Here is a 40,780-nt window from a genome sequence, read left to right on the forward strand (position 1 = left end):
TTGGAGGTACTCAGGCGGCCTGATTATCAAATCACGGAGAAAGAATTGCTGGCGGCCTGGGTATTATTCGCCAATCAGTTGCTCAAATATGGCTATGCTATGGCTGATTTATGAGGGGATCCTTCAGCGTTCAGCATGACACCACGGAACAGGATTTCCTCATTCAGCGGGGCAAGGATAAAGACGGCCAGCAACGTCAGGATCACATCGGGTATGGACTTATCGGCAAAAAGTTTCGTCATAAATGGCTCAGCGGGCAGGTCCAGCACTTTACCCAGCAGAAATTCACCGACATACACCACGGCCATCGCGCCAACCAGCCACAGTGCGCCAACGTTGCTCAGCTGGCCAACGACCGGTAGCGGAGCAACCCAGCGGCGGTATACCAGGAAAACACACAGGAGGTACACCAGTACAGCACCATGACTGAAGAACAGCGTATTTTTCCCCAGCCCATAGAGCAGAACAGCCTGCCCCATGACAAACATGGCCCCCCAGGCTATGGCCCAGGCTGCCAGCAGAACCAGCATAAACTGCAGATATTTATTACGTGACTGAATCATTTTATCCCCTGTTAATTTTTAAACAGAATCGGCTTGACACTCAGGCCGGTTTTCAGACCTAATTTAAATGATACAGAAAATGATTGCCGATTTTTTTAATGGAGAAAGTGAAATGAAATTCAACACGAAGATTGCTCTTATTCTGGCTGCATCCGTAATCAGTTGCAGTGCCTTTGCTCAGAGCGTATCCGCGCCGAAAACCGATTCTTTACTGAGCAGCATTCTGGGTGAGCAGGTACAGACAAACCAACATCTTGTACAACTGCTGGCAAAGGATCAGGATGCCGGTATTACACTGACCCCGGAACAAAAGAAAACCTCTTGCCTGTATGAAAGTCATTACTACAGCAGTGGCGCACCACTTACCGTCGGAAAAGAAACACTCCGCTGCACGCTGAGTGGCGAAATCCCGACATGGGAAAATGTGAACGAGGGCAATATTGTCTCTGTCGAAGGCAAATAAAATCCCTTTGACAGCCTCTCAATTATCCGCACCAAAATGATTTAAAAAAATCTCCTTTTGATGGTATATTTTTTACTCGAAATAGAAATCATTAGGAGATTGTTATGGTTGATGCCCCGCCCTCAATCCCGCTGCCAACTTGCATGGTTGAAGCAGCACAGATTTATCACATTCCTCTCCGTGGATTCCTCGCCTTGTGGCTGACTGAAGGCGGAAAACCGGGAATGAAAAATAAAAACAAAAACGGCACTTACGATTACGGCGCATTCCAGATAAACACCATCTGGGCGAATAAGCTGGCGTCCGATTTTGGCGTGAAAGCGGAGCAGCTGCAGCATGACTTCTGCGCCTCTGCAATGGCCAGTGCCTACATCCTCAAATACAACATCATTCTCGAAGGGGGGGATTTCTGGCAGGGTGTCGGCCGCTATCACTCCAACACGCCGGCGCGTAAGGCCTGGTATATCGGGAAGGTTTACCAAAATTCTCTGAGGTTCTGATGCAAAACCAGCCACAACGGAAAGGGGGAGGGGATGATGGCCTGATGATTATCGGGGCCCTTCTCATCATGATCACAGTGATGTGGTTTGGCTTTCGTGATTATGTGATTTACGGAGTCTGTCGCCTGCTTTACTGGATCTACGGTGTACTGCCGGACGCCATTACGCCGGGTAATGCGGCCGAGCGCCGGGACATGCTGCTGTCGGCGGCGCGGTATAACCACCAGGTTTCGCTGTGGGACTTTATCAGCGTGATGAACGACACGGCCAGCGTGCTCTTTCCCCTGTTCATTTTAATCATCGGGTTGTTCGTCTGGGTTATCTCGCGCAATCCTTACTACCGTCTGACCCGTAAACTGACCATCCGGAACCTTCCCTGGGTGATGGTAAAAAACTATCCGGGGATAGCTCATATCCTCGCCCGGTTTGGCCACCTCGATCAGCTGCTGCTGAATGAAGATCCGGAAGAAGCACGCAGCGCGCAGTCACCCGTTGAGTTTGCCCAGGAACATAACCTGATTGATACCGCTAAGCGCCGCCTCCGTAAAAAAGCCGCACATAAAGTCTTCCTGTCACAGGTAAACCTGGCCCCCGAAGGGGCGGCCCTTTCCCTGGCGCCCTGGGAAAAAGCGCTCGCAGCCTCGTTTGTACATCTGCGGTTTATGGGCGACCGGCCAACGGCTAAATCCATTCTCGACGATCTCAACCGTTCCTGCCTGCGGACTAAAGACGGTTTCCCTGATTATTCGCTGGCCGCCGGGTTCTGGACCGTCGCCAGCCAGTGTGAAGCGTTCCGAGAATTTGCAAAGGGGCGCCGCAGCTCCCGTTCGCTACTCTACGCGCTGTTCGATGATGACCTGCAGCTGCCATCCGCTAATTTCCGGTGGCTTAAAGGTGTGGACCGCACGTTATGGTATGCACTTTCAAGCGCCGGCCGCGGGAAGTTCTTCATTGAGGGAGGTGGTGTTATTGCCTGGAGTCAGTGCGAAAGTTACCGGCTGACGCTCGATGAAGAAAAGGCGGCGAAATTCCCGCCGACCGTGCGGGCGGCCGTGCTGGGCCTTGAGCTGGATCTGCTCCATTACCGCCATATTGACCGCCGCGATCCCGCCATTCCGGTCGCTCACTGGCAGGAAGACGTTATACCGCCATTTGCATTTGAATCTGACGCTGAAGCGGAAGACGAGCCGGCTACGCCGCCTGCAGCTCCGCACGACACCCCGAACAACAGTCTGCGACTGACAGACGATGAACCGACGCCGGCTAAACCTCAGCCGGCAACCCGACCCGATCACCTGGAACTCTAAGCGAGGAAGTATGAAACTCACCGTAAAAACCGATCGCAACACACTTTATCTTTCCGCTGACGGAAACTACCAGGAACAAGCCCTGCACTCCTTCCCCCTGTCAGCCTGTCATTTTGGACTTGGCCATGATGCCGGCAGCGGCCACATCCTGACGCACAATACGTTTTCTGGTGAAGCGGTGCAGCTGTTCCGCTTTGAAAACGAATATCAGGCCATCGAGGCGCTGAACAATATCCGTAAAAAGCTGAAACAGCAGCGCGGACTCAATGCCGTGCGCCGGCTGTCTAACTTTATCTTCTGGCCAGTCGCCGCGCTGGGCTTTATCGTCTCCATCAACGGCGCGTTGATGAATATGCATCAGCCGGCACAGCCACTGCAGGCAAACTCGTATGCTCCCGCGCCGGGTCTGCAGCAGCCTGCCACTGCGCCGGAGCAGCTGCAGGTTCAGGCAGCACCTGAAGCCCCTAAAAAACTGGCTGATAACGACTTGCTGTCACTGAAAGATGCCGTCACCAGCGGACGCTTTACAATCTCGCTTTCAACCGGGCATAAACACACCCTGTATGTGTTTTCCGATCCGATGTGCCCGCACTGCCGCGCGCTGGAACCCCGACTGCAGGAACTGAGCAAACGCTATAACGTCGAGATTTTCCCCGTGTCCGTTTATGGCGACCTGCGCTCGATGGTCCGCGCCGCTCCTGTACTCGATACCGGGAAAGATACCCGACTGAAAAGCTGGGAAGACACGATTAACATGGGATACACCACCATGAACCCGAAAATTGACGATCCGAAAACAGCCCCGGATACCACCGGCGCCCGCCTGGTTGACGCGAACAATATGGCATTTGCGAAATTCGGGTTTATCGGTACCCCGTCCATCGTTGCCGATTCGGGTGATGTGATCCCGGTTTCCGTCGTCAAAGACGATGCCCGCCTGCAGCAGGCAATAGGAGAATAACCCGGAGCCGCTATGCAACAGGAATCTGTAGACAGTAAAAAAGTCCTCCGCCCGGATGGTTCGTTCATGGAGTGGTTCCTCACTCCGAACGTACAGTTTGGCCTGCTGGCCATACTGACCGTGCTGGGTCTGTTTCTCCCCTTTACCATGCTGCTGAGCATCCTCATCCTTCCGCCGCTGATGGTGGCATTCACGGATCGTAAATTCCGGCCACCGCTGCGAATGCCGAAAGACTGCGAAATGTTCGACGACACCCTGACCACGGAAACCCAGGCGGAATACCGTCTGGGGCCCATTCGCATCCCGCATAAGGTCCGGGAGCGAAAGAAAGCGAAGGGAATTTTATATGTCGGGTATGAGCGGGGACGCCTGTTCGGCCGCGAGCTGTGGCTGAACATGACGGACCTGCTGCGCCACATGGTATTTTTTGGTACCACCGGGTCGGGTAAAACCGAAACCTTCTATGGGTTTATCGTTAACTTCCTGCTGTGGTGCCGTGGCTACTGCCTCTCAGACGGTAAAGCAGATAACAAGCTGGCCTTCGCCACCTGGTCGCTGGCGCGCCGTTTCGGCCGTGAGGATGATTATTACGTTCTCAACCTGCTGACCGGCAGTATTGACAGGTTCGTGAACCTGGTGAAGCAGGAAAGCATCCCCGCGCAATCCAACTCAGTCAACCTCTTCAGCGTTGCCCCGCCGACCTTCATCATCCAGTTGATGGAATCCATGCTCCCCCAGGTGGGCGGGGATTCGGCACAGTGGCAGGATACGGCAAAAGCCATGATGTCGGCGCTGATCAATGCCCTGTGTTATAAGCGCGCCCGCGGCGAACTGCTTTTGTCACAGCGCACTATTCAGAAAAACATGTCGCTGCCGGCAATGGCCGCGCTGTACGTGGAGGCAAAGAAAAACGGCTGGCACAGCGAGGGTTACGCCGCGCTGGAAAGTTATCTGGAAAATACACCAGGCTTCCTGCTGGCCAACGCGGAATACCCGGAAACGTGGGAAGCCCGCGCCTTCGAACAGCATAACTACATGAGCCGTCAGTTCCTGAAGACGCTCTCCCTGTTCAATGAAACTTATGGCCATGTTTTTCCGGAAGACAGCGGCGATATCCGGATGGACGATATTTTCCACAATGACCGCATTCTCATCGTCATGATCCCGTCGCTGGAGCTGTCACGCGGTGAAGCGGCCACGCTTGGCCGTTTATATGTGACGCTGCAGCGAATGACCATCAGTAAGGACCTGGGCTACCAGCTGGAAGGGAAAAAAGAGGAAGTCCTGCTCACTCACGCGCTGAATAATCAGGCGCCATACGGGCTGATTTATGACGAGCTGGGCCAGTATTTCACCAGCGGTATGGATACGCTGAGTGCGCAGATGCGTTCACTGGAAAAAATGGGCGTATTTTCCTCCCAGGATCACCCGTCGCTCGCCCGCGGCGCGAACGGCGAGGTGGATTCGCTGATCGCCAACACCCGCGTGAAATATTTTGAGTCGATTGAAGACCGGAAAACCTTTGAAATACTGCGCGAAACCGTCGGCCAGGATTATTATTCTGAGCTCTCCGGGCAGGAAGCCGAACACGGCACGTTTTCCAAAACGGTCCGGGAAGGGGATCTGTACCAAATCCGTGAAAAGGACCGCGTGAACATTCGTGAGCTACGTAAGCAGACCGAAGGTCAGGGGGTAATTTCTTTCCAGGATGCCCTGGTACGCAGCGCCGCGTTTTACATTCCGGACAATGAGAAGTTTTCCAGCGAACTGCCGATGCGGATAAACCGCTTTATCGAGGTATTGCCGCCATCGCCGGCAACGCTGTACAGCATTTATCCGGAACGCAAGGATGATGAACTGGCGGAAACCAACCCGGATGCAATGCGATTCCCGCCGATCAAGCTGTTCGGCTACGACAAAGCGGCCAACAGCCTGCTGGAAAAAATTGAGGTCTTCTACGAGCTGCAGTGTGGCGCAATTTCACCGGAGGAAATGTCGGTGTGCCTGTTTGAACTGTTCGCTGAATGGCTTGATGGAACGGAAACGGACGACGTGCTTTACCACCAGGAAGACGATCTGTTCCCGATGATCGAGATGTAACCCTGTTAAAAGGCGGGGAGTGGTCCCCCCGCCTTTAGTTACGTTTCCGGTCAGTCAAAATACTGCCGGATCAGCTCCAGGACCGCTATCACAGCGTTAGACACTGCAACAACTGCCCGCAGAACGACGATTAACAAGTTAATCATCCGTTTGCTCCATACAGAGCAGGAACACCGCTGATCGCCCTTACATTGCCTGTCACAGCGGCTACCTCACGTCAATTGTTTAGATGTTCCCACTCCAGCCAGGGCATTGAAACAGCACCACCTGTTTTTCAACCAGGGCTTTAAACCGTTCACGCCGCGTAAGCGGGGGCTGGAGAAGAACGTCAACAGATTGACCCGCGCAGTATACCCTATTCCCGGTGGTTTGCATTTACTGCACTCATGGCGTAATATTTAACCGTCAATTGTTTAGGTGTTCCCGCCTCCATCCGGGGCAAAACATGAAAACCCGATCTCACCAGTCGGGTTTTTTTGTGCCTCCACCCTGGCAGAAATCGCATTTCCTCAAATAAGCGCCTGAAACGCTCTCTGTGGCCTTCACTGCAAAAAGAGCAACATTCCCCTGCCTTCACCCTTTTTAACGCGCCTGCGAGCGGCTGACGTGGATAACCGCGGCTAAATCGATCCTCTTTTCCCTGTTAATTTTAAAACTGACAGCAGACACTGGCGTTGATTGCCTGAAAGGCATTGCACGCCATAGCAGATGATTTTCCTGCCTGACTGCCCTGCAGGTGACGCTGTGGCCACATTACCCCCTGGCTACTGCGAGCGGGCGGTGTGACGTTAGCGGCGCACCGGGCGCGTGGGTAGTAGCGTTGACGTCAGGGGTGCGGGTCGCAGCCCTTCCGTCTTACGGGGGTGTTCTTAGTTACATCATCCATCATGCTTTTTTCTGCCGAGCCGTTGGCTCGGCGGGGAAAAGCACGGTGGGGCAAAGAAAAATCTACAGTGGTGGTTTCTGCTGGCCACCCTGCCCGGCATTTGCCGGGTGCTAACCTGGGAGCATAGCGACCATTCTGGCCGTCGTGCCGCGTAGCGGCGCTGAAAGGCCAGGCATATTCCCATAATCCACAGAAAATTGAGCCTGAATAACAGTGATCTCTTTATTGAATAAACATCTTTTTAAAGAAGTTAAGAGTGTATTGCAGCTTGCTTTGACCACGATTGCAGGTGACTTTATTTCCTCCTTTGCGGATAACTGTGGATAGTGGTGATCTCGCTGCCGGTTATCCACCGGCGGCGCCAGAACGTCAAAAAATCACGATGGCCACACGTTAAAACTGGAGGAAATTTGAGCAGGTCGCGCCGGCTGGCGAGCACGAAAACCGCCAGGCGGCGGTAAGAGAATTACAGGGGGAGAAAATCAGTGATAATCAGGGGGACCGGATTCCCTCTCCAGCCCCAGATCGAGCTGATACAGGTGGCTGCGTACTCGCTGGGTAAACTGCTCAGGCGACAGCGCGTGCAGTTCGTCTTTCGGCAGCGTCCGTATCAGATGAACGGACATGGCGTAAGCCCGGTCGTCATAGGGCTGTTCTGCCAGCGCTTTCAGCTTCTTCTCGCGCTTACCCTTCAGGGCGGCTTCACGCCGGCGAACCAGCGTGGCGTGCATCATTTTTTCATACCAGCGCCGGCGCGCGGCTTTAACAGAGATTTCTTCCGCCTGGCCATGTTCATCACGGGTTATCCAGCCTGCAGCTTCAGCGGCCACCTGTTCGGCCTGCTCCGCATACAGCTTATCGAGATCAACACCGATCATCTTCCAGAGGCGTTCCGTCAGCACGACATGCTTGGGGAACCACTTGCGGTTAAACGGGTCCCATGTGACGCCTTCAGGCAGCGCCAGTAACCCGAATTCCATCATGTGCTGCAGCAGCCGGCAAACCCGCGGTACCGTCACTTTCCGGATCACGTTCCCTTCGCTGTCCTTTTCGCTGAGCTGCCACGCCATTTTACTGAGGTTGATAGTGTCGATATGGGTAGCCCGGTCAACGGTGCTGACCAGGAGCGGCACAATCGCATCGAGTAATTTCTCCCGCTCCGGGCGGAAGTCGCGCTTCCGGCCAGCCTGCTCGCGCAGCTGCACGAAGTACGGGTGGCGGCTGATCCGCATACGCAGACTTAACGCGCCCGTTTTGCGATCGCGGCGAACAAGGCGGTTGTAGGCATGGCCAAGCTGGCCAGGGAGCTTTTTGAAATTGTCCGGTCGGTACCAGCTGGGCTCCGGGCAGAGACACGCCGTTGAGTGCGTACCGCGACGACGGCGGGTTTTGCGCACGGGCTTGGTGCCTTCATCGAGAAGCAGCTGCAGGGGCGATTCTTTAGGGGACTGGCTTTCAAGCCAGGAGATGAACTCCGGCGAAAGACCTTCTACTGACTCAATGTCAGAAAGCTGTAGGTATGGATTCTTTTGATTCACCAGCCCCTGCACATATTGGCCGGGCTGTATTGCAATAGGTTACGCATTTGCTATAATCCTTTCTGCCAGTGGGCAGTTTGCACCCCCTGATTCCTGAGAGACCGGCCAAAGTTTCCAACAGGGATCAGGGGGTTTTACTTTTTGTGGCTCCTGCCACTCCTAAGCGGTACATCTCCGGGCCGCTCTTCCCGTGCTAAATTCAGTAATAACCCCGTAAGGTTATGTAAACGCCGCTTAACATATCATGCGTTTCTAAGCGGGGCAATACCTGCGAACCCGCTTTTACATAGTAAGATCACTCTTCAGAATCGTCAAATTTCAATCCGTCGTAATAGCTTTTGACAAGAAATTCAATGACTTCAGCCTGAGTGAGTTTTTTAACTTTTGTGATCTCTATCAACATTCTTTTTGCATCTTTGGGGAGATAAAGGTTTAACTGGTCGTGTGTTTCCCGGATACGGTTCCGGTACTCTCTCTGGAACTCCGGGTTACTCTTCTGTTCCTGGCGCTCAGTAACTCTGTTCACTCTTCCTCCCACAGCATACGACTATAACCACCTGAGTATACATGAAAAAACCGCCTTTTCAGGCGGTTTGGAAGTAAACATCAATACGTTCGTGGTAGCATCCAACCTTCATCAAGCATAGTCTTTCGCCACTGGAGATATTTTTCACCCCTGTATTTTTTATGTTGCTCATGCATCCTGGTTAACATTTCCAGCTGGCGATATGCTAGGCCGGCATTGAGCAAGATTATTTCAACAGTAGGCACATGTCGGTTCCGAATATTTACGACAAGTTTACTATCAGTATACTCCCAAGACTCAATTGTCTCGGCCTCAAACAAAATTCTCTTTTGCTTAATAGAGGCCTGTACAGCATAAAGGGCAGCAATACCAACAACACCGGAGTCCATATCTATACCAAAATATGTTTTCTGAGCCGGCATGTATTGTTCCTCTTTAGCCGATGGATTAAAGCATCCATAAACTCTCATGCCTGCAACGACCTTTTTGACTCCCTTACTTTTTACCTGGCGTACAACATATGTGATCAGCATGGCATCGAAAACAAGTAGAGCAACAAACCACGCCAATGCCAGGCTTCCACCTAAAGTAAGAAAGCCAGAATATACAGTCAACGGAAGACTTATTGTTAAAATAACTATACTTATGGCTACAGACAGGCGTGACAGATAGTAGCCAACACCTTTTGATTTAGCCATGTTGTTATCGACAACAGTATACGAATATCCTTTCATATCACGCCCCCGCTATACCATCTTTGTCTTTATCAACCGTATTGGTTGGGTTGAAGTTCTTCGGCCCAGAAGGACGTCCACCTGTATTTTTAGCTCCACGACCAAATGCAGCAAACAGGTCGTGAACATGATTCTGCATATCACCAAGAATTGAATCGTTATGCTTGTTACCAATCCAGCTGATGACGTAGTTAGGCATCCTTGCAGGTAATGCAAATACCCTAGCGACCATACCTGTACACATCCTTGCATAGACAAAAAGGATACCTATCATTGACCAAAGGCCAGTTGTTGAATCTGCCTGTACATTTTCCATTGCTGTTTTGAAAATATAGTTAAGCGCGGTGCCAAGAGCCACAATGGCCAATGATGCAAAAATGAACCCCATTACCATCAACAGTGGTCGAATCATCACATCTATCAGGAAAATATATCCATACGTTGACCGGTCCTCATTAGTTTGGCCAATGTTAATATGGGTAGCGGCCCACAATGAAGATGCAACGATACCAGTCAGCAAAGTAACTAACCAATCCGCCATTGCGACAAACCAATAGATAAATGGCACAAATGGAAGCCAAATTGAAAGCGTTAACCCTATACAGAACAGAGCGACTAAAATCATGTATACGATCGGAGCCGCAGTTTTAATTACACCCTTAATAATATCCTTACCTGAAGTGAAGAAATTAAGTAATCCCGCCCCCATTCCAGCAGCGTTATTACCATCTGCAACACTCATTGCGACATTAACAGCTCCCCAAGCAGCTAGACCACTCTCAGCAGTAAACATCGTGTAATCACCAATGGCTTTCATTTTCAACAAGGGATTCGTTACATCGCTGTATCCATCGCCAGTGCCGTAGTTTCTAGTGGCAAGCCATGAAGTAACATTAAAGTTGAAAATTTTGGTAATCAACGAATCTGCATCACCACTTTTTGCCGCTTCTTCGATGCCTTTATTGTCAATGTTCTGAGCTAAAGCATTATCAGCAGTACCTAAAGGGGGAGTGTAGGTACTGTTTTTCAGTTGTGAATGATATGCCTGGAACAGACCTTTATAATAGTCCGTAGAACCTACATCACCATCACCACTTATCCCTGATACAATAGGTTTCAGATTAGCAACGTCCTTCAGCTCAGTGTTAGCAGTTGCCAGGGTATGATAATAAATACCAAGATATAGCCAGCCTTTTTCCTTTATATCCGACTCCATTTTCTGGAGCATATCATTGCTTCCGGCAGCATTGTCTGCAGCTTGCTGTACTTGTTGTTGGTAATCTCTTGCTGCTGTCTGAATTGCAGTTTCAACGTCAGGCAGCTGCCCATCTCCGGAACGCATTTTAGACATATAAGCAGAGTTAAATTGCTCTGCTGTATTCTTCATCTTACTCCAAAGCGAGTCTGTAGCCTGCTGTTGAACTGCATAAACAGAATCAGCGTAACCACTGGAGAATACCGAAGTCCAACCTGTAGGTTTTTGTGGTAATTTAACAGTCCCACAAACAGCAGAACCATTGTCAACTGAAATTGAGTAACTAGAATCACCAGTATTAAACTTCATCTGGCTATTACTTTCATAATGTTGGCCTGAAGCCTCCATCTGAGCTAACCCTTGATTGACACCAAGAGCGCACAAGTTCATTTCGAACATTCCTTTAGCCACAGAAGCCATTTCTGGCATAACTGGCGTTATATAAACAGCTTTGCCACTCGCTAGTTCCGACGCTGTTTTATCTGCAATAACATTGGCAGAACCTACACCTATGATTGACCCACACCACAGGAAGAGCAGTTGTGCAACGGACCATCCAACAACAGTTGGAACCAAAAGGAGCCAGCCGAATGTTGTTTTAACAAAATTGAAGGCATTATTCCCATCACCCTCTATAAACTTCCCAAGTTGCCCTGCCTGATGTAGTTTTTTAATACTGATTATCGCCATATAAATCAGCGCTAATATGGCGATAACCTCATTCACTGTGAAAAATACGTTATTTAACAACCCATCACCTGACGGACTGAAAGGATTATTTACCACTTCACCAAAAACGGTATGCAGCATCTGACGTGACAAATCACCAGACCGTTTAGCAGCCTCTGTAATACTATCAATTCCCAGATCTGCAGAATATGCCGGGGTAATGAAAAGCGATAGCGGCAACAATGCGACCAATGAGTTTCTTGACTTATTCATGCGCCCCCCGAATCTGGCCAGCTTGTTCAAAATTAAATGTATTGCGCACACCGTTATCGTTAATAAAATGTCTCAATGTACCGAATTCTTCTTCAGAATGGGCCTCATTGCGTAATTGCCAACCTAAAAATTCATAAGTCATTGCTTTTACGAACGAGTAGATACAAACAGCAAACATTAAACCAAGTGTTAATGTCACCTTCAGAAGGCTTACATTGTATTCAGTATTAACAATCAATTTTACACAGCCAGCGATTAAAAACAGGGCAACAAAAACAGCTATAAAGAAGCAACATAACCAATATTTTTTATACTTACCGGCTTTAGCTAGATGCTGTTCTAAGGGGATAGAACTCTTTTTAACAACATCCTCAAACGACTGATTCGAAGCTGATTTTTCGTCCGGAGCTTCCAAATTTTTGATTTGCTTCTTAACGAAAGAAGCCCGCTCATTGAGCAGGCTGATAGATTCCCTTAGTGATTTCCACATAAACTGAATATCACTAATTCCGGTAATATGATAAACCGCTTTTTTCATGCGGCCGGGGGATTTTGTAACTTCTTCCCCTGTTTTATTTTCGTCTGTCATTTTCTGGATACTCCCGCGTTCACACTCTCCAGCTGTGCTGCCAGCATCGGTTTGTATGTTTGATATGCGTCGTTCGCCAGGATCTGGCCAAGCAGCACATTTTGTTTCTCCAGCTGCTGTTTGGTTTTCAACACTAACCAGTTGTTCAGATTGGCGATATTGATTTGCTCACGCATCAAATCTTCGGTGTTCTTGTTGGTCAACGTCGCCTGGTAAGCAGGGTTGCTGTAACGGCGACCTACTTCGAATTCCTCAAACTCTCTGGCAGACATACGGTTAAGCTGTTTCGCCCTGTTACTGGCCGTCGCCTGGAAATAGGATTCGACTTCCGGCACTTTGCGCGCATCTGCAAGCGCGGCATCAGTGGCCGGGTTCGGTTTAGAGTTGGCGATCATTTCCATCTGAGGTTGTGCGGCCGCGTCGGTGAGCGCCTGGTATTGCTGAATCATGCCCAGGTAAATTCGCCCGCTGGCGCCTTTAACTTCCCCACGACTCAGCTGACGACCAGCACTGCGCAACGCGGTATTTTTCATATAGCGCAGCGCCGCATCTGTCTGCTCATCTGTAAACGTCAGATCAGGTGCCTTGCCTTCTTTGCCGGCGCCATAAAGCAACGAGCTCAGCGACGTATCTGCCCGCGGCATGTCAGATACACTTGGGCAGAATGAAGTCCCGCCAAATGCAGCATAATCCGAACTGTCGCAGTACTGGCTGTGAACTTCGGCCGTTGAAGATGCATCCACGTCGGTTGCGCGTGCCGGCACTTCAAAAATAGCCTTAACATCTTTCGCAGAACTGGCGCTTCCCAGCGTTCGCTGACCGCCAGCGGCCGCAGAGGATACCCCCGCGGCGCCACCGCCAATAGACTGCGCACATATATCATCCGGAACACGGTACTTATCCTGTGCCTGCAGCAGCCGGTCATTACGTTTTTGCTCGACTTCGAACTGTCGGTTAGTTTCAGCCACCTGCTGCATTAATGCTGCCTGGCGATCGCCCTGCTGGCTGATTGCCGTACCAATGTTAATCAGCGTGGCCTGGATATTACCTAACAGGCCATTAGCTGTGCTCAACGCCGGCATAACCTGCGTTGAGATGGGAATGCTGCTGTTAACGTTGACCGTATAGGCAAATGCTGACTGTACGCTGAAGGCCAGAATTGAAACGGCCATCACTGACCGTTTTGCTTTTCCGATTTTTATCATCTGAATCCCCTTCTCACATCAGAAATGATTTCTTTAGCGAGCTTCATCGCCATAGTTTGTGATTCTTCTTCAGAATCACGCTCACCACCCTGATTGACCACCATTTCATCAATGATACTTGATGCACTTCCCATAGGGAATCTATTTGCTAATTCTTCCCTTTCTTTTTTCGTTCCAAGCTCTTCATAAAGCACATCTCTGAGCGCTCTGTCTTTTGCAGATGAGTTCAAAGCCCAAAGCAGTTTTGGACCTAATGTGTTTTTCAGAATGTGGCAAATAAGACCACGTTTTGTTTTAAAAATACCGAGGAATGCAGTACCACTTCCGTCCGGATAAACCCCTTGCGGAAGCTGTCTGAAACGACGCAGGATATCGGCCGGGATGTTGATCTCTAATTGCTTCAGATACTCTTCATCCCCTTCCGTCAGGCGCATCATAAACAGGCTGTTCATGGTTTTAAGCACACTCGAAGGCATATGGCTCAGATACTGAGACGAGAACGCAGTACGGACGTTGAATTTACGATCTTCAAGGTCAGCGGTATTCAGCGCATTTTGGATAAAGTCGATGCCGGCAAAGTTATGACACTCATCATAAAAGGTATGTTTAACTTCTTCTGAAAGCTCCCTGATGCGCGCCTGGTGATATGCCCTGTACTGCTCCGGTAAAGCAGGAATGAAGGTTTCTGCGGACTGAGGCAGGTAGTAGTTACGCACAGCCATCTGGCGCGCAAAAAGATACATAATGCCGGACTTGAGCTTACCTGCAGGTGTCGTTCTGTCACCGAGGACGTTTTGCATATCCAGGATCGCAATGCGAGTCTCCGGGCTGAAATCATAAACCGTGATCCCAGAGAAAATGGCATACTCAGCTGCTGCAGCCTGGAAACAACGTGCAACGAAGCCTACTACAGGCTCACTCCCATTAACTTTTACGTCAGCGTATTGGTTTTTAAATGATTCAGTTTGTAGTTCAGCAATAAAATCGTGAATAGTTGGCACAGCATAACGCTGAGCAACCGTCGCAGCATGAAGATATTTTTTGGCAAACAGCTTATCAACGACTTCCCACCATGTAGCTCTTTCAAACCAGTCTTCACCGAGCTCTTTATCCAGACCTGATTCTTTCAGAGCTTCATTAATCACCGGGTCGTTATACTTAAACAAGTTAGCACTTGAATGCGCTTTTGCTTTGTATACGTTTGATACAACCTTACTGACGATTTGGCCAACGCTCATTGCATCTGGCGGCTGGCCAATTGCCGGATCAATACAGAATGCGTTAAGCATCTGCTTTAAGAATACTTCCTCAAACTGCGTCAGATACCTTGAACCTAACTGCGTATCGCAGATGTTAATACAGTGCGATTCGTCATTGTTCAGGGTGATACTGGCAATCTGGTGACGTTTCTCTGACGGCAGCTCAGCGCTAATCAGATCGGCGATACCTTTTGCACTGTAGCCCTTATCAATGATAGTCAGATAAGGCAGTTTTTTATCAGCCCGGTAAATCGAACTCAGGTTAAGGCGGTTGGCCAGCACGCTTTTACCGGAACCTGGAACACCGGTGATGACATCGGTAAATTTCTCCTGCAGGGGACTGGCGATTTGATAGGGGAACAGCTTGCCATCGAGCGTGATGAAGTTGATATTGCCTTTACCATGCCAGGGACTGGCCGGACGTTCAAAAGGTAACATCCGCAAGCCTTCACTCAACGGCGGATAATGCAATGAGCCAGGTGTGGCCGTCGTCAGCCCCGGAACGGATGCAATCAGTGCGCTACCTGGATTGCCATATGTCTTGGACACACCTGATACACCCCAGCCTTCAATCGCCTTAGTTAAAGCCGCCAGGTTGCGTTTGGCTTCATCCTTAGTGTCACCCCAGGTGGCAAAGTTGATGGCCATGATAGCCGTTGGATCGGTTTCGCTCTGGGCCCCGACATAATCCATATCACGCGCGATAGTACCGAGTGAGGGAATGAAACGAAGGAAAGAGACGATCACTGATGGCCAGAACAATGCTTTTTTGCCCCCGCCCATAAAGTCATATTTTATCCGGTACGGGATTTTCCGGTTAATCGCGTTGAATAACTGCTTAAATTTGACAGGGTGAAGTGGTGGCAACTCAAGGGCAACAGAACCGTAATACTTGCCATCGCAGTAAATCAGGCCACCATCTTCTTCCAGTTCCCCTTCCATGATCTGGATATTCAGCCGCGGCGGCAGCACTGAGTCGATATTGCCTTTCCGTGGAGCGCCATAGACTCGCAGATTTTGGTCAAACGGCGTGCGAGGGTACCAGTTTTCTGATGTTGAGTTCCGGAACAGCATCTGACGCATCATTGCGCCGGCGTGTTTGACATCGAGGACATCAACCAGAAGCCCCATCCCCGACTCATCATCCCCCTGAAGCATACCAATCAGCCGCCAAAGCATCGCGTCATGCGTGATCTTCAAACCTTCAAGCTGAAATTCGATTGGGTTCTGACTGAAGCGAGTCTGCGGGATATCCTTCATAACGCCGGCAGCTTTTGCCTGCTCGTTTTTAAGTTCATCCTTCGCAATCATCCCCTTCGAGGTATACAGCACGATGTAAGCGCGTTCACGGCTGTAATGGGCAGCGATTTTTTTTGCGTCATCGGCGATCAGGTCTTTAATGTCTATCTGCAGGCGCTCTATTGCTGCTACCTGCGGTTTATAAACATTATTCAGCTCTTCCTGGTTCTTGGTAAAGTCGCGCTCAAACACCACAGACAGCTTATGGCCACTGTTAATAAAGGAATTCGACAACGAGTTTGAAAGGTGCATGATGAAGTCATTAAACGACTTCTCGTCAAACGATGATTTAGCGCCCTGAATCTCAATAACGGTAAGAAAATCGTTGTTCTTCGTGGTCAGTATGTACGGAGCCCTGATTTCAGGATGCTCAACGCGATCCTGCGACGTAAGCCCTACAACCGTTGTCAAATCACAGTATTTTAACGAGTCATTTGACGTAAGATTGCGTGAGATACCTTCGATCACATCCTCAAAGAAAGAAATCATTTAAAACCTCTCTTACCCTTGTAAATTTCATTCCAGTCACTTACATCCGGCAATTCGTCTGACTCTGCGACAGAAGTGACAAACTCATCGTCAAAATTCATGGGAAGTAACTGATGGTGTTTTTTTATCAGGTGCAGTAAATCGTATCCATCATCACTGCCGGTTTCGTTTAGAACTACGTCAGTTGTACTGAGCAATATCTGTTTAAGTTTCTGTGCCTTTTCACGGTAAGAATCGTCCGTTGACTTTTCCGCCTTTGCAATTGAACGAAACAACAGGCTGTAGAGTTTTCGGTTTGTATTTCTCTTCAGCAGAAGTCCGGTTTGAGTCTCTAGTTTCATTTTCTCCGGGTGTTCGAGCGACAGGCATACAGAGCAAAGCATTCTCTCTTTCTGTCCATCTTCTGCGAGGGAGAAAACATCTTTGCTCTTTATCCCGCACACATGGCATCTGGCAGGTTGTTCATTCCTGGTGAGCTTAAAATCTTTCATGGGGGAACTCCGGTATTGGCCCCGCAAGGCGGGGCCGAAAGGACATTACAGGGTTGCGTCAACACCAACAGTTGAACCAACAGAAGAGATCCATGCGGTCAGGCCGACCAGACAGGCTCCAACAACCATTGACCAGAAGATGAAGCCGCCACTGATATCTTTCCCGCGTTTGTTTTTGAGCCACAGAGCAACAAGACCTACGATGAAGCAGACAACACCAACCACTTTACCAGCGGTAATCAGACCAGGCTGGGTACTGGCCATACCTTCCGTGAAGGTATTGATCTTTTCCCAGATAGTCGTTTCAGCTGCAGCCTCTTTGCTCAGCAATGCCAGCGGCAATACCACTAACGATTTTGCTACCGTTCCGCGCAGCTGATACGCTGCGATGGATGCAGATAACGCCTTGTCTTTGATAAATTTAACAATTTTCATAAAGTATCCTTTTTGATTACCAGTGAATGTTTAATGTGCTCTGCAACGCATCGAGCGTTTGTGTATCGAACATCAGAAGTAGTCCACATACAATTTTCACAATGGATGCCCCTCTCGTGCCCGAAGCTGACAGCTCCGTATGGCCCTCAAGGTAAGAGTCTTTCAACCCCTTAATACCCCTGTAAAAAAAGTATGCACCGAGAATTCTAACAATCCCCAGCACTGCGTTGACTGCTGCGGCTCCCATGCCAAACGTAGATTCGCTCGCATAACTGACGGGTCCGAAACTGACATCGCCAAATCCTAAAGTGGCACCGCCTGAGTTCATCTGTGCTTTCAGCGTGATGAGGCATACACAGAAGATGATCCCGGCAAAAATTCTGCCAACTTCAACACCTTTGGTAGAATGCCTGGCCTGCTTCCGCAGGCTCATCAGATATCCAATAACACCAATGATCCCAACGATTGCAGCGACACCTATGATTAGCCTTGTCAGCGGTTCCTGACCACCGTTAGCAACCTGAATTAATACCGATTCTAAATCCATAGTTTCGCCTTTTTAGGTCCTGATTAGCGGATAAGGCCTTTACTTGTTGTAACGATTCTATTTTCAGTATCGATACCTGTAATGGTGACTCCGCCAAGTTGACTTCCGACCTTCACAGCATACGTCTGGTTTTTGTATTTTACCCAAGCAAGATCGCCAGATAAATCATTAATTGAAAAACCTCTCAACAAAGGTAATGCCTGTGACGTTGCACCGGAAATTGTTCCACTCTGATTACCAAATGAAGGCCCATAACCAGCGGCTTTCATTTTCAGTTCCTGAACCTGATTGTTCAGATTTTTAATTTGTTCATTAGCGCTTTGTAACTGACTGGAAAGGATCATCATTCCATTTTTAGAAGTTGATTCTATCGCGTCCAGCCGTTCCTTTTGCTGCAGCAGAATCCCGGAAATCTGCTCGCGGAAGTCACCAGAATCCTGCCCTGCAGGGGCAGACTGTACGCGCGGACGTTGCGCTGAAGACTGGATCGCCCCATTCCCCGTCGCTGGCGCAGTATCACTATCGGAGCCCCCAAACAACCAGACTAAAAGCAGGATAGCGATGACAGCGATACCACCAATCCATGCATAGTCACTGATATTAAGCGGCTTTTTGCTCGCTTTTGCTGCTGGCGTCACTGTCGGTTTTGGCTTTTCAGCAGGCTTAGCAGACACCGGTTCCTGGGCAGGAGCTGCTTCGTTTTTATTGTCATCTTCAAACAGATTCATTATCAATCTCCTTAACGGTAATACGGGTTATTGGTGCCATACCCGTAGCCGGGGTAGCTTGGAAAGTTTTGCTGAGGGTAATTAGGAGCCGGAGGCTGAGGCATCTGCTGAGGTTGCACACTAGATAGTGTGGGAGTTGCTTGCTGCTGCACCTGCTCTGCAGAAGCATTTTCCATATTCTCGCCACAGTCGCTTTCATACACAGGCGCGACAAACTGGATGCCTATGAGTTGGTTACGGTCAACCGTAACCTGCTTAATCGGCAGGCGGGCTGCATCGTCGGCCAGGACACGCCCTGCTTGCTCACCCATCCCGCCAATAATGGTACCGGCAACCGCTTTGCCATCAGGTGTACCAGTTGAACGATATGCATTCCCGCCGTCAGTGATAATCATCTGCGAATTGCTGTCCGCATACAGCTGACCAGTTCGGCCTAATCCGTTAGCAACAGCCGGCAGAATAATACGGCTGAACCAGCGGTTATTTACATTTGAGGAAACGGCCGCGCGCAACGAGTCGGAAGCCACGCCATACGCATCGACCTTACACTGCACTCCGTTCAGCTCCATGCCGGTGAAGTGAATTCGAATACCATCGCCGGCAAGACGGTTTTGGCCAGAATAGAATTTGGCGCCGGCCTGCGCTCCAGTTGGAACATGGGCAATAGCAATACTGTTCTGATCGTCACTGTCCATCGCCGTATCCATTACTGCCGGCACAAGCGTGTAAGCCGATACAAGCCGGGCTCCTTTATCTTTGACCTTATTCTTCGCCCCCTGTTGTTTTTCAGCATCCGGCTTTTTGTTCTGCGGATAGACCGAATCGGTCCACCCTGAGAAGGTGCCGCCGTTCTTGTCATTACCCTCTGCTCCCAGAGGGGTTGCAAGAGCAACACCCGTGACAACCGGTGTTCTGGCCTGGTCTATTTTCTGCAGTAACGTAGCCACAGCTTTAGCCTGACGCTCACGCTCTTTCTGCTCAGCATCATTAGCCTTACTGTTATCGCCCGACTGTTTTGCTGACGATTCCCACGAATATTTTGGTGGCGGTGCTTTGGTGCCGTAATCAACGGCCACCGGGTTACTGGCTGACAACGTGGATATGAAACTATCCCCCGTGAGAGCCGCTTTTTCTGAGTTATCAGCATTCCACTCATTCAGCAGCTTGTTGTATTGGGGATCATTAGCTTTTTCCCTGCCAGTTTTCCCTTCCAGCCCCTGGGCCTTCACCTGCGACCCGCCCGTTGCCGGCTCATCTGATGAGCCAAACAACCAGTACCCTCCCAGAAGCGCCACAACTGCAGCGGCGCCACCGACGTAGAGCATCATTTTTCTGGTTTCTTTACCTTTATCTGTAGCCATCGTCGTTCCCCTTAATTCAGCTCAACTTCAACGTCACGCGCCTGACCGTTAACCGAAAAAGTCAGCACTGGTGTTGCCGGCAGCACGTAAACATGTGTGCCATCGATAGCGGAAAGCGTTTTTTCAAACTCATCCTGCAGCTGCATGTTACTTCTGACGTAGAGCTCATCACCGATCTGCCAGACTTTGGTACTCCCTGGCGCGTTTTTAAGTTTCAACCGCTGAGCATCTTCAGGCGGGATGCCATCGAGCACGCTCTGCAGCTGCTTGTCATACAGTGAGATTTTTTTCTCAGGAGTAGCGGTATAAACCGGTGTGTCAGGACTGCGCTTCGGGATACGGAGATCCAGACGATAATCAACATCAACGGTTTTTGATTTAACGGAGGGTTCTGCCCCCTTCACGTTAATAATGACCGGCGTAGCCAGCCCCTTCAGAAGCACTGTGATGTTCCCGCTGGCATAGGCATTGGTCGGCTGGATTGTGAATACCGCCGATCCTGGAATATAGCCAACACACAGTTCACCACCAGATGCACAGGGACTCGAATTATATGGAGGGGCGCCTAATACCCAGGGGTGTCCGGTTGCATCTGAAAACGTCACTGTGGTTGCCTGGTTTGGAAATACCCGTACCTGCGGAATGGATGCACCAGCTGACAGTGATACCGTCTGGCTTGAAATTCGTGGGATCGGCGTTAATGGTGAGGTTTTGGCCGCCGCGCTCATATCTTCCATTGCGCTGCGGGCAGACCGCACCTGACCAGGGGTAATAGGCTGGATCTGCTGCAGAACAGGTGCAGGTAACTCTTCCAGTGTCTGCGGATTAACATGAGTAACCTGCTGCTGTGGTGGAGGAATCTGCGGCATGGGTGCAGGAGGCAGTGCAGTAGTTGGCTGCTGTTGGGCCTGTGCCTGTGGTTGTTGGCCTTGCGCCTGCTGCTGACCTTGTTCCTGTGCTGTTTGCTGTGGAGGCTGTTGCACCTGTGACTGCTGATTTACGGGCAACCCGGAACTGGCCTGCTGCCATTGAGCAATATCACCACCAGGCACAGCTGGCGCCGTTTGCTGCGGCGCTCCATTACCAGTCGGCGCATCAGCTGCAGATACAGAATTTGCCGAAAACAGTGCGGCCATAAGTACAGTTAACAGTTTAATCTTCATGATTGACCTCAGTAGTTCCGGGGTTTGAGAATGGCCTGTGCTACTTGAATACCCCGTGGATCTTCGTCTTCTTTTACGCGGCGTACCTGAACCATCAAATCGTAAGGTTGCGGTCTGTAGTCCTGAGCCTGCCCAACAAGCTGAACAGTCACCGGAATGCGGTATTGCCAGGCATAGGTTTTGGTGCCACGGATAAGACCTTCCGTGATCAGGGTTCCAGGAGTTGTGGAAAGTTTTACGTTCAGACGTTTTTCACTGATATCTTTCAGCAGCCCACTATCGGACAGCGCTTTACGGAAACTAACGTACCCTTCAGCGCTAAAATCGCCGCGGACGCTGGTTAATTGGTTTTCGTAATTCACAAAGTTCAGTGAAAGCGATTTGATCATTGTACGGTTGGCAAAGTCCATCACCTCTTCCGCCGTGTAAGCGGGTTCATCGGTTGGATGAACTTCTGTGATCATGCCCCCATTCGTTGCAATATATTTGGTTTTTTTCTGGTGAAGCCAGTAACCCTGAAGACCAATGATAATGATTGCGACTAATATGATTAGCGTTTGAATCAAAATTACTTTTAAACCATGTTTCGATACGATTTCTTGTACCGTTCGGTTACTCTCTTCAGCCAGAGCTGGAGCAAGGGCGTTGCTGTCATCATCAACGACTGAGTTTTGATCCGAGTCAGTTTGATCCATAATATTTTCACCATTTTGTGTTTTCATAGAGTTTCTCTTTTCAAAAGTTTGTGTTAGAAAATCACGCAGATCGTTAATGAACAATGAGGTATACATGAGCGAACATAATGATTACGAATCCTGTGCAGTTATCATGTGCGAACGACGAAAAGCCACCGCCGTTTTGCGCAAAATCCCGCCAGAAAACCTTGAACAACTCATTAATATGTGGTCCGACATTGCACAGGGAATGATCGAGAAATTTAAGGAAGAACAGAAGGCCACTGAAGAGAAAGCCGCAGCCACAAAGCGGTTCATGGAAGAACACAATATTACGGCTGATGAAGCTCTCCAGATCTTCGAAAATCTCTTTGGTCCGTCCACGAAAAGTAAATCCACTTTTGGAAAAGTGAAGTACCGGATCGAAGTTGATGGAAAGTCCATAACCTGGACAGGAAAAGGTCGCCGACCTGCAGCGTTTGCCGAGATGAGCGACGATGAGCTCAAAAAATATGAAATCAGCTGAAGACTGGCTGCATACTGTCAGACGTTTCATGAATGAAGATTCGCTTGATACGTATGTAGACTCAAAACGTGATGTTCTACCTGCCACAGAATTTATGCGTTTACTAACCGCGGCGGAACACCGCCGCGTTGAAATACGAACCGGCAAGCTATTCGATAAAATCCCGAAAGGACTCTTCCGGTAGTTACAAATGGAACGGGAATGCATCACTGTTTGCATCCTCACCACTTCCACTCGCAGCTGCCGGATTGTTTAATTGCACATTTTTAGAAGATGCGTTGGGCAGGATACCTGACGTATCTGGCAGTCGGGATGAAATCGTTGACCACGGGTCCAGCGTCGTATTAGTCAGGCTCCCCCACTTCTCATTAATCTTCGATTTAACCGTATTGCATACCTCATCCTTCACCTTATCAATAATGTCGCTGATAGACGGAAACTGTGGGATTTTAAGTGATACCGATAGCGACCCCAGGCACTGTCCGAGAGAATCAGACGTACTGGATTCGCTTTTTGCGGCGTTGTTAATCCTTTCCACTTCCTGCTTATAGGCAGCATCTGCACCAGCTTTTGCCAGTTCGTATGCTGCACAGGTCTGTGTTGCCGCAAATGAGCTCACAGAAATGCAGGAAAACCCTACTGCAACGAGTAGGGTTTTTGTTTTATGGCCGAGGCGCTGACTTTGCGACTGGTGCATGAGTCTGTTCTCTCCTTTCATCATCTTTTCTTTTTGCAGAATTTGAAGGATGAAAAAGCTGCTTCATTACTGTTTTGTTTTTTACCTCATCTGAGGCCGCTTGTAAATGCTGAGGCTGTTTTTCATTTGCAATTGTGTTTTTGTAAAGCAAATTTTTACCCCCCTGATCTACATGTCCATAACCATGCAAAACAATTCCACTTTCGGCATTTTTATTGATTGCTGAAAGAGTCATATACGTTTTCCAGTTTCCGTCTTTATCAATACGCTTGTTCACTTTTCCAATCACGCTATGGTACTCACCGGACTCCTTATCCTTTGCGATCCCCTGCATGAATCCTTTACGCGACTCAACAAGGAAATAATCTGGGCGTTCGCCTTTTTTATGCGGTGCGATCAGCAAAGGTGTACCCGCGGTTTTTGACTCTTGAGGGAGTTTATAGCCTGTGGGCTTTGTCATGCTTTCTGGAGCTGGCTTACCATTAGGCAAGAACCAGTACAGTTCTTTTTCAGGCACGGCCTCACGGCTGAGATCAACACCGGTAATCTGCTGAATTGTTGTGCGGAGCTTCTGGAAGGTTGCAGCATCATACGGAACCAGTTCAGAAGGCTTATAGGCCTGTTCATTCCCTGCTGTTGGCTGTGGGTATACAGGCTTTACTTCCCACTCATTACGTTTGGTCTGGATAGTTTCATAACGAACGATCTTGTTGCTTTCATCACGGACAGGTGCATTCACCTCAACATCCACAAATCCCAGCTTTCTGACTGTAACAAGACGTTCTGTGTCTACACCAGCATCTTTAACCGCTCTCTCAAGGTCTTTCCCCCAGAGTGTCTTCTCTCCATGTTCATTTTTGAGGGTGACAAAGTAGTTCATGGATTCATCTTCTTTCCACTCATACTTAGCACGTCCATGCGCGACGATAACGCCTTTCTCCCAGGGTTCACCTGCAGCTTTATCTTCCTTTTGAGTATCAGATGCATTCTGCTTCTTCGGCTGCACAGAGGCCGATTCTTCCCAGCGCATTCCATTCTGCTGAACTGATGAATTTGTCTTTTCGTTTGCCCCTTCCTGCTTATTCGCATTTGAATCAGCAACATTTTCTTTTGCCGTTTCTTTTGCTGTTTCATTTGCTTTTTTGAGTTCGAGCAATTTAACCCTTTGTTCTGGGTTAGTCAGTTTCACCTCAATGTTGTATTCACTGATAAGGTTAAACACTCGCTCTTTAAATTCGTCACTGCCGGTGATTTCAATACCACGATGATGTTGCTTATCCGCGGTTAGAACGGCCGCCAGGATCATCTCGTCACTCTGGCTGGCTTCAGGGGTAGCCATACGCAGATGTGAGCCGTAATCGTAAAACGCATCCTGTCCATCAAGCGTATACGCCGTATAGTCTTTCTCTGCTCTGTACCCAAACCGGGCAATTAACCCTTCCAGGTCTATACGTTCTTTTGGGGGCGTTTCTGCATTATCGTTGGTTGCCCAGCGTATGCCGTTTTCCAGTTCTTCGTTTGTTTTTTTCTTCTCCTCGGTTTCATTTTCAGCCGGGGCGGTATTAGCTACAGATTCGCTGGGCGCTATCCTTTCAGGCTTTTGCTGAGCGGAGTCAGTTGTTTCACCGCCAAAGGCCATCATAGCGGCATACGCCTCAAGATCACTGGCGCTATTACTCTCTTCATCATCGCCGTCTCGATCTGTTGGTGCGGTGTATTCCGGTTCAGCAGCTGCAGGGGTGCTGGACACCGGCACAGCTTCCTCCGGTTCGGCAGCTGCAGGGGCGCTGGCCACCGGCGCGGTTTCCTCCGGTTCAGCAGCTGCAGGGGCGCTGGCCACCGGCGCGGTTTCCTCCGGTTCAGCAGCTGCAGGGGCGCTGGCCACCGGCGCGACTTCCTCCGGTTCAGCAGCTGCAGGGGCGCTGGCCACCGGCGCGGTTTCCTCCGGTTCAGCAGCTGCAGGGGCGCTGGCCACCGGCGCGACTTCCTCCGGTTCATCAGCTGCAGGGGCGCTGGCCACCGGCGCGACTTCCACCGGTTCATCAGCTGCAGGGGCGCTGGCCACCTGCGCGGCTTCCACCGGTTCATCAGCTGCAGGGGCGCTGGCCACCGGCGCGGTTTCCTCCGGTTCGGCAGCTGCAGGGGCGCTGGCCACCGGCGCGGCTTTTTCAGGATCTGCAACGGCAGCGCTGTCAGTCGAGCTGTGATTAACGTCAGTAATGTTCGGGTTATCAGTCGGCATAGTGTCTACCCTGTTCATTTGATTAATGGCTCCTTCTACCTGCAATCTGACTTGCTCCAGCCCTTCAGAGACATGCAAATCGTTGTAGTCAGTAAGCCCTTCTTTCGGGTTGCTAAAGGCAGGGACCAGAACATGGCCGGCAGTCAGCTCTGCAGCTTCTGTCGCTTTTTCTAGCCCAACGTTCTCGTCTTTATAAATGTCATTGTCAGCAAGGAAGTAATGAGTGCTGTTTGGAAAGGTGTCTTTCAGGCGGCCAGCAACTTCCACCATGTTGCCGGCATTAACCGTCATGATCACAGGCTGATTGATGGCTTCGCTGATACTGGCTGCTGTCGCATATCCCTCGGCATAAAGCAGGTTGTCACCATCCTTCAGTTGACCACCCACAACGAAAAAACTCCCCCATGCCTGGCCGTCTTTTTCAAGGTGTTTACTACCGTCGGACCAGATGCGCTCAAGGGTCCTGAACTCGCCATCAGCATTAAACAGAGGGATCACAACGTTGCCCCGCTCATCAGCTTTAAGGCCGTTAGCGGCAATGACCTGTTTGTTTTTCAGGTATGCCAGATCTCCCGTGGCATCCGGAAGCCGGTTATATTCTTCCATCAACCGGTTAGCGGTCTGATCAAACTTATCCGCTTGCGCTGCAGCTCTTTGTTCACGCCTTGCCGCAGCATCAGCACGGAGCATGGCCATTTGTTCAGGGTTAGGGGCTGCGCCGGTAGATACCCATTTCTGAATTTCACCACCGTTCTTATAGTCCCTGTACCACCCTGCAGGTCGGCCATCCAGAAAGGCGGCATACACCCCCTTTCTTGAACCAGCTTTACCGTCCACGGTATCGACATAATGCTTCTGGCCATCGAACTCTATGGGGTCTTTGATAATGGCACCGCGCTCTTCAAGCCACGCCGTAAATTCATCTTCAATGGCCTGAATATCCAGGGGCGGTTCTTCGATCACTTTATTGGGGTCAAAAATCCACTCTTTCAGCCGGCTCAGGTTGGCCCCCGGCTGTGCATACCACACCTTTTCTTCCTTCACGTAGTCCAGAGCATTACTGCCATCAGCCAGTTTGCCGGCCGCACGTATTGCACGTTGGCGATCGTCAAAGGGAATACTCAGACGGGTTCTTTCAGTTGCAATTTCAGGTTTCGCCATACTGTCTACCCCTGTAGTTATGTGTTATCGCTGAGAGCGCCGGTACCACCACGGCCGCCCGGTAAGTTTTTTCCCGCGGATAACCCGGAGAATGACCTGGTACAGCACCGGTAACGTGTAGCCCATCATGGCCAGCAGAAAGTAAAAGAGAACCACACAGGTGCAGATAACAAAGGTTTTTACTGACGGGAACGGAAACCAGATGAAGTACACAAGAAACGAGATAACAGGCACACCAAAAACCGTCAGTGGCCGGCCGGCATAACGCCATTTGTTAATGTCCATACTTGCCCTCTTTTAACGCCAGATAGTCCATATATCCTGCGACCTCGATGACTTCCGCTTCGTCGATCAAACCTTCCTGGTGCATTGCCCAGGCGTTCTGAATCAGACTGCGGTTTTCAGCGATCAACAGGTCGTCGATGTAGCGGCCCCACTTGCTGTAATCAACGTCATAGAGTTTGCGGCGCAGGCTGTTATCAATGACGAGATATTCACGGACAGCCTTGCGCCGGCCGTCTTTTGTTTTAAGCAAGCGTTGCACGATGATGTAAGAAAGGATACTCAGCAGGTCAAAGGCGGCAGCTTCACGCATTTCCGGCGGATAGTTCTGCAATGATCGGGAAATGGCTTCTCCGACCGTTTTGACGTGCAGTGTGCCAAGACAAAAGTGGCCGGATTTACCTGCCAGTACAGCAGCTTCAAATGACAGGCGGTTAAGGAGCTCACCAACCCCCATAATCTTCGGAGAACGACGGAGCCCGGAGAGAGTGATAAAATTGTGGAAGGAATCAATATCGCGCCCAATCTGTGACTGTGCCGGCGCCGGCGCAATCCAGTCTCGACTTCCCAGGCGATACTCGATGGGATCTTCAACCGTGATGATTTTCCGGTCCTGGTACGTTTCACCGCAATACTGGAAGATGCTGGCCATCAGGGTTGACTTGCCCGATCCCGTCTCGCCGCATATCAGTCCGAGGCCGGCAGCCGGCAACAGAGAATTAAACAGGTCCGGCTCAATACCCATTTGTTTAAGCTGAGGAATAACCTCATTCAGAACACGGAGTGTCAGAGACATTGCCGCTTCTGTTTTATAAATATCGGCCTGAGTAAAGTTCGCGCGGAACCGGCGGGTTTCGCCGCGGCCGAGTCCAATCGTGCCCGCTTCATCACCTCTTAGCTGGATAGCGGTATTAACGACCGCAGCACTTTTCAGCGTCCCTTTGATCTCCTGACCGAACACCTTATCAACGGTACGTTCCAGCTCCAGGTTGTCGAGCGGGTAAGATGTCATGGGCAACTGGCGCCCATGACGTTCTACCCAGATTTTATCTCCGCCCTGCAACAGAATATCGGACACTTCATTGTTTGAGCAGTGTACGAGAAAACGTTCCAGCGTCTGGGGCGTCAGCGTTGGACCAAAATTGAATGCTTCCATCTACTGCCCCTTAACGTATGGTCGGTTTCCAGCTGCGTTTGTTGATGTCAAACTCAGCTTGCTGCTTCATACGTTTCGTTTTATCGCCCAGCATGAGGCGGTTTTTATCCCCTGTAACTGTTTGCTGCTGCTGTGTGATGACTGGAGCCTTAATCATGCCCTGCTGCAGTAGCGTGCTGTAGCGCAACATGCCGGTGTAATCCCGTGTGAGGCGATTGAAATTAGCAGTGAATATCTCATCAGCTTTTTGGCGACCGTCAGACCAGCCCAGCGCGACAGCTTTTTTCCAGATATCACGTTGTTTCCCGTCCTTCGGCATTGCAGCCGGTTCAGGCAATTCGATCCGCTGCGCCATCAGCCCGGTCAGAAGATAGCTTTTCCAGGTCGGCGGGTTACTGACAAAGCGCGCCGGCACCACAATGTCATAGGCACGGTTGGCCGTTCGGATTTGCTCATTGGTAATGTGTGCAACGTCTTTAGCTTCAGCAATGACCGGAGGCAGGTAGCCTTCAGAAGAGATCAGCGGCTGGAACGAATACATGTAATCAAGGTTGCTGCGCTGATTTTCCAGCGCGGCGCGAATTTCTTTAGCGCGTTCTGCCTTTCCGCCGCGAAATCCAATGGTGTGCGCTGCGTCGTTTAGCATACTGCCAGTAACATCGGCCTCATCGTCACTTTGGCTTGGCGGGTCCATGTAGTAATCCAGGCCTTTAACATCGGAGTCGTCCGCGCGTGCAACGTTCGCAGCAAGCAGCGGTAACGTCAGAAGCACGATCAGTTTAAGTTTCATGGGCGGGTCCCTCTGAGGAATGAACCTTTCTTCGATGGTGTGAGGTAAAGCAGCTGCAGTTCACCGGGTTTCTGGTTGATGGTGGCACGGTACTGCGTTTGTTGTCGGATCAGGGTCAGCAACTGTTCAAACGTAACCTTCGAACCACCAACATCGATATTGAGTGGAAGCGGTAACTTGATCCCCTGACTGGTGAATTGAAGGCCACGCTGTTTAGCCAGTTGCTCCAGTAATTCGTAAGCATCACCCTGCCAGCTCACACGAACATACTGACTGTTTGCATTGATAATGGTAGGGAATTTGTAACGGGTCCTGTTAATGGCTCCAGCCTGGTAAAGCTCATCCTGTGCGAGTTTTATCTTAATGGCTTGCTCACGCAATTCCTGATCTACCAGCTGCTGTGCAGAGATTTGTTTTTCCTTTTCGCTTTGAGAGGCACACCCGGCAAGAGCTAACACAGAAACGGCCGCGAGGACCGTTTGCATTTTGATTTTCATTTCTTACTCCATTTTACTTCGGATTGAATTTGTCGTCGCTTTCACTTCTGAATTGCATTTCATTTTTACTATTATTTTGCTCACGAATCAAACGATGTTTCTCGTTTTGAGCATACGCCTGCTGAGCGGCATCTGTGAAGGTAATGCCCTGCGCGACAGGGTGATTGTGGTTCACAGCTGCATCGACGATACGATTACAGCACAGTTCCTTAAACTCGCCGTCACCATCAACACGAACAGATTTGGCTTTACCAGCAATCGTTAATGCAATTGCAAGGTCAGCCGTTTTCTCTTTGTCGATTCCATTACTTTCTGTCAGCACAATATGACCACGATCAGCCGCTACCGGTTTACCGTCGCGCTCAAAGATAACAGTACCGTCTTTCAAAAGCCGTGGCTTGACACCATGACGTGCTGAGGCCATTACGGCCACATCATCACGATCATGACTGGTGATGGCGTTAAAGGTACGGTTGAACCCGATCTGCTCAACCAGTTGCTGTTTATACTTCTCCTTCTTCCTGGAGGAATAGGCAAAGCCCCTCATTTGGCTGAGCGCTGCCTTATCACCCTTCAGTGCTTCCTGTTCGACCCACTCCCGGTAAGAAAGCCGTGGGTTAGCCGCCCTGAAGCCGTTGCGTTCTTCACGCAAGCTAAGACGCAGATTGGCAACCGCCTGCAGGCGTTTGAACTCAGCCAGGTTGTACATCAGCTTTCTGGTATGAGGATCTGAAACAGAATGCCGGACGTTATTTTTCACCAACCGGGTATGTTGGGCAATTTTCCGGTATTCATCGGCGATGCGATCCTTATCCGGAGAATATATCGGTAAATTGTTTCGGTAGGCGCGATAGCGACCCTTGAGCAGCATTCTTTCTTCTGCGCGCTCAATTTTACGCTGCAGACGTTTATTGGCATCTCGACGATAAGCACCAGGGGTATATGCGGTTTTAAATACCGATACTTTGGCCGGTTCAATATGTGAAGGCTGGTATTCACCAAAGCGCTCTTCCATCGACTTCAGGGTATATTGCGCCTTGTTAAATACCAGACTCGCCTTAACAGCCGTCTTCTGGTTTTGATGTTCGTGGGTAATGACGTAGCCCTTTTTCCCCTGTGCTTTTTCGACACGAAGACCGATGTCTGCAAATGTCTTATGCACATCATCCCAGCTTTTGGCTTCACGAAGCCCAGCTGAAACATGGATCAAGTTTTGACGACTACCGCCTACCTGTTCATCACCAACGATATAGCGATAGAGCGTTTCAACCCCCTCTTTATTCTCCATCTTGTTGATGCGATCGAGTGAGCGCCAGTTGCCCCGCTCTTTCTTGCTGTGAGGGTTCCGGACAATCTGTTGACGGTCATTAACCACATATGCACCGTTTGAATGGGACCAACCATTCTTCAATTCCAGTAAGCGGCACGCCTGATGAAGAGTGTCTTTGGTAAAGCTCGATGAGGCTGCTTTATATGTCTGGGGATTGATGCGGTTAACAGCAACATGCACATGCAGGTTATCTGTATCCCGGTGGATGGCAGCAACATACTGGTGATCGGACATGCCCATCGATGCCAGTGTAAACTTCACCGAATCGAAAACCTGATCATCATTCGGCTTTTCATAGTCAGGCCATGAGAGAACATAGTGCATAACTGGATCTTTACAGCGTGTGCTTTGCTGAGAAACTGAATTCATTTCCTGTGCTGCACCATCGAGCGAGAAGGTATTGTACTGGCAGGTAACATCACCAACCACAACACGCTGTACACCTGGCTCAACATCCACCGGTGTGCTGATCACTTTCTGCTTACGGGTCAGGTAATTGTTTAACCCTTCGAACATATCTGATTTAACAGCCAAAGCCGTCTCAGGAGTAGGCTGAACTGTATCAGTCAACTCCTGAGACGGCTTGTCTGCCATGTACTTAATCAGCTGACCAAAGCTGGACTTTTTGTCCCTTCGGCCCTCAATGATTTTAGGTATCACCATCCATCTCCTGTTGCAGTTTCTGTGCGGCCTTTTTGACCTCGATCAGAATCTCTGAATACTCCTTGCTATGAACTCCGGCACCTTCGTTAAACAGATGTTTTTGAAGGGCTGTTATCTTTACAAGAGCGGCAAGTGCATTGTAATTGCCTTTCGATTGAATGCGCTTTCCAAGCCCAGATTTGATAAGATATTGACTAAGACTAAGCCCTGCTTCATGGGCCTTTTCGGTGAGTTTAGCTTTCACTTCTGTGGAACATCTCACCTGGATTCGATCGTCTGTTTTTCTGCTCTCGCTACGGCTCATCAGATAGCTAACCTCGTTAGGGGGTGTCGGGGCTTGCCCTGACCAAGACGTTTTTGGACGGCCGCCGCGTGTCGGCGGTACTCCAAAAACACATCTTGTCCCGTACTTAAATACCTCATTGAATTCTACCATCGGCGAGGTTTGAAAGCCAGCAGCGAAGGGCCTGGCAGGCAGAGCAATTGAATCGTGCCGGGCATCATGTAAAATCACCCGAATAGCCTGGGTCGATTTTCTCCGGTTCGGCATGGCGATTTTGACATTATTGGGAGGGCATATGCCTGCAAAAAAGAAAGCATTTTATAGCAGTGAGGACATCGGAAAATTCAAAAGCATTCTCGACGACTTGCCTGATGTGACGTCGGAAAGGCTTGAGAAAAAGCACGTACTCGACGAGCTTAAGTCTGACATTAAGAAGCTGAAAGATTCGAAAGGATATGAAGATAAAGAGATACTGAAATTCCTCAACGATGCGGGTTTTTCAGACGTTACATTACGTGATATCAAGGACATTACTGCCGGACGAGTTGGAAAAAAAAGAACCAGCAACAGCCGAAAAAAAATCACTGGAGTTGACGAAGAGCAGCGCACACAAAATAGCTCTACCGCTCAGAATCCTGACGCTTCAGGTCCGCAGTATTAACCTTCACCTTTCACATATAGCATCCCACATTATGATATAGCTCCCGGCCTGTCAGGCCGGGCATGGGTGCTGCCTGTTCGTGTAATTGTGCGTGCATACTTGTCACCGTTCCGGTGACAAGGGCACTCATTGGCCGGAAAAAAATTTTCCGGTTCCGCTGCGATGCAGCGCTCAATGGTGCGCACGTTCAGGGCCACGATCCGCCCTTGATCCCGATAAATTTACAGGGAAAGGAGTCCGGGCAAGGATATTAAAAAGGGGCGCATACAGCGCCCCTGAGACAGTTACAGATTACATTGCGGCTTCTTTAATCCGCCGGAACACTGCCAACCAGAAACGGAAGTGATCCCATTGCGCTGCGTTCATCGGATGCGACTTTGTTTGCACTCCGTTTGCGACATCTTCAGCATAGTGTATAATCCACAATGGCATTTTGAACCTCACAATTTAAATTGCCTACCCAGCCGGATTGTTGGCGCAATCCGGCACCTTTTCTGGATTTCAATGATTCATCACCTCCTTCACATCCAGAACCAAAAAGTTATCGTTAGCGTGACGCTGCCCTACGATGAAAACAGCATCAAAGCGACTTACTGCAACTACGTTTAGTTTGCCTGTAACCTCCTTTCCGTTGATGTTGATGGTTTCATAGAGCACCTCGTATTCCTTCGCAGAATCGGAATACTTCTGCTCTTTCCAGTTTTCTATCTGTGCGATCAGCTCCGGGGCCAGCTGCTGACGAACACGGTTTAGTTCATAGTCACGATTGAGAATCAGGCGGTAATCTTTAATTAGCTGGTTGATAACCTTGTTCTCATCCCACTCGGATAGCAGTGGGCACTGTTCGCACTGTATAACACCATCTTCAATCAGTTTTTCTCTGATGCCATTAACTACCTGTACAGCACTTAATTCACTGTCGTAGTTCTTTTTAATTTCTTCGCTTCCCGGATATACCATAGCGACATCATTAAAATGGCTTACGATTAATTCTGACACAATAAGGGTATAAACCTCATAAGGGTATAAGGCCGCCATAATATTCTCTCCACGTTATTTACAGAGCGTTTTAATCAATATCCACTTTTAAACTTCACGATTATTATACGTCTAATGAGCCATTGCAGGCAAGAAAAAAATGCCCCTTTTCGAGGCAAATTTTTAACCGGTTTACCACTCCCAAACGGTCAGTTCTGGCACCTGTTCCGCATCCCGGTCAAACCAAATCCAGTCGAACCCGGCACCATTTAACGCGGCTATATTATCCAAAGCACTTGCACTGATCCCCGCCCTGGTTAATTCCACTCGCCATTGTTCAGTAGCAGAAATACGCAATATCCACCCATAGCGATTTTTCTCGATCCAGAACAAACCTTGACCGGACAAGTCATCGTTACAGACCTTGTCCAGTAGTTCCGCGTCTTCTTTTTTTACATGGCCGGTACTGACGACCGCCACCCGATATTGTTCACTGATATTCATACTCCCCCCTCTGGATTGGCGGCCCGCGTCCTGCGGGCCGTTCTAACTCAAATACTCACTGCGGGTAATCATTCATATCCGGGAACGGCGGTTCATCATGATTTTCAATGCCTCCCTGGCCTTCTGCACTGGTGTTACGTGGCCCAGCTCCCGGCAGCATCTGCATTTCGCCGTTATTATCGATCACAATTTCCTTATTGCTGCGCATTTTGCCGTCTGTCCCTTGCCATTTGTTATTACGAATGCGCCCGACAAAATACAGCATCATACCCTTTTTGAAGTACTTCCCAGCTGCTTCGGCTTTCTTTCCAAAAATGACAATATCATGCCATTCCGTTTCTTTTTGCTCCTTCCCTTCGTTGTCGCTGTAGCTGATTTCTGTAGCCAGCGTCAGGCTCGCAATGGCCGTTCTGTTTGGGGTGTAACGCACTTCTGCATCTTTGCCAGCACGCCCCATCAGAATCACTTTGTTTTCGCCACGTTTCCACATAATACACCTCATATATTTGATGTTTATCAGTAAAAAATGGGAGGATTAAGGGGGATTTCTCCCCCTCTTTTTCAGTAAAACTTCACGTTCGATTTCAGGGCTTTTTCAAAGTCTTTTACAAAGGAATTTGCAAAAGTGTAATCACGATGAATAAGCTGTTTTGTTTTAGGATTTCGCCACTCAACCTGCACTGATTCGGCTGAGTATTCGATCACCTCGATTTGATTTTTCACACCGAGATAATCAGCAATTGCCATTACGGCATTCACTTTTTTTTGGTCTGCTTCTTTCATTTCAACTCCTTCGCCAGTCGGGGCGCTACCGCGAAAGACTCAACTGCCTTTCGATGTAATAATTATACGTCTAATGAGCCATTTTATCAACTCATCAGACGTATTTTTTTTATTTAATTTTGTTCAAATATGAACATCAAATGATGCCAGACATCTAACCTAATGGCTTGAATTTGGCCTTGTTGTAGGTGATCCGGTAGTCTTTGCACTTCCCGTTCTGCCGCAGGAACTCCAGCGAGACAACGTTAGCAGCGGCAAAATTGATGCACATAATGCTTTCCAGCGCCTCGAACAGGTCGGCTCCATTGGCAAGCGGAAACCACAGATCGTTGTCGCTACCGCTTAATTTTTCATGCAGACAGAAATGCACAGCACGCACGCCGCCAAATTCCGTAACCAGCACCGTATTGCTGGCGCGAATATCAGTTAGTGTTAACATTTTTCCCCCTGTCAGTATTGGCCCCCTCACGGGGGCCGCCGTTTCAGTCAATCGCGCGGTAAATCAAACCGGCTTCGGCGTGCTGGTCGGCATATAATTTGAGCTTTTCCTGCTGGGTGATCAGCATGTCGCAGATGTGCTGATAGCCTTCATCATGTGCGTGCCAGATCATGTGGTTCAGGGTGAACAGGGTCAGCACGATACCGGTAGCTTCTGCGGACAGTTCCCCTTCGAACCAGTTACCGCTAACCGATACCGTGAAGCGCTCTGCGCTCAGTGGGTACATGAAGCCGCTACCGCAAGACAGTTCGACGAACTCCCAGGAACCGCCTTGATAATCGACGCAGAGAGAGCGTGCGAGGTTGTAGACACCGGCCTCACCTGTGAGATACCAGGCGCCGAACAGACGTGGCAGAAAGGCCATGCGGCGGTTATTGGGGATAATGCGTGCAGTGATGGCGGGTTGATTCAGTTCAGTAGACATTTTCTGTACTCCTGCGCCAGTCGGGGCGCTACCGTCGAAAGACCGGATTGCCTTTCGATGTGATTATTATACGTCTAATGAGCCATATTAATCAAGCAAAAAATTCCCGCCTGCCTGAATATTTTCAGGCGGGAGAACTCTTTCCCCTGTCCATTTTTGGGGGCAGGATCACGCCTGCCCCCTTCTGATTCACATGATTACTATGACTTTGTTTCAGCGTTAAAGTGTACGGCGGCGATCCTGACCAACGGGATCACCGCGCTTTCTTCATCGAGCACACGAAAATTTATCGCTTCCCCCAGGTGCATCAGGTTAGCGATAAAATCAACGATGATTTCGGAAACCGGGTGTCCGTCGCAGTCCTGCTCATTCAGGCGCGCAAACAGCGCCAGCGCCTTAGCGGCCTTGATTGCCCGCTCTTCGTTTTCTTCGTCCATACTGCCGAAACACCATTGCCCCTTTTCAATCAGGGCCAGCGTGTCGTAATAGGCTTCATTCTGGGACATGTTTTTTCCTCCTGCGCCAGTCGGGGCGCTACCGTGAAAGTTCGCTGCGTTACTGCGTGAATTAGCCGTTAATCACCTTCGTGATGCACTCCAGCGCCTCAGACTCCTGCGGATAAAGTCGGCGTGCAGCTCCTTCACCAGACTGGATTTCTTCCAGCCGGATAAACTGCGCCGCCAGCGCCACGACTTTTTGCAGCGCCTCGGCATTGACCTCTATTTTTCGATCGCGGGCGGCATCTTCGCGCACCTGCTTTGCCAGGCTCCAGACGGTATCTTTTCCGACGCCATAACGGCTGTGTGAACTGCATTCCGCGATTTCTGCCAGAACGGCTTCGGCCTCATCGTCAGTGAGGTTCATATCACTGGTGCAGTCATGGACATCTTCAGCAGTCCAGATCAGCAGGCTGATCCGCTGCTGTGGATCAAAACTATCGAGAAGCCTTGCGCAAATTTCATTTACGTTACCGTGCATTGTAAAACTCCTGCGCCAGTCGGGGCGCTGCCGCGAAAGACCGGATGCCTTTCGATGTGATAATTATACGTCTAATGAGCCATATTAATCAAGCGATTTTTCACGCTCATAGCTGCTACAGGCAACGCTGTAGCCGTTTGCATCCAGTTCTGAAGGCCAGTCGTCACGCCCGCAACCTGACAGCAGGCAGGCGCTGAGGTGCCCAGGGCGATAGTCGAGATGCTGGCATGAGGCGCAAAGGTCATCATCTGAGATTGAGCGGCCTGCACAGATAGGCGGCGCTCCATCAGTGGGAATTTCTCGAATATGCAGCGTTGTCACTTTTTTTACTCCTGCGCCAGTCGGGGCGCTGCCGGTTAGGGATGCAGGGGGCTGTCGCCCCCTGCGGCGGTTCAGTCCTTACCTTTATCCTTCATGACTTTAATCAGCCCGGTAATGGCTGTAATGAGGGCGGCCACGGCCGTGATAATCTGAGGGAGGTTATGGAGGATTTCAGAAGAGGTCATAATGCACCTGTAAGGCTGTTTAGGAAGGTACTGATTTGAATCAGTAAAAACATTATACGTCTAATGAGCCATATATGCAAGCAAAAAAACGCCCCGTGTAGGGGCGCTGTGATTATTTTACATACTGCCAGACATGCGGCGGGATCTTATCCCAGATGCGTCCCGATGCCAGCTCTGCGCGGCGATGGTCGGCGGCAGCCTCAAAAGCCTCGGTGTCCTCCGGCGGCACCTGTCCACGATCCCGCATGGATTCGTACATTTTTTCCAGTGTGTCCGGGTTACGACTGCGCCGAAAACGGAGAAGGTAAAAACGCCTCCGCGCCTGATAAACTGTTTCCGCCATGTATCTGCGTCCTGAGCGCCTTGTTATTTCGCATAGTATTCACGTTTTGGTTGAATAAGTCTTCGACTATACGCCCCTTGCGGGGCGTAGCAGGCGGTCAGCCCCAGGTGCTGTAAAAATGGCTTTCGTTAGGATCGGTCTTATAAGCCTGTTCGTACTCGTCAATGCTGACAGACGGATGCTCATGGTTTTCACAGATGCGACGGGTCACGGGTTCGCCTTTAAAGTCGTTCAATACCGGCTTTAACTCGCCAGACATTGCACTGTCTGCTTTCACCTGCTGCGCAGCGATGCGGCGCAGTACGGCGGTTTTCTTACCGCGCAGGGCGATCACCTGATAAAAACAGGTATTTGTCTGCTCATAACCCCAGCTGGAAACAAAAACATCACCAAGAGAAACGGAGCCGTTACGGAACTGAAGGGATTGAATAGCCATATTTATTACTCCTGCGCCAGTCGGGGCGCTACCGCGAAAAGCCTCATTGCCTTTCGATGTGATTATTATACGTCTAATGAGCCATATTAATCAAGCAATAAATACATGCCCGGCATGATTTTTTCAGGCCGGGGAATACTTCCTTTCCCTGTTTATATTTCAGGCCGCAAATGCGGCCTGCCGTCTGCATTACACGCGAGGGGGTAACATTCCGGGATAGTGACTGGCAACCAGATTATTGATCTTCTCAACCAGCTCCGGGCGTTTAAACGTAATGTGCGCGCTGCCCTTTTTGTAATATCGCACGCTGAAGTAATCACACTCGAACACCTTACCGTTGAACTGGTTTTCACTGAAAAAGGCATCCAGTTTGGCACCGTCAGAAACGCGGTAATCAGGCACGTTACGCCCGTCCAGCACGTAGAACGGCCGCGCCAGATCGTCAATTTTGGTGTGCCCGTCTGAGCTGAAGCGCACCCAGCTACTGCGCCAGACATCGAGCAACGGCGCGATGATGATACGCTTGCCAAACATGCAGGGGTTATTGGTTTTATAATCCCACGACAGGGATTTAAAGATATCAATCAGCCCTTGCGTGAAAGTATCGGCCTTGCTTGCGTTCAGGTGCCGGAACGTACTCATAACGTTCTCCAGCGTTATCGGCGGCATTTCCTCGCCTGCCACCTGCCGATCCCATTCCTGACGTTGTTTGTTGCTCATCAGCGTATACATGCCGGTTTCCGACATCAGCCGATCCCAGATTTTTCCGTCGATAACGCGGGAAATAGCCGTTTCGGCCTGGTCTGGTCTGGTGTCGCTCCATTTGATCGCGCTCTCTACGGCTTTGTCGTAGTCATACAGGTACTGACAGCCTCCGGCCTGCTGCATCAGATCGCGCGCTTTTCGCAGCTTGTCTATGCCGTCGAGATAGACGCGAATACCTTCATTCCGCAACGAGATAATGCGCTCAATAGCTATGGACGGGATCACTTCACCGCCATGCTGGCAGGACATCAGATCGACCGACGGGAGAGTTTTTTCAGATGACATTTCAGACTCCTGCGCCATGCGGGGCGCTACCGTAAGGGGTGAACAGGGCTGGCAATGCCAGCCCATCAATGATTATTTGCAGCGCTGAAGCAGTTTACTGACCTGCTCGGCCAGCGCATACGTGGACGCATACGGGCCACTTAAACGACGGTTAGGGATTTCGTTGAGGGCATACAGGCACGCCTTCAGCAGCGCATCTTTCTGCGTTTCCAGTTCAGCTTTAAGCTGGGAGGGGGTCAGTGCTTTACTCATAATTTGTTACTCCTGCGCCAGTCGGGGCGCTACCGCGAAAAGCCTTATTGCCTTTCGATGTGATCATTATACGTCTAATGAGCCATAACAATCAAGCGTTATCTGATTAATTTTCTTTGTTTTTTCCTGAACTCCTTTCCCTGTAAATTTTGCTTTTCAGATCCCCATCAGCCCGATGAAGGTGCTTTGCCGGCATGGTGCAGGGGTTCAGGCATCAGACACTAGCGATAGCCCGAAACCCCGCAGGGGGTTCGGCGGAGCTGCCAGGCTTTGCCTGGCTAGCGGAGTGTGGCTGACGACTGCCCGACGGGCAGGAGCCGAAGGGGCCCAGAGGTGTTTTAGTACGACAGGCCAGCCAGAAAACGCCGGCAACTGAGCAGAAATGAACAGGGAAGACACGCTGTGCGGGCGTCAAAATTAAGTTAACTTGCAGACACCAGGGCGGGATCACATCAGAAAAGGCCAGAATAGGGGGCAGGACTCGTCAAAGACATAAAAACGATGATGGGTACAGGTTTTTTAAATGCGCGCCCAGAGAGCGGCTCAGCGCGTTTCAGGGCAATACGGGTTCGATGCCCGTATTGCCCTGCAGGCGGCAACCACCGCGTCAGCCTTCAGCCCCGGCCAGATAGCGGCTTAGCCCCTCACGGGAAGCCAGCACCGACGCTCTGAACTGCGGTTCGCCGTCACCCAGCGCCTTCAGCTTCTCCACGATATTGATCATCGGCACGGCTGTGCGCTGCTTATAACTCTCGATGTCAGCAGCATATTTCAGTAATGCCGTATCACTCGCCTCTTCAACTGGCAGATAAGCACGCAACCACAGCGCATCTGCGAACGGGTCTATCAGCTTTTGCAGCGCTTCAGCCGTTGCTTCAAGCGCCCGCCGGTCAGTTTTAATGGTGCCAGTCTCCGGATCAACACACTTCCCTTCCCAGCACTCAGGTACAAACGACTCCCGATAATGAAAACCGTTGTCTCCGTTTTCCGCACAGGCCAGAAGGTTCTCGATGCTTTCAGGTGTTCTGTGCCGTAACATCCTGGCCGTTGCCATACCGATCGCATTTATCATGATGCCATGCAGTCCCAGCGCCTCCTGACGGTACTCCGCAGCGATATCATCCTGGGCAATATCATTCCAGCGCATCGCCTGTGCCCAGGCAGTCCAGAGCTTTTCTGCCATATCACGCTGTTGCGTCGAGGGAATGCTGTTGGCCCGCAGGTTGAGCATTTTTTTCGTCGCATCGTTCAGTGCTTTAAAGCTGATCAGCCGTGAGCTTTTCGCCGGGACCACGTTGTGTTCAAAATCCACTGTGCCCGCCAGCCCGGTGACGGTTCGGGCCAGATGCATTGCCAGCTGGTTGACCGGATCATTGTTGTTATATGCCATACTGATCGCCGCTGCCGGTTTGCTCGCGTTGTTATTAATATCAGCGAAAAACTGCTGGCGTAACTCAAGTGGCAGGCCAACGGTAAGCAACAAGCTGATCGTATCTTCCGTATTGGAATAATCGCGTACAAATTCAAAAATACCCAGCGCACGGTGCTGGCCATCGAATAATTTTAAATCAGCGTCCATCGGAATTTTAAGAATCCCGGTGATGCTGCCAACTTACTGATTTAGTGTATGATGGTGTTTTTGAGGTGCTCCAGTGGCTTCTGTTTCTATCAGCTGTCCCTCCTGTTCAGCTACTGACGGGGTGGTGCGTAACGGCAAAAGCACC

At 50.0% G+C, this 40,780-nt stretch carries 47 protein-coding genes and 1 pseudogene; 9 read left to right on the forward strand and 39 right to left on the reverse strand.

Features of this window, described 5'->3' with window-relative positions:
• Positions 1 to 128 precede the first annotated feature (128 nt).
• Positions 129 to 563: pseudogene (locus ABK821_RS22830) on the reverse strand (CPBP family intramembrane glutamate endopeptidase); the annotation flags it as partial.
• Positions 564 to 642: 79 nt separating this feature from the next.
• Between ABK821_RS22830 and ABK821_RS22835 the strand changes: the two are divergent.
• The 5 genes from ABK821_RS22835 (at position 643) to ABK821_RS22855 (ending at position 5,894) form a co-directional block, all read left to right on the forward strand.
• Positions 643 to 1,026, forward strand: a complete 384-nt coding sequence (locus ABK821_RS22835) for a DUF1496 domain-containing protein (RefSeq protein ID WP_019725042.1) — start codon at positions 643 to 645, stop codon at positions 1,024 to 1,026.
• 224 nt (positions 1,027 to 1,250) lie between these two features.
• Positions 1,251 to 1,526 carry a lytic transglycosylase domain-containing protein gene (locus ABK821_RS22840; protein WP_004206888.1) on the forward strand — a complete coding sequence of 92 codons (276 nt, stop codon included), beginning with the start codon at positions 1,251 to 1,253 and terminating at the stop codon, positions 1,524 to 1,526.
• Positions 1,526 to 2,833 (forward strand): hypothetical protein, encoded by a 1,308-nt coding sequence (locus ABK821_RS22845; protein WP_015059988.1) that lies wholly within the window; start codon positions 1,526 to 1,528, stop codon positions 2,831 to 2,833. The genes ABK821_RS22840 and ABK821_RS22845 overlap by 1 nt, the downstream gene beginning before the upstream one ends.
• Before the next feature lie 10 nt (positions 2,834 to 2,843).
• On the forward strand, positions 2,844 to 3,794 hold the full coding sequence (locus ABK821_RS22850) for a DsbC family protein (RefSeq protein WP_004206886.1): 951 nt from the start codon (positions 2,844 to 2,846) through the stop codon (positions 3,792 to 3,794).
• A gap of 12 nt (positions 3,795 to 3,806) precedes the next feature.
• Positions 3,807 to 5,894: a conjugal transfer protein TrbC gene (locus tag ABK821_RS22855; RefSeq protein ID WP_004206885.1), complete on the forward strand. Its 2,088-nt coding sequence runs from the start codon at positions 3,807 to 3,809 to the stop codon at positions 5,892 to 5,894.
• 50 nt (positions 5,895 to 5,944) lie between these two features.
• On the opposite strand, the gene dqlB is transcribed toward ABK821_RS22855, so the two are convergent.
• From dqlB to ABK821_RS22935, 16 genes are all read right to left on the reverse strand, one after another.
• Positions 5,945 to 6,040 carry a DinQ-like type I toxin DqlB gene (gene dqlB, locus ABK821_RS22860; protein WP_004206884.1) on the reverse strand — a complete coding sequence of 32 codons (96 nt, stop codon included), beginning with the start codon at positions 6,038 to 6,040 and terminating at the stop codon, positions 5,945 to 5,947.
• A 1,222-nt stretch (positions 6,041 to 7,262) separates the two neighbouring features.
• Positions 7,263 to 8,318: a plasmid replication initiator RepA gene (repA, locus tag ABK821_RS22865; RefSeq protein ID WP_015060006.1), complete on the reverse strand. Its 1,056-nt coding sequence runs from the start codon at positions 8,316 to 8,318 to the stop codon at positions 7,263 to 7,265.
• Positions 8,315 to 8,365 (reverse strand): IncL/M-type plasmid replication leader peptide RepB, encoded by a 51-nt coding sequence (repB, locus tag ABK821_RS22870; RefSeq protein WP_011154478.1) that lies wholly within the window; start codon positions 8,363 to 8,365, stop codon positions 8,315 to 8,317. The genes repA and repB overlap by 4 nt, the downstream gene beginning before the upstream one ends.
• 248 nt (positions 8,366 to 8,613) lie before the next feature.
• On the reverse strand, positions 8,614 to 8,856 hold the full coding sequence (repC, locus tag ABK821_RS22875) for an IncL/M type plasmid replication protein RepC (RefSeq protein WP_023893611.1): 243 nt from the start codon (positions 8,854 to 8,856) through the stop codon (positions 8,614 to 8,616).
• 68 nt (positions 8,857 to 8,924) lie between these two features.
• Entirely contained in the window at positions 8,925 to 9,578 is a 654-nt protein-coding gene (locus ABK821_RS22880) for a hypothetical protein (RefSeq protein WP_015060005.1), read from the reverse strand.
• A gap of 1 nt (position 9,579) precedes the next feature.
• Complete coding sequence (locus tag ABK821_RS22885) at positions 9,580 to 11,775, reverse strand: DotA/TraY family protein (RefSeq protein ID WP_015062834.1); 2,196 nt, start codon at positions 11,773 to 11,775, stop codon at positions 9,580 to 9,582.
• Positions 11,768 to 12,364, reverse strand: a complete 597-nt coding sequence (locus ABK821_RS22890; RefSeq protein WP_015060003.1) for a hypothetical protein — start codon at positions 12,362 to 12,364, stop codon at positions 11,768 to 11,770. Before ABK821_RS22890 ends, ABK821_RS22885 begins: the two co-directional genes overlap by 8 nt.
• Entirely contained in the window at positions 12,361 to 13,569 is a 1,209-nt protein-coding gene (gene traW / locus ABK821_RS22895) for a conjugal transfer protein TraW (protein ID WP_011091082.1), read from the reverse strand. The genes ABK821_RS22890 and traW overlap by 4 nt, the downstream gene beginning before the upstream one ends.
• Complete coding sequence (locus tag ABK821_RS22900; protein ID WP_213758542.1) at positions 13,566 to 16,616, reverse strand: conjugal transfer protein; 3,051 nt, start codon at positions 16,614 to 16,616, stop codon at positions 13,566 to 13,568. Before ABK821_RS22900 ends, traW begins: the two co-directional genes overlap by 4 nt.
• Complete coding sequence (locus tag ABK821_RS22905) at positions 16,613 to 17,107, reverse strand: hypothetical protein (protein WP_004187480.1); 495 nt, start codon at positions 17,105 to 17,107, stop codon at positions 16,613 to 16,615. Before ABK821_RS22905 ends, ABK821_RS22900 begins: the two co-directional genes overlap by 4 nt.
• Positions 17,108 to 17,152: 45 nt before the next feature.
• A complete protein-coding gene (locus ABK821_RS22910; RefSeq protein ID WP_004187479.1) occupies positions 17,153 to 17,542 on the reverse strand; it encodes a DUF6750 family protein in 390 nt (129 codons plus the stop codon).
• A gap of 16 nt (positions 17,543 to 17,558) precedes the next feature.
• Entirely contained in the window at positions 17,559 to 18,089 is a 531-nt protein-coding gene (traQ, locus tag ABK821_RS22915; RefSeq protein WP_004187478.1) for a conjugal transfer protein TraQ, read from the reverse strand.
• A gap of 23 nt (positions 18,090 to 18,112) precedes the next feature.
• Positions 18,113 to 18,817, reverse strand: coding sequence for a conjugal transfer protein TraP (gene traP, locus ABK821_RS22920; protein WP_015060002.1), 705 nt, complete (start codon positions 18,815 to 18,817; stop codon positions 18,113 to 18,115).
• Between the two features lie 11 nt (positions 18,818 to 18,828).
• Positions 18,829 to 20,178 (reverse strand): conjugal transfer protein TraO, encoded by a 1,350-nt coding sequence (gene traO, locus ABK821_RS22925; protein WP_004187474.1) that lies wholly within the window; start codon positions 20,176 to 20,178, stop codon positions 18,829 to 18,831.
• 11 nt (positions 20,179 to 20,189) lie between these two features.
• Positions 20,190 to 21,341: a DotH/IcmK family type IV secretion protein gene (locus ABK821_RS22930; protein WP_004187471.1), complete on the reverse strand. Its 1,152-nt coding sequence runs from the start codon at positions 21,339 to 21,341 to the stop codon at positions 20,190 to 20,192.
• An 8-nt stretch (positions 21,342 to 21,349) separates the two neighbouring features.
• Positions 21,350 to 22,063 (reverse strand): DotI/IcmL family type IV secretion protein, encoded by a 714-nt coding sequence (locus ABK821_RS22935; protein ID WP_004187467.1) that lies wholly within the window; start codon positions 22,061 to 22,063, stop codon positions 21,350 to 21,352.
• Between the two features lie 67 nt (positions 22,064 to 22,130).
• Between ABK821_RS22935 and ABK821_RS22940 the strand changes: the two genes are divergently transcribed.
• Together ABK821_RS22940 and ABK821_RS22945 are read left to right on the forward strand one after the other, a co-directional pair.
• On the forward strand, positions 22,131 to 22,541 hold the full coding sequence (locus tag ABK821_RS22940) for an H-NS family nucleoid-associated regulatory protein (protein ID WP_004187465.1): 411 nt from the start codon (positions 22,131 to 22,133) through the stop codon (positions 22,539 to 22,541).
• Between the two features lie 28 nt (positions 22,542 to 22,569).
• Positions 22,570 to 22,725: an Hha/YmoA family nucleoid-associated regulatory protein gene (locus tag ABK821_RS22945; protein WP_172693602.1), complete on the forward strand. Its 156-nt coding sequence runs from the start codon at positions 22,570 to 22,572 to the stop codon at positions 22,723 to 22,725.
• Here the strand turns inward: ABK821_RS22945 and ABK821_RS22950 are convergent, their stop codons facing one another.
• The 8 genes from ABK821_RS22950 to mobA are packed head-to-tail and all read right to left on the reverse strand — an operon-like array spanning position 22,726 to position 31,873.
• Entirely contained in the window at positions 22,726 to 23,238 is a 513-nt protein-coding gene (locus ABK821_RS22950; RefSeq protein ID WP_011091071.1) for a hypothetical protein, read from the reverse strand.
• On the reverse strand, positions 23,204 to 26,641 hold the full coding sequence (locus ABK821_RS22955) for an LPD7 domain-containing protein (protein WP_015586048.1): 3,438 nt from the start codon (positions 26,639 to 26,641) through the stop codon (positions 23,204 to 23,206). The genes ABK821_RS22950 and ABK821_RS22955 overlap by 35 nt, the downstream gene beginning before the upstream one ends.
• 24 nt (positions 26,642 to 26,665) lie before the next feature.
• Positions 26,666 to 26,926 carry an IcmT/TraK family protein gene (gene icmT / locus ABK821_RS22960; protein ID WP_004187310.1) on the reverse strand — a complete coding sequence of 87 codons (261 nt, stop codon included), beginning with the start codon at positions 26,924 to 26,926 and terminating at the stop codon, positions 26,666 to 26,668.
• Entirely contained in the window at positions 26,916 to 28,079 is a 1,164-nt protein-coding gene (traJ, locus tag ABK821_RS22965) for a plasmid transfer ATPase TraJ (RefSeq protein ID WP_004187313.1), read from the reverse strand. The genes icmT and traJ overlap by 11 nt, the downstream gene beginning before the upstream one ends.
• Before the next feature lie 10 nt (positions 28,080 to 28,089).
• Positions 28,090 to 28,869 carry a type IV secretory system conjugative DNA transfer family protein gene (locus ABK821_RS22970; protein WP_004187315.1) on the reverse strand — a complete coding sequence of 260 codons (780 nt, stop codon included), beginning with the start codon at positions 28,867 to 28,869 and terminating at the stop codon, positions 28,090 to 28,092.
• On the reverse strand, positions 28,866 to 29,366 hold the full coding sequence (locus tag ABK821_RS22975; protein WP_004187320.1) for a DotD/TraH family lipoprotein: 501 nt from the start codon (positions 29,364 to 29,366) through the stop codon (positions 28,866 to 28,868). Before ABK821_RS22975 ends, ABK821_RS22970 begins: the two co-directional genes overlap by 4 nt.
• 13 nt (positions 29,367 to 29,379) lie before the next feature.
• Positions 29,380 to 31,359 carry a TraI/MobA(P) family conjugative relaxase gene (gene traI, locus ABK821_RS22980; RefSeq protein WP_004187323.1) on the reverse strand — a complete coding sequence of 660 codons (1,980 nt, stop codon included), beginning with the start codon at positions 31,357 to 31,359 and terminating at the stop codon, positions 29,380 to 29,382.
• Entirely contained in the window at positions 31,346 to 31,873 is a 528-nt protein-coding gene (gene mobA, locus ABK821_RS22985; RefSeq protein WP_172740549.1) for a plasmid mobilization protein MobA, read from the reverse strand. The genes traI and mobA overlap by 14 nt, the downstream gene beginning before the upstream one ends.
• A 34-nt stretch (positions 31,874 to 31,907) precedes the next feature.
• Between mobA and ABK821_RS22990 the strand changes: the two genes are divergently transcribed.
• Positions 31,908 to 32,303, forward strand: a complete 396-nt coding sequence (locus ABK821_RS22990; RefSeq protein WP_019725163.1) for a hypothetical protein — start codon at positions 31,908 to 31,910, stop codon at positions 32,301 to 32,303.
• 501 nt (positions 32,304 to 32,804) lie between these two features.
• Here the strand turns inward: ABK821_RS22990 and ABK821_RS22995 are convergent.
• The 14 genes from ABK821_RS22995 to ABK821_RS23060 all read right to left on the reverse strand — a co-directional run bounded on the left by ABK821_RS22995 (position 32,805) and on the right by ABK821_RS23060 (position 40,659).
• Positions 32,805 to 33,341 (reverse strand): hypothetical protein, encoded by a 537-nt coding sequence (locus ABK821_RS22995; RefSeq protein ID WP_004187332.1) that lies wholly within the window; start codon positions 33,339 to 33,341, stop codon positions 32,805 to 32,807.
• 132 nt (positions 33,342 to 33,473) lie between these two features.
• A complete protein-coding gene (locus ABK821_RS23000; protein ID WP_004187333.1) occupies positions 33,474 to 33,785 on the reverse strand; it encodes a hypothetical protein in 312 nt (103 codons plus the stop codon).
• A gap of 55 nt (positions 33,786 to 33,840) precedes the next feature.
• Entirely contained in the window at positions 33,841 to 34,275 is a 435-nt protein-coding gene (ssb, locus tag ABK821_RS23005; RefSeq protein WP_019725164.1) for a single-stranded DNA-binding protein, read from the reverse strand.
• Positions 34,276 to 34,346: 71 nt separating this feature from the next.
• The gene (locus tag ABK821_RS23010; RefSeq protein WP_004187336.1) at positions 34,347 to 34,568 is read right to left on the reverse strand and encodes a hypothetical protein; all 222 of its coding nucleotides are present in this window, start codon (positions 34,566 to 34,568) and stop codon (positions 34,347 to 34,349) included.
• Between the two features lie 154 nt (positions 34,569 to 34,722).
• Entirely contained in the window at positions 34,723 to 35,007 is a 285-nt protein-coding gene (locus ABK821_RS23015; protein WP_004187337.1) for a hypothetical protein, read from the reverse strand.
• Between the two features lie 43 nt (positions 35,008 to 35,050).
• Complete coding sequence (locus tag ABK821_RS23020) at positions 35,051 to 35,491, reverse strand: antirestriction protein (protein WP_015059999.1); 441 nt, start codon at positions 35,489 to 35,491, stop codon at positions 35,051 to 35,053.
• Between the two features lie 200 nt (positions 35,492 to 35,691).
• A complete protein-coding gene (locus ABK821_RS23025; RefSeq protein ID WP_004187339.1) occupies positions 35,692 to 35,997 on the reverse strand; it encodes a hypothetical protein in 306 nt (101 codons plus the stop codon).
• Between the two features lie 61 nt (positions 35,998 to 36,058).
• The gene (locus tag ABK821_RS23030) at positions 36,059 to 36,469 is read right to left on the reverse strand and encodes a DUF1380 family protein (protein ID WP_004187342.1); all 411 of its coding nucleotides are present in this window, start codon (positions 36,467 to 36,469) and stop codon (positions 36,059 to 36,061) included.
• Positions 36,470 to 36,553: 84 nt separating this feature from the next.
• Positions 36,554 to 36,790: a hypothetical protein gene (locus ABK821_RS23035; RefSeq protein WP_011154457.1), complete on the reverse strand. Its 237-nt coding sequence runs from the start codon at positions 36,788 to 36,790 to the stop codon at positions 36,554 to 36,556.
• A gap of 297 nt (positions 36,791 to 37,087) precedes the next feature.
• A complete protein-coding gene (locus ABK821_RS23040; protein ID WP_004187345.1) occupies positions 37,088 to 37,318 on the reverse strand; it encodes an Hha/YmoA family nucleoid-associated regulatory protein in 231 nt (76 codons plus the stop codon).
• 97 nt (positions 37,319 to 37,415) lie between these two features.
• Complete coding sequence (locus ABK821_RS23045; protein WP_004187354.1) at positions 37,416 to 37,754, reverse strand: hypothetical protein; 339 nt, start codon at positions 37,752 to 37,754, stop codon at positions 37,416 to 37,418.
• 189 nt (positions 37,755 to 37,943) lie between these two features.
• On the reverse strand, positions 37,944 to 38,804 hold the full coding sequence (locus ABK821_RS23050; protein WP_015059998.1) for a DUF4942 domain-containing protein: 861 nt from the start codon (positions 38,802 to 38,804) through the stop codon (positions 37,944 to 37,946).
• A gap of 72 nt (positions 38,805 to 38,876) precedes the next feature.
• Positions 38,877 to 39,056, reverse strand: a complete 180-nt coding sequence (locus ABK821_RS23055) for a hypothetical protein (protein ID WP_004187364.1) — start codon at positions 39,054 to 39,056, stop codon at positions 38,877 to 38,879.
• Between the two features lie 607 nt (positions 39,057 to 39,663).
• The gene (locus tag ABK821_RS23060; RefSeq protein WP_228146417.1) at positions 39,664 to 40,659 is read right to left on the reverse strand and encodes a DGQHR domain-containing protein; all 996 of its coding nucleotides are present in this window, start codon (positions 40,657 to 40,659) and stop codon (positions 39,664 to 39,666) included.
• A 49-nt stretch (positions 40,660 to 40,708) separates the two neighbouring features.
• On the opposite strand from ABK821_RS23060, the gene ABK821_RS23065 reads away from it, so the two are divergent.
• The coding region (locus ABK821_RS23065; RefSeq protein ID WP_001568368.1) for an IS1 family transposase at positions 40,709 to 40,780 on the forward strand (72 nt) is incomplete at its 3' end.

Origin of the sequence: Klebsiella sp. KE9456 (assembly GCF_043832615.1) — a bacterium.
GTDB classification, from domain to species: domain Bacteria; phylum Pseudomonadota; class Gammaproteobacteria; order Enterobacterales; family Enterobacteriaceae; genus Klebsiella; species Klebsiella indica.

What these genes read in the sequence shown, in the direction of transcription:
- ssb (WP_019725164.1), bottom strand. Translation starts at nt 34,275, where the DNA reads ATGTGGAAACGTGGCGAAAACAAAGTGATTCTGATGGGGCGTGCTGGC.
- dqlB (WP_004206884.1), bottom strand. Translation starts at nt 6,040, where the DNA reads ATGATTAACTTGTTAATCGTCGTTCTGCGGGCAGTTGTTGCAGTGTCT.
- ABK821_RS22995 (WP_004187332.1), bottom strand. Translation starts at nt 33,341, where the DNA reads ATGGCGGCCTTATACCCTTATGAGGTTTATACCCTTATTGTGTCAGAA.
- ABK821_RS23040 (WP_004187345.1), bottom strand. Translation starts at nt 37,318, where the DNA reads ATGGCGGAAACAGTTTATCAGGCGCGGAGGCGTTTTTACCTTCTCCGT.
- ABK821_RS22880 (WP_015060005.1), bottom strand. Translation starts at nt 9,578, where the DNA reads ATGAAAGGATATTCGTATACTGTTGTCGATAACAACATGGCTAAATCA.
- ABK821_RS22975 (WP_004187320.1), bottom strand. Translation starts at nt 29,366, where the DNA reads ATGAAAATCAAAATGCAAACGGTCCTCGCGGCCGTTTCTGTGTTAGCT.
- ABK821_RS22885 (WP_015062834.1), bottom strand. Translation starts at nt 11,775, where the DNA reads ATGAATAAGTCAAGAAACTCATTGGTCGCATTGTTGCCGCTATCGCTT.
- ABK821_RS22890 (WP_015060003.1), bottom strand. Translation starts at nt 12,364, where the DNA reads ATGACAGACGAAAATAAAACAGGGGAAGAAGTTACAAAATCCCCCGGC.
- ABK821_RS23020 (WP_015059999.1), bottom strand. Translation starts at nt 35,491, where the DNA reads ATGTCTACTGAACTGAATCAACCCGCCATCACTGCACGCATTATCCCC.
- traQ (WP_004187478.1), bottom strand. Translation starts at nt 18,089, where the DNA reads ATGGATTTAGAATCGGTATTAATTCAGGTTGCTAACGGTGGTCAGGAA.
- ABK821_RS22930 (WP_004187471.1), bottom strand. Translation starts at nt 21,341, where the DNA reads ATGAAGATTAAACTGTTAACTGTACTTATGGCCGCACTGTTTTCGGCA.
- ABK821_RS23045 (WP_004187354.1), bottom strand. Translation starts at nt 37,754, where the DNA reads ATGGCTATTCAATCCCTTCAGTTCCGTAACGGCTCCGTTTCTCTTGGT.
- ABK821_RS22855 (WP_004206885.1), top strand. Translation starts at nt 3,807, where the DNA reads ATGCAACAGGAATCTGTAGACAGTAAAAAAGTCCTCCGCCCGGATGGT.
- ABK821_RS22905 (WP_004187480.1), bottom strand. Translation starts at nt 17,107, where the DNA reads ATGAAAGATTTTAAGCTCACCAGGAATGAACAACCTGCCAGATGCCAT.
- ABK821_RS22835 (WP_019725042.1), top strand. Translation starts at nt 643, where the DNA reads ATGATTGCCGATTTTTTTAATGGAGAAAGTGAAATGAAATTCAACACG.
- traW (WP_011091082.1), bottom strand. Translation starts at nt 13,569, where the DNA reads ATGATAAAAATCGGAAAAGCAAAACGGTCAGTGATGGCCGTTTCAATT.
- ABK821_RS22910 (WP_004187479.1), bottom strand. Translation starts at nt 17,542, where the DNA reads ATGAAAATTGTTAAATTTATCAAAGACAAGGCGTTATCTGCATCCATC.
- ABK821_RS22955 (WP_015586048.1), bottom strand. Translation starts at nt 26,641, where the DNA reads ATGGCGAAACCTGAAATTGCAACTGAAAGAACCCGTCTGAGTATTCCC.
- ABK821_RS22990 (WP_019725163.1), top strand. Translation starts at nt 31,908, where the DNA reads ATGGCGATTTTGACATTATTGGGAGGGCATATGCCTGCAAAAAAGAAA.
- ABK821_RS23055 (WP_004187364.1), bottom strand. Translation starts at nt 39,056, where the DNA reads ATGAGTAAAGCACTGACCCCCTCCCAGCTTAAAGCTGAACTGGAAACG.
- ABK821_RS23000 (WP_004187333.1), bottom strand. Translation starts at nt 33,785, where the DNA reads ATGAATATCAGTGAACAATATCGGGTGGCGGTCGTCAGTACCGGCCAT.
- ABK821_RS22850 (WP_004206886.1), top strand. Translation starts at nt 2,844, where the DNA reads ATGAAACTCACCGTAAAAACCGATCGCAACACACTTTATCTTTCCGCT.
- ABK821_RS23015 (WP_004187337.1), bottom strand. Translation starts at nt 35,007, where the DNA reads ATGTTAACACTAACTGATATTCGCGCCAGCAATACGGTGCTGGTTACG.
- traO (WP_004187474.1), bottom strand. Translation starts at nt 20,178, where the DNA reads ATGGCTACAGATAAAGGTAAAGAAACCAGAAAAATGATGCTCTACGTC.
- ABK821_RS22935 (WP_004187467.1), bottom strand. Translation starts at nt 22,063, where the DNA reads ATGAAAACACAAAATGGTGAAAATATTATGGATCAAACTGACTCGGAT.
- ABK821_RS23010 (WP_004187336.1), bottom strand. Translation starts at nt 34,568, where the DNA reads ATGAAAGAAGCAGACCAAAAAAAAGTGAATGCCGTAATGGCAATTGCT.
- ABK821_RS22845 (WP_015059988.1), top strand. Translation starts at nt 1,526, where the DNA reads ATGCAAAACCAGCCACAACGGAAAGGGGGAGGGGATGATGGCCTGATG.
- ABK821_RS22945 (WP_172693602.1), top strand. Translation starts at nt 22,570, where the DNA reads ATGAATGAAGATTCGCTTGATACGTATGTAGACTCAAAACGTGATGTT.
- ABK821_RS22970 (WP_004187315.1), bottom strand. Translation starts at nt 28,869, where the DNA reads ATGAAACTTAAACTGATCGTGCTTCTGACGTTACCGCTGCTTGCTGCG.
- ABK821_RS22900 (WP_213758542.1), bottom strand. Translation starts at nt 16,616, where the DNA reads ATGATTTCTTTCTTTGAGGATGTGATCGAAGGTATCTCACGCAATCTT.
- ABK821_RS22940 (WP_004187465.1), top strand. Translation starts at nt 22,131, where the DNA reads ATGAGCGAACATAATGATTACGAATCCTGTGCAGTTATCATGTGCGAA.
- ABK821_RS23030 (WP_004187342.1), bottom strand. Translation starts at nt 36,469, where the DNA reads ATGCACGGTAACGTAAATGAAATTTGCGCAAGGCTTCTCGATAGTTTT.
- traP (WP_015060002.1), bottom strand. Translation starts at nt 18,817, where the DNA reads ATGAATCTGTTTGAAGATGACAATAAAAACGAAGCAGCTCCTGCCCAG.
- ABK821_RS23050 (WP_015059998.1), bottom strand. Translation starts at nt 38,804, where the DNA reads ATGTCATCTGAAAAAACTCTCCCGTCGGTCGATCTGATGTCCTGCCAG.
- traI (WP_004187323.1), bottom strand. Translation starts at nt 31,359, where the DNA reads ATGGTGATACCTAAAATCATTGAGGGCCGAAGGGACAAAAAGTCCAGC.
- traJ (WP_004187313.1), bottom strand. Translation starts at nt 28,079, where the DNA reads ATGGAAGCATTCAATTTTGGTCCAACGCTGACGCCCCAGACGCTGGAA.
- ABK821_RS22950 (WP_011091071.1), bottom strand. Translation starts at nt 23,238, where the DNA reads ATGCACCAGTCGCAAAGTCAGCGCCTCGGCCATAAAACAAAAACCCTA.
- ABK821_RS23025 (WP_004187339.1), bottom strand. Translation starts at nt 35,997, where the DNA reads ATGTCCCAGAATGAAGCCTATTACGACACGCTGGCCCTGATTGAAAAG.
- icmT (WP_004187310.1), bottom strand. Translation starts at nt 26,926, where the DNA reads ATGGACATTAACAAATGGCGTTATGCCGGCCGGCCACTGACGGTTTTT.
- ABK821_RS22840 (WP_004206888.1), top strand. Translation starts at nt 1,251, where the DNA reads ATGAAAAATAAAAACAAAAACGGCACTTACGATTACGGCGCATTCCAG.